Below are 57,671 nucleotides of genomic sequence, written 5' to 3' on the forward strand. Positions count from 1 at the left end.
GCGCCGTTCTTCCTCTAATTGATTTTCATCCGTTAAGGACCGACTTAATGGAAAAATACCTTCCTCCATCCCCACTAAAAAGACAATCGGGAATTCTAAGCCCTTCGCCGCATGTAACGTCATCAAAGTTAACTGATCATCTTGGTCATCTTCAGCATCTTCGCTACTGACTAATGCTAATTCTGCCAAAAAATCAATCAAGGGTTCAGCCTGCTCGTCTTCTGGTTCATAACAACGATCAAAATCTTGGGTAACTGTTAATAATTCTTGAATATTTTCTAAACGTGTTTGTGACTCCAAATTATCTTGATGCTCCAAGTTAGCCACGTAGCCACTTTGTTCCAACACCGCTTGCATCAAATCTGTCATTTTTTGTCCCGCATAATCCTGACTTAACGCCTGAATCATTTGTGCAAATTGTTGCAGATTCGTCCGCACCTTTTTGGTTAAGCCAATAACACTATCCGCATTTAATGCTGCTTCTAACAAGTTAACATTTTTTTCGTCGGCCGCTTGGCGTAATTTGTCTAATGAACCAGCTCCAATTCCGCGCTTCGGCTCATTAATAATTCTTTGAAAACTCATTGAATCCTGGGGATTAGCCACCAATTGCAAATAAGCTAAAACATCCCGAATTTCTTTACGATCATAAAACTTATGCCCTCCAATAATTTTATATGCCAAATTAGCTTTTAATAACTTATCTTCAAACACCCGTGATTGCGCATTCGTCCGATACAAAATTGCAAAATCCTTCAGCCGATAATTGTCTTCTTGATGCAATTTACTAATTTGATCCACAACGTATAAGGCCTCATCTTGTTCAGAACCAGCCCGATAATACGTAATTTGTTCACCTTGCGCGTTGTCTGTCCACAGTGCTTTGGGCTTACGATAATCATTATTTTTAATAACATCATTTGCCGCTTGCAGAATTGTTTTCGTCGAACGATAATTTTGTTCCAGTAAAATGGTTTGCGCTTGTGGATAATCTTTTTCAAAATTCATAATATTATCCATATTGGCGCCTCGCCAACCATAAATACTCTGGTCGCCATCACCAACGACACAAAGATTTTGATTTTTAGCAGCAAGCAGATTGACCAAACGGTATTGTGCATCATTCGTATCCTGATATTCATCGACATGAATATATTGAAATTTATCTTGGTAACGTTCTAAAATGAGAGGATTCTGCTCAAACAAAACCGTTGTCTGCATAATCAAATCATCAAAATCCATACTCTGATTATTAGCTAACTCAGCCTGATAACGCTGGTAAACTTGCGCGGCTACTTCTTCAAACGGACCGCTGGCTGTATGAGCATAACCTTTAGGCGTTAATAATTCATTTTTGGCACTACTTATGATACTGAGTAATGCCCGAGGATCATATTTTTTCGGATCTAAATTTAATTGTTTTAATATCTGTTTGACTAACGTCAGTTGCTCTGAAGAACCTGTGATTGTAAACGCTCGACTAAAACCTAACGCTTGCGCTTCTCGACGTAAAATGCGAACACACATCGCATGAAAAGTCGATACCCAAACACCCTGTGCTTGCTCACCTAACAATTTTTGGACGCGCGCTTGCATTTCTTTCGCCGCTTTATTCGTGAAAGTAATCGCCAAAATGTGCCACGGCAACACACACTGTTCTTCAATCAGATACGCAATCCGATGTGTCAAAACCCGCGTTTTACCACTGCCTGCGCCGGCTAAAACAAGTAAGGGGCCTTGTGTCGTGACCGTTGCTTGCTTTTGTTTATCATTTAATCCTTGCAAAATTGCCGCTTCCGACATTAAAATCTTCCTTTTCTTGTCAAAATTCTCTTTTTAATTATAGCAAAATCCTACACACAATTCAGGACTTGCTCCAAAAGAAAAACTGGAATTTAGTTGACCCTCATCCCAGTTTTCTCGTTATTGTAGACCTACACGCTCGAAAATTTCATCTAAATGCTTTAAATGCCAATGATAATCAAACGCATCATCCAAATCACTGACACTTAAATAACGAGTAATTCGCTCATCGTCTTCTAACAGTGCTCGAAAATCAACTTGTTCTGCCCATACTTTTGCAGTCTTTGGTTGCACCAAATCATAGGCTTCTTCGCGGCTCAAGCCCGCATCAATCAATTTCAACATGACTCGTTGTGAATAAATCAAACCGTGCGTGACGTTCAAATCCTCAGCCATTTTGTCTTCAAAAACAGTTAAATCTTCTAAAATTTTCGTAAATCGATGTAACATATAATCCAACAATTCCGTAGCATCGGGCAGAATAATTCGCTCAACTGAACTATGCGAAATATCCCGCTCATGCCATAATTCAATATCCTCCAAAGCAGGCAGCACATAGCCTTTCATCACACGTGCCAAGCCAGTAATATTCTCAGAACCAATCGGATTTCGCTTATGCGGCATCGCCGACGAACCCTTTTGACCTTGGGCAAAATGTTCCTCCACTTCGCGGACTTCCGTCCGTTGCAAATGCCTAATTTCTAGTGCAAAGCGTTCCAAACTAGCTGCGATTAACGCTAAAGTCATAATATACTCAGCATGTAAATCACGTGGCAACACTTGTGTTGAAATCTCCTGCGGATGTATCCCTAATTCTGCACAAACCATTGCTTCCACTGCTGGGGGCACATTCGCAAAAGTTCCCACCGCGCCACTAATCTTGCCTGCCTGGACGCCGTTGGCAGCATGATCAAAGCGCTCCAAATCCCGCTTTAATTCCGAATACCAGCTAGCCAGCACCAAACCAAAAGTTGTTGGTTCCGCATGAACACCGTGCGTGCGGCCCATCATCACGGTTGTTTTATATTGTTTCGCTTTTTGGGCCACGACTGCTAATAATTGTTTTAAATCTTGCTGCAATAAACCATTCGCTTGCTTGAGCAGATAACCATTCGCTGTATCTACGACATCTGTGGACGTGACACCAAAATGAATCCACTTTTTTTCCGGTCCCAAACTTTTGGAAATAGTTCGCGTAAAAGCTACCACATCATGCTTAGTGATCTCCTCCATCGCTAAAATATCTGCCACTTGAAAAGTTGCATTTTGCTCAATTTTTTGCAAATCAGACGCGGGGATTTTGCCTAGTTTACTCCAAGCACGATCTACCGCAATCTCAACTTCTAGCCAAGCTTGATACTTATTTTGCTCACTCCAAATATACGCCATTTCCGGACGTTGATAACGTTTAACTACCATAGTTTTCCTTAAACTTTCCAAATCTTAGTAGAATTTACATAATTAATTAATTGATCTGTTTTCTTCGCAAAAACCCATAAATCACCTAAATGGGCTGGCTTCTTATCTAAAAAAGCATTTTGCATCGTAAGTTTCCATTGTGGATGTTGCTCTAATAATCCCACCGCCGGTAACAATTGATCATCAGTAACCATCAAATCACAACCATTCATCCAAGGTTCCAATACCGGTATGGGCCAATTGCACAAACTACGCAACAACAACTCTTCTTGCGAACTTTGAGTCACTTGTGCAAATAGCTGCGCTGCCCAAACCGTGCCAACATATAATCGCTCAACATACAACATTCCTGACGGTGTCGTACATAATTTTAATGCAAATAATCCTTGATAAGTTAAGGATTGGCCTATTGTTTGGGCAATATCTTGAACTTCTTTCACCAATACTTCATCCATCTCTTGCACAACTAACGCTGCTTTAGCAGTATTCTGCCGGGTTACTTGAATTAACGGATAAGTTTGAATTTGTTGCAAACAATCTTTTGTCACTAACATAAACAACTCTTGCTTAATCTCAATCAAAGATTCCAGAATAAAAGAACCCTGCGGCAATTGATATTGCTCAATTTGCTCCTGATTTTCAAAAGTAACTTGCATTTTAGGATAAAGCGCACGCTGAATCGGCTTCAGAACACACGGAAACCCAATTTCATCAACAGCTCTATACAAATCTTCCTTGCCAACCACCGTGGCATACGGCGTGATATTCAATCGATGCTCATTAAAAAAGCATCGTTCCAAATAACGATCCTGCATCAAATCCAAAATTTCCGTACCTTGAACTAGTTTTTGCGGTTGCTTCAATTGCTGCAAGTCAGGCAATTCCAATTCGGCATTATCATAAAAAACTAAATCCACTTGCGTAAATAACTCATCTAACACTAATGGATCACGATAATCCCCCACCACAATCTTGCCCGCAAAATTGTGCCACAATTGCGGTTGAGTAGTTAAAATCACTAGCTGTAAGCCCATTTGTAACACTTGACTGGCAACAACTACGTCACTACCGTCCACACTAATTAATCCGAGCGTACTCTTGGGTCCTAAAAATTCCATAATTGCCCGTACCTCATTTTTCTGTAAAGATGACTTTTCCATTCTGAAAACCACTAATTCGAGCTAAAGAAAGAATGGGAATTTGTTGCTGATCAATTAGCTGGCGACCCTTTTGGAAAGTCTTTTCAATCACAATCCCAACGCCTTCCAAATGGGCCCCCGCTTGCTGAATAATTTCCGTTAAACCAGACACTGCTTGCCCATTTGCCAAAAAATCATCAATAATCAAAACATGATCTTGACTGTTCAAAAATGTTTTCGCAATACTAATTTTATTAGCAACTTTTTTCGTAAATGAGTAAACATCTGCAACATATAAATCCTTATTCATCGTAATAGAACGATGTTTCCGAGCAAAAATGACGGGAACTTGAAATTCTAAACCAGTCAAGATCGCCGGTGCAATACCTGAAGACTCTACAGTCAGAATTTTCGTAATAGGATAATCTTGAAAATATTTGTAAAATTCATGACCAATTTTTTGCATCAACATCGGATCAACTTGATGATTTAAAAAAGTATCAACTTTTAATACGTCTTGATTTAAGACCCGACCATCTTGTTTGATTCGTTCTTCTAATTCACGCATACCGATTCTCCCTTCATTTTCCTTACGTTTAAGATTAACATTACCGACGCTTTAGGGAAACACCTATACTTTATTTGGGATCATATTGATCCAAATTATACGTTTCAATAATCTCAATTAATTTTTGAGCGTAATCTGGATCCGTCGCATAACCATCTTGCTGAAGAGCTTTGGCTGCATCCACATAATTATCCGCAGCAAGTACATGTTGATATTGTTGTGGATTCCAAGTAGTACCTTTGACCATTAGTGCATCATGTTCCGCAATGGATTGTGCAAAATTTTGATAGACTCGAAAATTTGCACTCACAGTCGTCCACTCGCCATGATGGTATTCTTTGGTTTTCATCTCTTTAGAACGTTGTGGAGTGTCATCTTTCACGCCAAATAAATTATAGTAGTTACTCGCCAATTTACTTTTGCCCCAATCACTTTCCAAAATTGCCTGCGCAATTGTAATACTTGGTAAAACATGGTACTGACTACCATACTGAACTGCTGCAGGTTTAATTTGTCGAATAAAATGTTCCTTAGGATCAATTTTATTTTGAACTTGAATTTGAGGTTGAGACTGTACGATTGCTTGCCGAATATGATTGATCATCACGATGGCTAGGACAAAACCTAAACTTAAAGCCAGTAAGCCAAATAGCCAATTGGTCTCCGATCGATTATTATATCGTCTTGATGAACGCCGTTTTTTTCTTGTTTTACCCACTTATCCATCCTTTGAATTCTTTAAACGTTCTTATCATAGCATGAATTTTTTAATTTTGAGCACAAAAAAACCAGCCCATAGGCTGGTCAATGACTTAAACTATAAGATTTAGTCTTTATTTACGTTAACTGCTTGTGGTCCACGATCACTTTCTTCGATATCGAAAGTTACGCCTTGACCTTCTTCAAGAGTTTTATAACCTTCACCATTGATAGCTGAGAAATGTACAAATACATCACTGCCATCTTCACGAGTAATAAAACCATAACCTTTTTCAGCGTTAAACCATTTTACTGTTCCATGTTCCATGTGAACATCCTCCTCAAAACACTTTTTGCATTTCTTTGTGGCCGATATGGAAGTTAGTTACACATGAACCATCGAACCATAACCATTCAAAAACACAAATTAATATTAACATGTTCACAAAATATTAGCAAACTAATTTTTGAAAACAATTCTAAAACAAGCCACAATTACATGCTTTTTTAGAAATGCGGGTAAGAAGACTCGAACTTCCACGGAGATTAATTCTCCACAAGATCCTTAGTCTTGCGCGTCTGCCAATTCCGCCATACCCGCAAACAAGCACTTATTTATCATAATATGAACAAGGCTAATTTGCAAGGGTAATTAATTCATCCGTTGCAAACATTTAGTCATTTCATCCGTCGCCTGATCTTGAGCTAACTCAGAGGCTTTAAATGCCTCTTGATCAACAGTTCGATCATCTTTCATACTATCAATCATCTGTTGACAAGCTTGCACATAGGCTTGATAAGAATGAACCAAATTCAAATGAACACCCATAATTTTAGCTGGAGCTTTCAAAGCCGCCAATTTTTGTGTTAATTTGGCATACTCATCTGTTCCATGCTGAAAATCGCCCTGAATTTGTAAATAATGCGAAGACGCCATCTCAACTAATTGGTCGTTGTCCAAAGCTGTTTTGATTTCCTGAAACTTGGGATTCAAATCTTCTTGAATTTCTTGTGTCTTCTGCAAAACATCATTCAATGTATTCGCATAATGTAATGCGCGTTGTTGCATTTTATTCATGTTTAATACCTCATTTTAAAATTGATCAAAAACTGTATATGGTAACTGACGTTTATGTTCCGTTTTCAGATACCAAGCTTCAATTTTTTCCGCCGCTGTCTCTGAAACGTCCTTGCCTTCCAAATAGTCATCAATATCTTGATAAGTGACTCCCAAAGCTACTTCATCAGCTAAACTTGGCCGTTGCTCTTCCAAGTCAGCCGTAGGTGTTTTTTGATATAAAGCTTCAGGAGCCCCTAAATATTGTAACAAAACACGCCCTTGGCGCTTATCCAACCTAAATAGCGGCGTAATATCTGTAGCACCATCACCATATTTGGTATAAAAACCTGTAATATTTTCGGCTGCATGATCCGTTCCCACCACAGCACCCTTTGTTGCACCAGCGATAGCATATTGCACAACCATCCGCTGCCGTGCTTTAAGATTGCCCTTATTAAAATCACTAATCGCCAAATCGTTAGCTTCAATACTTGCCACTGCTGCATCAACTGCTGGTTGAATATTTACACGCATCGTCTGATCGGGCTGAATAAATTCTAATGCCTTCAAAGCGTCTTGTTCATCTGCCTGTTGGCTATAGGGCAAACGGACAGCAATAAATTGATAATTACGCTGTGGATTTTGTTGACGTAATTGAGCCACCGCTAATTGACACAATCGTCCGGTCAAAGTGGAATCTTGTCCACCCGAAATTCCTAATACAAGTGTTTCTAAATTGTTTTTTTGTAAAAAAGTTTGCAAAAAAGTTATTGAACGTTGTACTTCTTGTGCTGGATCAATCTTTGGCTGAACACGTTCATAAGCAATAATCTTTTTTTGTAAAGGCCGCATCCTTCTACCTCATTTCTACTGATCTTTTTACTTTAACACATCTTCATAAATCTTCATGACCGTTTGCGCCAAACGCGTACTGGAAAAATTAGTCGCACAATATTGATAAAATTTTTGACCACGAGTCCGTAATCCATCATTTTGCCACGACTCATGCGCAGCTACTAAAGCTTGCTTCAATTGTTCTAAATCGTTAATTGCTACTACCCAACCAGTATCTTCATGCACCACCTGTGCATCAGATCCCGTATCGCTAACAATCATCGGTAACCCATTATTAGCTGACTCAAGTAAGACCATCGGAAAACCCTCTGAAGTTGAAGGCAATACAAATAAATCAGAATTCTGGTAATACGGCGTTGTATCATCCTTAAAGCCGATAAAATCAATTCGATCTTGAATTTGTAACTCCTGCACTAATTGCTTTAATTGGTCTTCCGTTGGACCGTTACCGACTAATTGCAAACGATAATCAAAATCGACTTGTGCTAAAGCTCGCAATAATAATTGCTGATTTTTCACTGGAACTAACCGCGCAATATTTACCAAAGTAAAAATCTTTTGACGCTGAGTTTGGGGAGGAGTCTCACGAAAATAAATAGCATTAAAAATTGGATTAATTTTGGTTGATTCTATTCCTGCTTGTTCCAAAATTGGTTGAAAACGTGCCGTTACTAAAGTTAATAAATCAGCTTTTTTAAAAGCATTGATATTCAACTTTGTCATTACCTTGCCCTTTAAGTTATCCGCAAAATCAACATAAGGATCACTGTGCACCGTTGCCACCCATTTGGCTTTCACATGTTTATGGATTAATCCCATAATAAAATTAGCTCGTGGACCATGTGTATTAACCACATCAATTTGATTATCATTGATAAATTTTTTCAAACGACCTGCTACGCGCAAATCTAATTGACCATCTTGATTCATAATCGTCGTTGGAATATCCCATTTAGCCGCCCAATCAGAGACCGGACCACGCTCAAAAACTAATAATTGGGAATCCACACCTTGATCTGTCAATGCACGTAACAGATTAATTATTAAAGTTCGACCACCACCAGTTTCATTGCCGGCATTCACCTGTAAAGTTTTCATTAATTAAATCCTCACAATAAATTGTTAAAAATTTTCAGTTATCGTAAACTAAATATATCAAAAAAGGAGTCTATTAAATTGCTAAACAAAATAACTATCCTAGAATTACCATTTATTAGCACCACTAATCAAGCCTTTACTCAATTATTAGAACAGCGCCTCACCCGAAAACAAAATACTTTTATCGTCACAGCTAATCCAGAAATCGCTGTCTATGCCTATGATCATCCCGACTATCGGAATTTAATTAAGACTGCTGATTATATTACCCCCGATGGCATCGGAATCATCAAAGCTGGTCAAATGCTCAATACTCCACTTGTTGAACGAATTACTGGATTTGATACACTTACTAGTTTACTAGAAATTGCAAATAAATATAGTCTAAAAGTGTATTTATTAGGGGCTAAACCTGAAATTATTCAAAAAACTGTCACCAATATCCAACAAAAATATCCCAAACTAAAACTTGTCGGCTATCATGATGGTTATTTTCAAACTGAGCAACCGATCATGGAGCAAATTACTCAGACCCAACCTGATATTGTTGCGGTCGCCTTGGGTTTTCCCAAACAAGAAGAATTCATTGCCAAATATCGAACTGTCAGTCCCAGCACTTGGATCGGCGTAGGCGGCAGCTTTGATGTGCTATCTGGAAGTGTCAAACGCGCACCAACTTTTATTCAGAACTTACACTTAGAATGGTTATATCGCTTATTAAGCCACCCCACACGTCTGAAACGCTTTGGTGCCTTACCGCGCTTTCTAAAATTAATCAAACAAAAGCATTAACTCTACTATAAATTACAAAAAATTCGTCCTAATCTTTGCGATTGAGACGAATTTTTTATTATACAAAACTGATCGTTTCAGTATTAAGCTGCCGTTGACCTCGTGGTTTATCTTGTAACAAAAAGATTAGGTAAGCACCAACTAGACCAAAATAAAGACTCACACCTGGTGCATTTAACACATGCCCTGACAAAATTGACATAAAAATACCTAAGCCAAATGAAACAAAATATAATAAATTGTCCTGGATTTTTGTCTGCAAAAAATGCCGACAAAATTGATACAACAAATACAGGATCAAGCCAATTAAAGGAACAATCGTAATTACAAAGCCTAACAAACCAAATTGGAAGAAAAAGTCCACCCAATCCATCTCTACAGTTCGAGGTACCTTGAGATAGTTACCTCCATAACCCATTCCAAACAATTTTTGACTTAATGGCGCTTTCGCATACTGTTCACTATTCAAACGGAAATAATTAGTCCGACCACTTAATAATTTTGCCACCAATGGATTACTCAACTCTTTATTTTGTAGCAGAAACTTTTCATAATGATCCATATGTTTCTGCCTTTTCTTTTCTTTTAAAATTTTCTTTTTATTCTTCTGATTTTCTCGAATAATCCGATTTTGAATAGCACTATTATTATGAACCGGTGATTGTGGATAAACTGCAAAAACGCCCCCTAACAATAGCACCAATAAACAAGTACTCAAAGCATTAGCTTTCCGATTTTTAGGCTTAGTGTGCAAAAAAAGCATTACTACCTCATAGACCAAAGCTGCCATCAAAGCAATCAACATTCCATAAAAACAGCTTTTGGTTCCCACCATAATCACAGAATTAATCCCTAATATGACACCCAGCCAAGCCCAATAGTTGCCCTTTTGCCTTGAACGTTGAATTGCGTACAACAATACTAAGGGAAACGTAATCGCCAGAATTGCTCCCAATTCATTGCCAGCATTAAACCAACCACTTTGACCTAATTTTCCCTGTGGATATGTTAAAAATGCCGTTTTAGTAACTGCTGCAATGAGCATCACCACATTAATCATCATCTGAGCCCAGTAAATTACCGCAGGAATTGCTCGTTTGATCTGCTCACTCGTCAAATTAACAAAAGCATAATACATTCCCAGCAATATCAATAAATAATGCACACTTTTAAACGAACCAGCAATTTCGGTAAACAAAGAAAAATTAGGTTTAGTCAATTTACTAATCAATAAATTGACTAACACAAGTAAAAACAATAACCCCAAATACCACGGAACTAGATGGTCAAACCAATTAGCCCGTTGACGCGCAGCTAAATAAATAAAAAATACAATTAAAACCAAGACGATTGCCCTAATTACAACCCCAATTGTCAAACCAAAATGGGGCATCAATTTGACTTGCCATCCTGTCACAACGTCTAATAAAGGCTGAACCAAGATATAAAGCATTAAATACCAGCTAAAACGCTGGAGCTTCTTTGTTTTCAAAATAATTGTCCGTCATCTTTCTAAATAAAATTCAAATCGCTCGCCAACGTACTGAGTTCGCACATATTCAAACGGTTGTCCATCAGCTAACATTGTCACTTGTCGTAATCGTAGCACAGCAGCTCCTCGCTTCACCCGTAAGAGCTCTGCTACTTTTTCCGACGCTGACATTGCTGACACAACTTGTTGCGCATGTCCCAATTTAAGGCCCCTTTGTTCCAAAGCATGGTATAGCGATTGCGTAATTTGTTCACGACTTAAATTCTTGACCAAAAACCAAGGAACGGTCGTGATTTCAAAACAAATCGGAATTTTATCGGCTAAACGAATTCGCTCCATCCGTAAAATTTCCATGTTATCATCTAATTTTAAATTTTCTTTCTCACTCAAAGTCGGTAACGCCAAGTGATAGGAAACAACATGACTTGCAGGTTTTTTACCTTGTGCCAGCATAATGTCTGTAAAACTAGTAGTTCCGGACATTCTTTCCTGCACCTTTTGACTAGCAACATACGTTCCCGAACCAACCTTACGATATAAAATTCCCTCTTCAACTAGCGTTTGAATCGCTTGACGCATGGTCATGCGGCTAACCTGGAATTCATCAGCTAAAAGACGCTCTGCCGGAATTCGCTGGCCAACTTGCCACTTACCTTGCGCAATTTCTTGTTTGATTTGATTATGAATTTGCACATAAATGGGCAGACCTGACACAAATTTTCACCTCACAAAATTCAAAATAAAAAAAACTGAAACCGAAGTTTCAGTTTTTCATTGGGTTAGCTGGATTCGAACCAGCGCATAATGGAGTCAAAGTCCATTGCCTTACCACTTGGCTATAACCCAATAAATGGAAGGGAGTGGATTCGAACCACCGAACCCGAAGGAGCGGATTTACAGTCCGCCGCGTTTAGCCAGACTTCGCTACCCTTCCAAAATCCTCAAATAGAACAATTAATATAATAACTAATTTAATCTTATTTGGCAAGAGTAAATTTATATTTCTATCTAAGTAACTGAAACACTACCCAGACATTATACCAATAACTGCTCGAAAAAAGAAAAAAAGTTTACCTAAAGTAAACTTTTTTAGTTAATGCCTGCCATCAACTTCTTGATTTTAGGCGTAAATAAAATTAATAAGATTGCAAACAAGATTGCCACTAATCCTGTCACACCAAAATAAGCCATTTCATGATGTGGATAAAATCTGACTAACTGTGAATTAATCGCCTGTCCCGCAGAATCTGCCAAAAACCACATACTCATCATTTCTGATGAAAAAGCCTTTGGCGCCAATTTGGTCGTCACAGACAAACCAATAGGTGAAATCAACATTTCGCCAATTTCAACAATTCCCCAACTCAATACCAACCATAATGGATTTACTTTGCCTTGTGTTCCAAGTAATGGCAAAACTAAGACTAAATAAGAAATTCCTGTAAAAATTAATCCCATCCAAAATTTAGTTGGTGATGAAGGCTGCTTTTTACCTAACTTAGTCCATAATGCAGCAAAAATAGGTGTATAAACAATGATGAAGAATGGATTCAACATTTGGAACCAACTAGGATTCAAATGGAAACCACCAAGATTTAATTGTGTATTATTGGCCACAAATAATCCCAAAATCGAAGAACCTTGCTCCTCAATAGCCCAAAAAATAACAGCTGCAATAAATAAACCTATATAAGCCCGAACTCTAGATTTCTCAATCTTGGTTACTTTCTGACTGCCCAAAATAACAACGAAGTAAATTACTGGCAAAACAACGCCAAACAAACTAATCAACATAATCACATTTTGTAGATTAGCCGTCTTGGTCACCAACATCACAACAGCAATGATGACTACAGCTATTAAGGAAAGTAAGACACGATTTTTTAACCGCTTTTTTTCAGGAGCAGTAATCGGATCCGTTGGTCGTAAAGTTACCTCAGGCAAATATTTTTCACCTTGAATATAATAAATAATTAAGCCAAAGAACATTCCGATCGCAGCCAATGAAAAGCCAACATGAAAATTATACATTTTCCAAGCTTGACTAACAATTGCAGGCGCAATCAAGGAGCCCAGATTAATTCCCATTACGAAGATACTGAAACCTGCATCCCGTCGATTATCCTCAGGACTGTATAAATCGCCAACCATATCTGAAACATTAGGCTTCAATAAACCTGTTCCTAAAGTAATAAATAAAATAGACAAATAAAGTGTCGCTGTCCCTAGAGGTAGTGATAGAAAAATATGACCAAGCATAATCAACACACCGCCCCAAAAGACGGTCCGACGACTGCCTAAAAGGCGATCACTTATATAACCGCCCAACACACTAGTCATATAAACCAAAGCCCCATAGATCGACATAATAGAAGCTGCAGTTTCCTGTTTAAAGCCTAAGCCACCTTTACTGACAGCATAATACATGTAGTAAAGTAAGATAGCACGCATGCCATAATAGCTGAACCTCTCCCAGAATTCAGTCATAAAAAGCGTTTTTAGCCCAATAGGTTGACCAAAAAACGTTTTTGTTTCCGCTTTATTCATAATAATCTCCCTTAATTATATAACGATTTAACATTTTAATATTTATCTCAACAGATGTCAAAATTCGGCTTACAATTGCCAACCACAGTTGTCCCAATTAAATGTACTTTTTTTAATCTTAGAAACATATGGATTTCCTTCCACATAAAAACGCAGTGGCATTTTTGTCCAAGAACCATGTTGACTCACATGTATCCGAGCAGAATTTAAAATATTTAATGGATCTTTCATCCGACAAGAACTTAAATTTAAGTTTTGATCTCCTAATATCGTCAAATTTAATTTCTTAGATTGAATACCAAAGGCCTGCATCCATTTTGCTGGACCATTTGTTAAATTAATGCCTGTACTTTTTCGATTATTTTGCATTAATCCGAGTCCCTGAGTCGGTTCCAAAGCTCTAATTAAAACACTCTGAGGGTTATCCTGAGACTGAGTCACAATATCTAAAAGATAGTGACCTTGTTGTTGATGAATATAAATCGTCCCGCCTAAATGATAAAGCGCCTCATTAGCTTGAGTCCGGCGTCTCTTATAAGTATGCGAGGTTGAATCAAGCGGTCCCAAATAAGCTTCAGTTTCCACAATGATTCCCGCCATTATCCCTAGATCAGTATGATAACGAAGTTCATATCCAAGTAAATTTTGAGCAATCTGTACTGTAGAATTAGTATAAAAATTCATTGAATCTCCTATACAAAATTAAAAATCATCAATATGGTAGTGATATAATCAATTAAAATAATTATATTTCAATATTGATTGCGAGGGGAAAATTTATGAAAATAAAAACAACTACTAATATTCAAAGCAAAATTTATAATGATAGTTTAAATCTTAGAACAGAAGTTTTCGTTGACGAGCAACAAGTACCAACAGAAAGAGAAATTGATCAGGACGAGGCTAATTGCCGATATTATGTTGGTTATCGAGATAGTTTACCAGTCGTAACAGCACGTGTACTACCAGAAACTCCTGTTCAATGGCACATACAACGAGTCGCAGTAAAAAAAAGATATCGTCATCAAGGTCTAGCCAGCCAAATAATGAAAGAAATTGAAGAACACGCTAAACTAGAAGAAATTAAGAACTTAGTATTAAATGCTCAAGATCAAGCGCAAAATTTTTATAAAACTTTGGGATATAAGGTTCGAGGAGAGCAATTCTTAGATGCAGGAATTGAACATCATCAAATGATTAAAAAACTTAAAAATTAAAAAACGCACAATACTTATAAAAAGTATTGTGCGTTTTTATAAAATGCCAGCTGCAGGATTCGAACCTGTGACCCTCGGTTTACGATACCGATGCTCTACCAACTGAGCTAAGCTGGCGAACAAAACTTTGAAACAAAAAAAGTCGGCTAGCATCCGACTATAACTCCGGTTGTCAGACTCGAACTGACGACACCCTGATTAACAGTCAGATGCTCTACCAACTGAGCTAAACCGGAATAAACCAGCGTGGCAACGACCTATCCTCGCAGGTAGTTTCCCACCAACTACTTTCGGCGCTGAGAAGCTTAACTTCTGTGTTCGGCATGTTTACAGGTGTTTCCTCCCCGCTATCGCCACCACACTTGCGTTCTTCTTACCTTTTCGCTTGAAAGAACCTTAGTCCTCTCAAAACTGAATATTAAGTTACTTACACCTTTGGTTAAGCCCTCGACCGATTAGTATTGCTCAGCTCCATATATCACTACACTTCCACTCGCAACCTATCTACCTCATCTTCTTTGAGGGGTCTTACTTCATTCCTGAATGGGAAATCTCATCTTGAGGTGGGTTTCACACTTAGATGCTTTCAGCGTTTATCCCTTCCATACATAGCTACCCAGCTGTGCCTTTGGCAAGACAACTGGTACACCAGCGGTATGTCCATCCCGGTCCTCTCGTACTAAGGACAGATCCTCTCAAATTTCCTACGCCCGCGACGGATAGGGACCGAACTGTCTCACGACGTTCTGAACCCAGCTCGCGTACCGCTTTAATGGGCGAACAGCCCAACCCTTGGGACCGACTACAGCCCCAGGATGCGATGAGCCGACATCGAGGTGCCAAACCTCCCCGTCGATGTGAACTCTTGGGGGAGATAAGCCTGTTATCCCCAGGGTAGCTTTTGTCCGTTGAGCGATGGCCCTTCCATACGGTGCCACCGGATCATTAAGCCCGACTTTCGTCCCTGCTCGACTTGTCTGTCTCGCAGTCAAGCTCCCTTCTACCTTTACACTCTACGAATGATTTCCAACCATTCTGAGGGAACCTTTGGGCGCCTCCGTTACTGTTTAGGAGGCGACCGCCCCAGTCAAACTGCCCACCTGACACTGTCTCCCGCCGTGCTTCAACGGCGCGGGTTAGAGTCCTCATATAACAAGGGTAGTATCCCACCATTGCCTCCTTCGATACTAGCGTACCGAGCTCTTCGGCTCCTACCTATCCTGTACATGTTACACAAAAACTCAATATCAAGCTACAGTAAAGCTCCATGGGGTCTTTCCGTCCTGTCGCGGGTAACCTGCATCTTCACGGGTATTATAATTTCACCGAGTCTATCGTTGAGACAGTGCCCAAATCATTACGCCTTTCGTGCGGGTCGGAACTTACCCGACAAGGAATTTCGCTACCTTAGGACCGTTATAGTTACGGCCGCCGTTTACTGGGGCTTCAATTCTGGGCTTCGACCGAAGTCTAACTCATCCTCTTAACCTTCCAGCACCGGGCAGGCGTCAGCCCCTATACGTCATCTTACGATTTTGCAGAGACCTGTGTTTTTGATAAACAGTTGTTTGGGCCTTTTCACTGCGGCTGGCTCTTATACCAGCACCCCTTCTCCCGAAGTTACGGGGCTATTTTGCCGAGTTCCTTAACGATAGTTCTCTCGCTCACCTTAGGATTCTCTCCTTGACTACCTGTGTCGGTTTGCGGTACGGGTATTCTGTATCTAACTAGAAGCTTTTCTCGGCAGTGTGACTATCGTGCTTCGCTACTTTAATTTCGCTCCCCATCACATCTCATTCTTAGTTACAAGCATTTGACTCACAACCAAACTTAATGTTTAGACATGCTTTTCCAGCTGCATGCTCACGATTCATCTCCTGCGTCCCTCCATTGCTCAAACAATACAGAACAGTACAGGAATCTCAACCTGTTTTCCATCGATTACGCCTCTCGGCCTCATCTTAGGTCCCGACTAACCCTGGGCGGACGAGCCTTCCCCAGGAAACCTTAGTCTTCCGGTGGATCAGATTCTCACTGATCTCGCGCTACTCATACCGGCATTCTCACTTCTAAGCTCTCCACCAGTCCTCTCGATCTGGCTTCTTCGTGCTTACAACGCTCTCCTATCGCATTCATTTTTACATGAACACCCACAGTTTTGGTACCATACTTAGCCCCGGTACATTTTCGGCGCAGAACCACTCGACTAGTGAGCTATTACGCACTCTTTAAATGAGTTGCTGCTTCTAAGCCAACATCCTAGTTGTCTAAGCAGTTCCACTTCCTTTTCCACTTAGTATGGATTTTGGGACCTTAACTGGTGATCTGGGCTGTTCCCCTTTCGACGATGGATCTTATCACTCACCGTCTGACTCCCAGGTATAGATCTTTGGCATTCGGAGTTTGTCTGAATTCAGTAACCCATGACGGGCCCCTAGTTCAAACAGTGCTCTACCTCCAAGATCCTCTCCCTGAGGCTAGCCCTAAAGCTATTTCGGAGAGAACCAGCTATCTCCAAGTTCGTTTGGAATTTCACCGCTACCCACACCTCATCCCCGCAATTTTCAACTTACGTGGGTTCGGTCCTCCAGTGCGTTTTACCGCACCTTCAACCTGGACATGGGTAGGTCACTTGGTTTCGGGTCTACATCTACGTACTTACTCGCCCTATTCAGACTCGCTTTCGCTTCGGCTCCGTCTTCTCAACTTAACCTCGCACGCAAACGTAACTCGCCGGTTCATTCTACAAAAGGCACGCCATCACTCTTTAACGAGCTCTGACTACTTGTAGGCACACGGTTTCAGGATCTATTTCACTCCCCTTCCGGGGTGCTTTTCACCTTTCCCTCACGGTACTTGTTCTCTATCGGTCACTAGGGAGTATTTAGCCTTGGGAGATGGTCCTCCCGGATTCCGACGGGGTTTCACGTGCCCCGCCGTACTCAGGATCCTGCTAGAGCGCTTCTGATTTCGTCTACGAGGCTTTCACTCTCTCTAGCTCAGTTTCCCAACTGATTCGACTATCTTCCACTATCTCACTTCGCAGTCCTACAACCCCAAAAAGCATGCTCTTTGGTTTGGGCTCTTTCCACTTCGCTCGCCGCTACTACGGAAATCGATTTTTCTTTCTCTTCCTGTGGCTACTTAGATGTTTCAGTTCACCACGTCTTCCCCACTTCATCTTTCGACCAAGTGTGACTAAGCTTTATCTTAGCCGGGTTCCCCCATTCGGATATCTCCGGATCTTCGTTTACTTACAACTCCCCGGAGCATTTCGCTGTTCGTTGCGTCCTTCTTCGGCTCCTAGTACCTAGGCATCCACCGTGCGCCCTTATTATCTTAACCTATTTCTTAATTCTTCTTCGTTTCTCGGTGTCTTTTCTCTTAATATTCAGTTTTCAAAGTACTAATGTTTGAGAGTAGACCTCTCAAAACTAAACAAAGTTTCTACAAAGTGCTTTCCGTTATTTTCCTTAGAAAGGAGGTGATCCAGCCGCAGGTTCTCCTACGGCTACCTTGTTACGACTTCACCCTAATCATTTGTCCCACCTTAGACGGTTAGCTCCTATAAAGGTTACCCCACCGGCTTTGGGTGTTACAAACTCTCATGGTGTGACGGGCGGTGTGTACAAGGCCCGAGAACGTATTCACCGTGGCATGCTGATTCACGATTACTAGCGATTCCAACTTCATGCAGGCGAGTTGCAGCCTGCAATCCGAACTGAGAATGGTTTTTAGAGTTCTGCTTGCCCTCACGAGTTTGCTTCTCGTTGTACCATCCATTGTAGCACGTGTGTAGCCCAGGTCATAAGGGGCATGATGATTTGACGTCGTCCCCACCTTCCTCCGGTTTGTCACCGGCAGTCTCACTAGAGTGCCCAACTTAATGCTGGCAACTAGTAACAAGGGTTGCGCTCGTTGCGGGACTTAACCCAACATCTCACGACACGAGCTGACGACAACCATGCACCACCTGTCTTCCTGTCCCCGAAGGGAACCTTGTATCTCTACAACTTGCAGGAGATGTCAAGACCTGGTAAGGTTCTTCGCGTTGCTTCGAATTAAACCACATGCTCCACCGCTTGTGCGGGCCCCCGTCAATTCCTTTGAGTTTCAACCTTGCGGTCGTACTCCCCAGGCGGAGTGCTTATTGCGTTAGCTACAGCACTGAGAGGCGGAAACCTCCCAACACTTAGCACTCATCGTTTACGGCATGGACTACCAGGGTATCTAATCCTGTTCGCTACCCATGCTTTCGAGCCTCAGCGTCAGTTACAGACCAGAGAGCCGCCTTCGCCACTGGTGTTCTTCCATATATCTACGCATTTCACCGCTACACATGGAGTTCCACTCTCCTCTTCTGCACTCAAGTTCTCCAGTTTCCGATGCAATTCCTCAGTTAAGCTGAGGGCTTTCACATTCAGACTTAAAAAACCGCCTGCGCTCCCTTTACGCCCAATAAATCCGGACAACGCTTGCCACCTACGTATTACCGCGGCTGCTGGCACGTAGTTAGCCGTGACTTTCTGGTTGAATACCGTCACTATCTGAGCAGTTACTCTCAAATACGTTCTTCTTCAACAACAGGATTTTACGATCCGAAAACCTTCTTCATCCACGCGGCGTTGCTCCATCAGACTTTCGTCCATTGTGGAAGATTCCCTACTGCTGCCTCCCGTAGGAGTTTGGGCCGTGTCTCAGTCCCAATGTGGCCGTTTACCCTCTCAGGTCGGCTACGTATCATTGCCTTGGTAAGCCGTTACCTTACCAACTAGCTAATACGCCGCAGGTCCATCCTTCAGTGACAGCCGAAACCGTCTTTTAACTCCCAATCATGTGATTAGAAGGCTTATGCGGTATTAGCAACTGTTTCCAATTGTTATCCCCCACTGAAGGGCAGGTTACCTACGTGTTACTCACCCATCCGCCGCTCGCTTCCTTATCTTCCTACCCGAAGGTATTCTGTTAGTTCCGCTCGCTCGACTTGCATGTATTAGGCACGCCGCCAGCGTTCGTCCTGAGCCAGGATCAAACTCTCATTTTTAGTTTGTGACTCAGACTCTGAACTCTAACGTTCTTTGTCTTCTTTATTTATTGCTTTTATTGACGGGTTCTTGCGAACCCAGCACTTTGGTTAAAAAGAAACTTTGTTCAGTTTTCAAAGATCTACTTTTTTGCTCACAGCACTTGATTATGCCGCTTGTTTAGTTTATCATCTTATCATGAGCTTGTCAACTGCTTTTTTAAATCATTTAGCAGTGACGAACATGACTCATTGACAACAGAAAATATATTATCAACTTTTTTCTTCTTTTGCAACCCCTTTTTGCATCTTTTTTGATTTTTATTTTGAAAATGCCTACCGACTGGGATCGATAGGCATTTTTTTATTATAAATAATAGTTACTACTTAATTTCAGTGAGACCATTCATATAAGGAACCAAAACTTTTGGAACCGTAATTGAACCATCTGCATTTTGATAATTTTCCAGAATAGCTGCGACTGCACGACCAACAGCCAAACCTGAGCCATTCAAAGTATGCACAAATTGTAGCTTACCGTTTTCATCACGATAACGAATTGAAGAACGCCGCGCCTGAAAATCAGTACAATTGGAGCAACTAGAAATCTCACGATAAGTGTTTTGTTGTGGCATCCACACTTCTAAATCATAAGTTTTAGCTGAGCTAAAGCTGGCATCACCACTTGATAAGGTAACAACATGATACGGCAATTCTAGCTTTTGTAAAATATTTTCAGCATTCGCTGTCAATTTTTCCAACTCATCCCAAGAATTTTCTGGCTTACAAAATTTCACCATTTCAACTTTATTAAACTGATGCATACGAATCAGACCACGTGTATCACGCCCCGCTGAACCAGCTTCTGAACGAAAACACGGCGTTAAAGCAGTCAGATACGTCGGCAACTGATCATCGCTTAAAATCTCACCACGATAATAATTAGTCAAAGGCACTTCAGCTGTCGGAATCAAGGTTAACGGACGTTCTTCATCAATAATGGTATAGACATCTTCCTTAAATTTAGGAAATTGACTGGTCCCAAACATCGAATCATCGTTCACCAAAAATGGCGGAATAACTTCAGTGTAACCATCCTTTTGGTGCTCATCTAACATAAAATTGTACAAAGCACGCTCTAATTTGGCACCAGCATTCAAATAGTAAACAAACCGACTACCGGAAACCTTAGCACCTCTTTCAAAATCCAAAATCCCTAATTTTTCACCCAAATCCCAGTGTGCCTGCACTTCAAAGTCAAATTCAGGAATCTTACCCCACTTGCGTAGCTCGACATTGGCAGATTCATCGGCACCAACCGGCACAGAATCATCCGGAAAATTAGGCAAGCGGACCAAAATATAATCCGTTTGGGCACTCACATCGGCCAACTGATCATCTAGAGCTTTAATCTGTTGACCAACTGCTTGCATATCAGCAATCGCCGTGCTAGCATCCTCTTTTTGACGCTTAGCAGCAGCAATTTGCTTGGAAACATCATTGCGCTGAGCCTTCAAATCTTCAGTTTGCGTCATAATTTGACGTCTTTTTGCGTCCAATTCCAATAAATGATCAATTTCTGCTGGTTGTACATTACGTTCAGCCAACTTTTGCTTGGCCCAATCAGGATTATTGCGAATTTGCTTTAAATCTAACATAATATTTCCTCCTCAAAATAAAAAAGTTGACCATCCCTCTAAAGGGACGAATCAACTTTTCGCGGTACCACCCAATTTTAGTGTCTTAACACTACAACTCTTGTCAGCACATAACGGAGCCGGCCGTATAATGATTGATTATCCGTATTTTGATACTGGAAGACGAACTCGCCAACTCTCAGCACTACTTGGCTCTCTGTAGAATTCAAAAGGTATCAAACGTTATCTAAGATGATAGTAATATATTAATTTTTAAAAAGCAAGCACCTACTCAGAAATCTTTTTGTGCGTCCAAATATCGCGAATCAACGTCAACAAGCTACCATATTGCGCGTTACTCTTGTCATACTCCCACTTAAAGATGTATGCATCAAAATGGACAGGTTTCTCACCAGCCTTACTACTGCTAGTAACAATCAAATCAGCATCTTGAGGTTTCTCAACTAATTCTACATAAGGCAAACTCGACAATGTATAAATCAAATCCAAATAATACAGTTGATTGGTTTCAATACTAGGATAAATCTTGACAGCAAAATGTTTAGAAAAGATCACCACTAAACGTAATACAACCTTATAGATAATATCTGTCAACAAAATTTCTTGACCCTGAAAATCTGTAAATTCATCTTTTTCAAACAAATGTTGCAAAACATTCCGAATTTGCTTCTTCAATTCTGGCAAATCAATACTGGATAAGCCAATATTCTCACCAGTGGCGATAGCTAACATTTGGTAATAACTCTCACCATAAGCCAAGCCACCCACCATCACATTGGCCAAAGAAATTTTGTAGAGCTTCATTGTATCGTAGTTGACATCAAAGCGTTGCTGAATATTGTATGGCATTGCCTGAAAGAATTCGTTCACAAAATCATACAAAACCGTATTATAATCACGCAAATATTGATAACGCTGATCAGCCTGCTTAATCGGCTCGGGCACCACGGACAAAGCACAATTAATTAAATTATAAGTGTTGCACGATTCATTCATCAAAATTTCTGGCGAAAGAGTTTTAAAATACGAAAAAATATGCGCCAATTTAGTATTGGAAAACTCATTCATTTCATCATAATTCACAAAATTATCATAAATATTCAAATTAGGATACTGTAGACAACTGAGCTTCGTATCTTCTTGGATCGGATGATCCCGGTAAAGGCGCAGACAATTAATTGCTGTATAAATATTATAAAATTTAATTGTCATACTTGTAGAAACATCCGTTTGAAAAGTTTGTAAAAATTTGTGAACCAACAGATTGGTACCAACTTCATCAATGCTTTCAAATGGCCAGACATAACCTCTGGTGGCTTCCCAACACATCGTCGACAGTGCTAAACGGACATCTGTTTCCTTGCCAACAAAGCGCATTCTTTCATAAGTGATGCGTACATTGAACTTTTTCAGAAACATTCGCATGGGTCTAAGATGTCGCAACGCTGTAGCTTTACTATTGCCACGCTCTTTATAAAAACGCTCAAATGAATCACAAGTATCTTCAATAATTGCTAATAAAAAGTTATACGCATCTGACTGGGACACCAAGAAAAAATGATAGGCATCGTTATCAATTGAGAAAATTTCCTCTGTCGTTGGATCATCTTTCTTTAATAGTTTTTTGATATCTTGCACAATTCCGTCATAAGTATTGTAAATACTTCCATAACTTTTTTTCATTTGAACAGCTGTTTGACGAAAATTAATATCCCCTATTTTCATATCCAAACTACGATGAGCTTCCAAATCATCACGGTAAGAAGCCTCTGACATCTTGAGTTGACGCACTTGTTCAAATAAATGCAGCTTTTCCATATCTGAAACTGATAAAAACAAATCTTGATTTTCAGTCAAAACTTTTCCCCCTAAATAATAAACACTACCAAATTCAGTATAAAAAATGTAGCAAATTATAGTAAATAATTTGATAATAATAAGCTAATTAAAATTAATACTTATAATGTAATCCAAACATATAAATAATTCAACATAATTCCACTAACTTGTGATTCATTTTACAAAAAAATGGACACCCAAAAATGTCCATTTTCATTTGCATAAATTTATACGTTTGTTGGATCGCCAGCATTCAAATTCCAAGTCAAAGTAGCGGTAAAATTACCGGAAATTTGGCCACTCATACTTGGTGTAACAAGTTGCGAATGCTGCAAGAACAAGCCCCAAGTACCAATACCAGAAGTCCCCGTCGCCTTCAAAACGTCAGCTGAAGAACCGGCATCACCGGGCTTAATTGACGTTTGATCGGACGCTAATTGCTGAACGCTATTTGAATCATTAACGTTCAAATGCGAACTACCATCAGAAGCAACACTTTGCGAGACAACCTTAGCACTATTAAAAACTAACGATGAAATAGCTTGTGTCTGATCGCCATCCGTAAAATTAGAAACGCTCGCACTAAGAGTCCAGCCATCACTGTCACCGCCACGCGTGTCCGTCACAAAAATAGTGTTGTCTGGCGTAGGATCAACATTATCAGCTAATTTATAATTCCAAATCTGTTCAGCATAAAGAAAATGCTTACCATAATTTGGAAAATTAGCTCCTGGAGCCTGAACTGATAAATCTCCTGCTTTAAATTGCACCCCAGCATGAGAATTATTATCATCGGGACCAGTTACAACATGAGCTCCACCAAATCCAGGAAGTGGATCGGCCATGACAGATGTTGTACTCATTAATAAAGAAAACAAGAGTACCAGTAAACTACTAATCCTTGTTACCTTCAAGTTATCCCCCCCATAACTTTATTTTGATGCTTGTTTTTGACCACGCTTATAGAACCAATAGAACAAGCCACCAATTAATAGCACCAAAATAACAATGATTAAGATAATAAATGGCCAGTAATTGCGCTTCGTGTAAGGATTGTTACGATTGTACTTATTAGCATCCTTCGGCGAAATCGTAAAGTTCTTCTTAAAATACCAACTACGTGCAGATGTCTTGACCCAAACACGTGCTTGATAATTGCCGGCCTTCATCGGCATATTACCCCAACTGACGGGATAACCGAAAGTCGAATTAGGTGCAAAATTCATCTGCTTCTGTGAACGATGCACAACTAACTTATTACTATTTGCAGTATAAATCTTCGCATTCACGCGCATATCATCATTCGTAATATACTTAGGCTTAAAGTTTTGCAAATCAAGATAGACTGCTGGTTGCGTTCCAACTAAACCCGTCCGTACCCGATTCAAACGCAAATCAGGCTGAGCTTGATCAACATTGCCAACCTTAAACAACGAACTAACCGAATAAGAATAAACATTATTCAAACTAACAGTTGATTTGCTCTTCTTATGCTTTGTATGGTTATCAATTGTTGGTGAATAAAGGTAAAAACTACCTAACATAACACCGTTAAAATTAGGTGCTTTAACGTTTAAAGTTTCAGTAATCGTCTGGGAAGCATGTGGTGCCAGCTTGACAGTCTGCTTCGTGGGTCCCATCTTGGTCCAATCATACTTCAAACTATCATCACGCTTGGTCGAGAGATTGGAGTAATTAATCTGACCTTGACTAGTTGTCCCAGCCACTGTCGGTTTCACAACAATCTTAATCGAATACTTCTTATTATTAGTCAGTTTTAGCTGTAATGGATACGAAGTACCATCTTGAACATTCTTCAAGAAATAAGAACCCTGCCCCGTATTACCTTGATTATCAATCGGCTCCACGGAAAAACCAGCCGCACCGGTAATTTCGGCGTGGACTGGTTTTACCAAACAAATTCCGCAAACCATTGTTAACAATAAAACTAAACGTTGTAACCATTTATTCACAAACTTATCCTCTAATACCATTATTTCTAGTGACTGAAAACAAAATTAATTAACTTGGAATATTATCTCCAACTTGAGACTGTGTTACATCCGTAGTTAAGTTCCAAGTAACATCAGCATTATATACATGACCAGAGACAATACCACTCAAATTACTTAGAGTACCAATATTTAACTGAACATTATCGTCTTTAGCAAATTGAATACCTGTTGTACCATAGCGATGTACTGTAGCAATTACGCCACCACCATTGGCTGTCAAAGTTGATGTCGAACCTGGCAAAGATAATCTATCTGATGAATTAGTAATCTCGCTCTCATCTGAAACAGAAACCGGAGCTGTTCCATCAAGATCCAAATTGTTAAAGTCTAACGCCTTAACGCCAGTTGGATTATACAAAACAGGAATATTAGCTACTCTAGTATTAGTCGTATCAGTTGTGTCCTGAAATGAACCAATAGATGCTGACAGTTTCCAACCATCAGCAGGTACAGCAGCACTGGAAGTATCATCTGGCGTAGAACGATTATCTACAACAATCGCAACACGATTAGCTGCAGGGTCACCGCTCTCGGAAAGTGAAATTTTACCAGTATTAATAGTATTTTCTTTACCAAAACCAAAATTAGGAACTTGGCGTAGCACTAAAGAACCTGCCTTAAAACCAACTTCAGCCTTAGAATTACCGCTACCAGGATGACCATCACTAACAGTACCAGCACTACCACTTGCAAGACTAGCATCAGCATTATCAGCACTAACAGTTTGTGCAAACAAAGGAGCAGCAACTGCTAATAAAGAAGCAGCGCAAACACCCATACTTAATTTATTTAATTTCATAATTCTCCCACCTCAATAATATAATAAAAACTATACCAGTTAGATTATACAATAACATTTACAAGAAAGCACAAAAAAATTTAAATTTTTCATAAAGATTTACTGACAAAAATTGATTTCAACGACATTCAGACAATCAAAATATAGAAAAAATCACTAATCTAAAAATGATTAGTGATTTTAGCATGCTATGCATTCTTTGTGTAGTAGATGTCAATCGTCATAGAACTTGGCGAGTCACTTGTAACTGTTTGCGTTGGGACAGTCGTCTTGCTGGCTGTATAGCCTTTCATAGTAGGAACCAAGTATTCATCAAAGCTGCCTGTATTCCAAGTCCCATAAACTGTTTCATTGGTTACTTGGTCAACATATAGATTACGTTTTAACAAAACGGTTTGATCGATAATCTTAATTGCACCACTTGGATAGTGAAGATTGATGGTACGTAAGAAAGATTTCGATTCCGAAGCAGTTTGAATTTTATGATCGACATAAACAGAGATTGTCCGCTTACCAGAATCATCTACTGTAATGGTTTGCTGTGGACTATCCATAATTTCATAGCCTTGCGGTTGATGATAATTAATATACCGTATCACCAGTGTAGCCCTTGACTTCTTGCGTGTCCACATTTTGTCCAGATTCATCCACATATTGAATCGTAATCGTTTGTTCAATTGGAGTGTAATAGACATTGATACTTTGATCAACACTATCACCGCTTACCGTGGTTGCATCAATTTTCGTTTGCGTTGGTTGATATCCTGGCAACGTTGGTACAACATAATCTTTCAACTAAGCAGTAGACCAATCGCCATAAGTTTCCGTGCCATCATCATTATATTTTACCGTCCGTTGAATGACAGCGGTTTGGGTAGTTGCTTGAACAATACCATCTGGCTGATATACATTAATTGTTCTTGTGACAGCCTTCTTTTCCACAGTCTGATCAGCAGTTACTTGACCAAAGTCCCATTCATAAGTAGTAGTCACTTGATCGCGACCTTTGAGTTTGCTTAATTGATCCGCTGTATATTTGCGATGTGATTGATAACCATTAGTGGCAACCCAATCGTTAGAAACAACTTTTTGATTGTTACCGGGCATGGTCTTTCCGGTACGGTCATCAGAATTCAAAACTAATTGTAGATTAGGATAGGCAACGATGTGCGATAAATGAGGATCATTATTTAAATACAGCTGACTACCTAAGGAAGTGTCAAAACTACTTAAATCTAAACTATTTAAAGATGAACAACCATCAAACATATATCTCATATTCGTTACTTTTGAAGTATTAAAACTACTTAAGTTTAAATTACTCAGACTGGAGCAATAGTGAAACATAGAAATCATAATATTTACGTTAGACGTGTCAAAATCACTTAAATCTAAGCTTTTTAATTTAACACAAAATGAAAACATATCCCACATATTATTTACATTGGAGGTATTAAGATTATTCAAGCCATCTATTTTTTTAAATTACGTAATTCACTAAATAAATCACTCGAATCTTGATTGGCAATAACATCTTTATCAAAACTTATCTTTATAATTCGCTTACAGCCACCATTTGAGTAATTAGGTATATCTTTAAACTCTTCAGCTTTGCTAATCCCACCAGTACCTAACGTTCCAGCATGGAATGTTAAAACATAATCGTCACCATCTTTGGTATAATCCCATTTGCTAGAGCCCCAAGTTCCTTGAGCTAAGGCATTGTTCGTAGGTTCTTGATCAGTCGCAAGAGTATCAACATCACCGGTTGATGGTTGCGTTGTTGCATCTTGTGGATCTTGGACTGGGGTAACCGTACTTTGATCATTATTTGCGCTAGAGTCCGAGGTTGTTGCTACACCATCTTGAAAATTGGTAGCTGCTGTCGAAACGCTTTCTTGAGCTCCATCGTTAATAGGTGCCGTTGGTTCAGTATTAGACACCGTCGCTGATGATTCAGGCGTCGAAGCCGAACTGGTAACGTTATCATTATTTTGCAGACTTCACCAAACCACATACCAAGCCGAACACAGTTCCGACTGTTTTAAATGTTGCTTTCTTGTTATTCACTTACATCTCTCCATTCTTCAACTAATATGATATATAATTAATCTAAAACCAACGTAATTATAAAACACTAATTTTATTTTGGAAAGTGAAATTTTTATTTAGCTTTGAAGAGTACAAAAAAGCTACCAAACAGTGTTTGATAGCTCATTATTCTCAACTTCGGCGCCCTTTATTTAAGGCAAAACGGAAAACTAACCACAAAATCAAACCAAATAATAATACAACTAAAATAATAATCACCACAATCAATGGTCGATAATCATGTTTCAAATCCGGATTTTGCCGGTTCAACCGTTGTGCTTGTGCACGTGTCACACTGAAAGTCTTTTGGAGATGAAATACTTTATCACCTAAATCCACCAGCACCCGATAGCGATACTGTCCCGCTTTAATCGGATCGTTGCCCAGATCAAACGCCAACGGCGCAATCGAATTAGCTGCCAGCGCACCTTGAGACAAATTAAAATGCTGATGAACATTGCGATTGGTGAAACTCAAGCCTTGAAGGCTCATCTGATACTTCACCGCGTTATTACCATAATAAAGCGCGCTCTGATTATGGACATTGCCCACGATTTGCGGGCGACCACCCAATGACTGCAAACGAACTTTGCCCAAACGAACATGCGGCTTCAACTTCGTATATTTGCCAACATTCACCAGCACACCAAAAGACATCTGAAAATTATTAATTTGATGATGATACTGCTTCTGACTCAACGTTTCCACAATCGCTGAACCCGAAATCGAACCCCTATACGAGCTGGGCGCGGTCAAAGTCACAGGCACAAGCTGCTCTTGTTGGGGAGCCAAGGTCAAAATTTGCGTCTGAAAACCCAAATCTGCCAAACTGTAACGCCACGAATCATCCATACGCAAATGTTGACTTGTCGAAATGTCAATATTACCAGCAGAATTCGTTTGCGCTACCCCACCGTAAACCTTCAATTGCACAGCTTGTGGCGTGGTATTCTGCAAATGTAACACAAACTGGACAGATTGCTTGGGCTTGAGATCAACATTAATGATTGAACTATTGACTGGTGTTTTATTAATTTTGGGAACTTGCAGTTGAACTTGAACAGGCGATCCGGGATCCGCGTGCACGTCTATGCCATTGAAAAAGAAGCACCAACCAATCACCATGACCAGTGCTCCTATAAATTGCGAAAAATATTTGTGTGAATTCATGAATTTAACCTTTAAGCTGTTACCGACAATGTCCAAGTTAACGGCGCCGTGTAAGTATCATTAATGTTAATTTTAGTAGAAGGAAAATTTTGTAAAGTTGCATAACTTGGATCATTAAAATCTATAGCGTAAGCATGTGCTTCATATTTATTTCCAGTAACAGACATAACTGTTGATGGCGTAGTATCATCACCGGATTTTAAGATGACATTACTTGTAAATCCATTAAGAACAGTTGATCCACCGGAACCAATAAACGTATTATTTACCCATGTACCCAGTCTGGTTCTTTTGTTTGTCAACCCTGTAGCTTTTAAAACAATTTGAGGAGAATACTTAGTCGATAATGGAATATCTTGATTATTTTTATTCTTATATGAAAACTTTCCCAATTTAACATCTACGTTCCATGGATGGTAATTTGTTTGAGTACCAGGATTAGCGTTCTGATCATTCACAACCAAATAACGATTAGTACCCTTTTTATCTAAATTCTTACTAGTTTCACCAATTTTTAGTGCACCAAAGTCAAAATTAGGTACTTCCACCAAGGTAATCGGTCGCGAAACCAAATCCCCATCAAAATCGAAACCGGCGCCCCCATATGATTTTAACGAACCTGGCTGAACATTAATCGTAGGAGTAGTACTATTACCACTTTGATTGTAACTATTATTCACCCCGCTAACTCCCGCCAAAGCACCATCACTACTGTCAGCTAACACCGTCTGCACTGTAGCACTCAAAGCGAGCGCGGTCAATGAAATACCCGTTAAAATTGTTTTACGAATTTGCATGAAAACTCCCCCAATAAAACTACTTTTGACGTCGAGAATAATTGATTCCAAAATAATAAACTAACCAGGTGATTAAACCCATCAAGACGATTACTAATAACATAATAATCAAAATCATATTACGATAATTGCGTTGTGCCTTAGGCAACAAACGATTCAACTTTTGAATTTGCTGTTTGCTGACATGCAATTGCCGATGAAAAACATAATGTTGTTTATGCCGATAAAAGGTATATGTCAACTGATATGTACCAGCAACCAGTTTACTTTTTTTCCATGGAAGCGCAAATTTAGTTTGCGAATTTGAAGCAATATTCACATTATCCAAGTGAAAGTTGGTTTTAGCTCGTGAAAAATTGGTTTTCGTGAGCTTCACTTTAAGCTTGCCTTGCAAAAAAGGATATGAAGCCGTATTTTTCAAGGGTGTCATAATTTGGACTTGTTGACCATTCGCCGCTAAAGTCGGATTTCCTAATTTTAACTTTGGCAACAAGATGGCATCATCTTGGCGCAAAATCAAATCATAGGCAATCGCCGCAGTGGAAACTGTCGTTGAACTGGCATGTTTTTGTGATTCAATTTTAGCTTTTTGGGCTTGCACATCAGTTTTGGAACGAAACAACAAACCACCCATGACCACCCCAATCATCTGTTGATTGGGAATTTTCAGCGTAACACTGGCTTCCACACTACCTTTAGGTGGAACCGCAACTTCATTTTTCGTCACCATTTTTTTAAGGTTAAATGCTGATTTCGGTCCTACTTTAGCAGTTGGATCATCAATCGCCAACTGTAAATTGGGCGTTGTCTTACTAATTGTGGGTGTTACCGTGACAATATTTTCTTTGTTCGTAAAATTCAACACTTTAAACTTCAACTGATAGCTTTGATTGGGTTCAACATGTAAATACCAGCCACCTTGTGCAGAACCAATCTGATTGTCCAACTGCTCCGGCACGATACTAAATGTTCCACCGTTAGCTTGTACCCCCTGACTAGATTGTTTAAAACCAAACGTTGCAAAAGCAATCACAACCAACCAACGATAGATAACCGACGAACGCATACTACACTTGATCCTCAGCTAAAGATTGTGTACCACCATCAATACTTACAGTCCAATACAAAGGAAAGATAAAAGTGGCTGTTTTAGACGAAGAGCTCAACACATCATTTTGTAAACTATTTAACACGCCTGAAGATAAATTCAAATGTGCACTATCAACGTCATTGAAAATCAGCTTTATTTTTCCTTGAGAACCTTGCTCCGAGTTCAATACTTCTGTCGAAGCATTTGAACTCGGAGCACTAGTCAAAGCAACATGATTATCTCGAGTCACAGCGGGATCCTTCCCATTAACAGATGACCACGTATCCTGGGATGGTGACTGAGTCTTTATAATCCAAAAATTGGTAAACGATTTATTTGTACCTTCAGTATTGAATAAGTTAATATAGCTCAAATTACCGTTTGAATCGAAAGATACTTTACTGATCTGGTCGGCACCAGTTGAATCCTTCAATGTCGTTCCGTAATTAGCAACACTAACGCTAAAAGGTACTGCCCCATCAGGTGAATTGACAATTAAAGAACGATCTCCAGTAACTTTAATCATTGACAGCAAAGTATCCGTATATCCGTGTCCTGTCCCAAAATCGAAGTTAGGCATTTGCTCAAGAAAAATATTAGCATTCTGGAAAGTTACGGTGACAGAAGTCGTCCCAGTCAATCCATCATCCGGGATATCTTGGGTGGTGGGATCACTACCGGTGCGCGTCACGTCTACTGCTTGTACAGGCGAAGGTGATACACGATGAACTGCTCCCAAGCTTAACGCTATTGAACATATTATTAAGAAATTAAGTCTGACTCTCTTCTCCAAAATTCACACCTCAAATCTGATTATATCAACAATCGTCTCTAACGTCCACGGTTGTTTCGAGCCTTCAAGTAAATCCAAAGTAGGTAAACAAGTCCCAAAATAATAACCAGGAAGAAACCGACAAAAATCCAAGGTAGAACACGATTATAACGTTTGGGCGTTGTTTTCTTATGCAAAATTGCTGTCTGTGCTTTACTAATCGTAAAGTGACGAACAAAAGACTTTTTATAACCATTTTTGGCAGTGAGTGTTAGATTAAGCTTGTAAGAACCAGGCTTAACCTTTTTGAATGGAATCATCACTTGCCATTTCGAATTAGGCGCAACTTGCAGACTAGACATCGTCTTCTTAATATGCTGCTTCTTATTGCGGATGAAATGAGCGTTCATCTTCATGCCACTAACATTGATTGGTGCGGGATTATAGAGGGTAAAGCCAATGCCCTGTTGGGTGCTTCGACTCTTCCCTGTCACTTCTTTACTCATCTTCAAATCAGGTTGGACGTGATCCATGTTCGAACGTAAAACAATCCCCGTAACATACTGAATTTGATTTTGAATCGCAAAATTACTTTTGGTCGATGAACCGACGGCAGAAGTTGCCACAATCCCGCCTAAGATAATTCCCTTAAAGGGTTCAGCAGGTGCCTTATACGGGAAGCTGACGATTTTAGTTTCTTGCGGTTGAACCTTGACGGTAGCCGTCCGTTTACCAATAATCAAATCCGTCAGCGACGGTTGTAACGGCTGATAGAGCTTAACTTTGGAGCGATCATAACTAATAATACCGTTACTAGATGTGTAAGCATTATTCAAATTAATCTTGATAGTCATGGGCTTCTTGCCAATATTCATGACAATCATACTTAACTTTTGCTTTTGATTCGGCTTTACCTGCAAATCAAAAAAAGTTTCCTTATCAGTCACCTGATTTTTAGGCAGAATCGCCTTGACCGTGAATGAGCGATCTTGTTGCGTCGGAGCATTATCTTTAGCTTGAACGCTTTTGCAGCATATTCCCCAAAATGCTAATACTAATACTCCTAATTTAACAATAAAACTTAGTTTTTGCTTCATAACTATTCCCCTCAAAAACATTTGTTTAACTTAATTGGTACCAAAACGCAACATACTTTACTTTATGATCGCGGTGGATTTGATTGTTCCTGCTGTTGCTGTTTTTGCTTGCGGGATTGACTCCACAAGCCACCGAATACAAAACCAATTAACAATAACAGTCCTAACACGATCATCAAATACATTACTGTTTTATCAGGATTTAATCCCCGTGAAGCCCGATTAACAGCATTGGCTTGCTTTTGTGTAATCCGATAGCTGCCTGAAAATTTCCAATGCGTTTTGCCACTACGTGCCGTTCCTGTTGCTTGATATATGCCCGGCTTAACTGGTAATGACTGTTGATCGAACGCAATCGGAATATTCGAATTAGGCGCAATCTGCTTATAAACTTGATCTGCCGTTACTGGTTTAAAGCCCATCCCAAATAGCTCTAACAAGCCACGACGCTTCAACGACATATGCACGGTAACATTCTTCATCAACCCCGGTTGATTATTCGACAAATTAACATTAATAAACGGTTTATGATTGACCGCTTCAGGCGTCACCCCATTTAAAACCAGTACCCCGCCAACTGGCTTATTATCCTCCGTAATCCAGACTGGCACTTTGAGTCCGGGCGCATTCGGAGTATTCAAATCATAGATATAAAAACCGCCTAACATCAAGCCCTTGAAGGAACGCGCAGGCATGTGGACGTCAAACGCTACTTCTTTAGTCTTATTCGCACCTAACTTGACAACTTTAGAAGCTGTCATATCTTTGAACGCATAACGAAGATCATTATCCCCAGAGTTAACGACTTTCTGGTAAGTAATGCCACCTTGCGAAGTAGTGGAAGCATTCGTCGGGCGGACGCGCACACGCGTACTCATATCACTGAAGTTAGTTAAAGACAAACGCATTTGGTACACTTTGTTCGGTTGAGCCACAATCTGAAAACGATCCGTGACATCCGAATCATTGATGATAGGCGTAACTGAAATATTGCCGATATCCGCCTTGACATGCGTGGCTGTCCAAGCACTAGAGATCAACATCATAATACTAAGAATTAACAATCTGATTTTTTTCATAAATTCACCATAATCAAAACGATATACTATATGATTATACAAAAAAATGTGCACACTGTTAAGTGCACACATATTTTTAGTCAATTAAATTCTTAATTTTGCTTCTTATTATTCCGACGACCGAAGTAAATACCTAAGCCAAGCACTAATAACAAGACTAAGACCGCAATCAAGATCCAGAGCCAGAGATAGTTAGGCTTAATGCCAGACAACTTGTTGTACTTACCAGCATCTGCGGAAGTAATCGTAAAGTCTTTATCAACTACCCATGACTGTGTCTTATCACTAGAAGTCAACTTCACATGTAAATGATAGTTACCAGCTTGTAGCGGTGTACTACCCCAATCAATCAAGTAATCAAAATTGGAATTAGGAGCTGGAGACATTCCTGTTAAGGTAGCAGTCTTCTTAAATTTGTGGTCGTTAGGCCGTTTAGTAACAGTAGCTTTTGCATTAATATTACCATTAAAGCCCTTGACATAGTTTTGAAGATTTGCCTTGACGCCACGTTGACCCTTACCAGAAGCATTAGCAAAAGCTGTAACCTGTCGTGCTCTAAACTTCGGTTGCATAGTCGAATTCTTATCTTGACGTACCTTCAAAGGCACACCTTGGAAAAACTTATTCGTCAACAAAGTACCGTTTTTAGCAACCGTCTTATAAGCTTTCTCACCCTTAGCCGGCTGAACTCCAATACCACCCATTAAATAACCCGAAAACCTCTTTTTAGGAATTTTGATTTGAAAGTTAACGTCAACTTCCTTACCAGCAGGTACGGAAACAGTTTGGACTCTAGGAGATACCAAATTGGCTAGTTTAATCTTTAAAGAAGGGTCACTAACTTTTTTCTTACTATAACTATAAGTACCCCCATTATTAGTATAAGCTGTATTCACAGTAACCGTATATCGATGATCCTTAGTATCTTTATTAACCACGCTAATAGATATATTTTGCGTACTACCTGGAGTCCCAAAGATATCAATTTGTCCATTTTTAACAACTTGATTACTACTATAATTGGGCCTAATTCCATAATTACCAACCGTAGCATGAAGTGGAACTGCCGTTATAAAGCTTATTCCAAATGCTGTTAGTAAAGCCATTAACATTTGCTTCAAATGATTCATATTAACTGCACCTCAATAATTAAATTATACGTAAAACCACACTTAACAATCTTAATCTTTTCATATTAAAAGTCAACAAGATATTTTATGTACAAAAAAAGTGTCGCGAAAAACGACACTCCTAAAAATTATAAAATTATTGAGCTGCAGCAGATAAATTCCAAGTAATTGGAGCTGTATATGCACCTGTATTAATACTCTTTGGTAAATTCATCCGAATTCCAGCGCTATGATCAAATTTGAATTGATCAGATCCACGTTTATTGTTTTCAGGAACAACAATAAGAGGAGATGAAGTTGCAGCACCAGCGGATGCAATCACATTAGCATTTGATTGATAACCCATGTCAGACTGAACAGCTTTAGTAAAATCAAGTGCAAAGGCACCATTAGTAGCGGCATCAGCAGCAGTAGAACTACCAACAACATTACCATCTTTGCCTTCGAAGTTACCTAATTGAACTGAAACTGTGTAACCAAAACTAGTTTCACCAGCACCAGAAGCTTGTGAAGCATCTGCAGGTAAATCAGCATTCACATCATTACGTGAATCTGAAACCTGTAAAACACCGTCGGAGTTACCATTATCACCCCAGTTTTGGTTGTTAGTTTCGCTCTTCAGATCACCATTATCTTGTAAATAAGCAAAATCAGCACCCTTAACAGCTGGATTGAATGATAAATCAGGAACCTTATCTAAACTTAAAAATCCTGAAACAACTTTAACACTAGCAGTAGATGTAGCACTAGTTGAACCAGTTTTATCATCAATCTGATCAGATGTGTTAGATGGTAAATCGTTACCAGCAGCACTTACGCTAGCAACAGGTGCAACAGCAGCTAAAGCAACAACAGCAGTTGCTACAGAAGCAAATAATTTATTCATTTTCATTGTTAAATCCCCCCAAAATATTTGAACTACATTTAATAAAATACAACTAATACAATACCACTTTTGTCAAAAGTTGCAAGAGCCTGTACCAAATAATAGTTTCACAACAAAACTACTGTAAAGTACTCTTACTCTTTTTACAGTAACATAAACTTAATCCCAACAATAACGATGAGCCTAAAGCAATGGCTCCATAATTAGTGGCATTACCCGTTTGTGGATAATTTGGTGAACCAACTACTTGTACTGCACCCGGATTATTACCACCCGTTTGTGGGTAGTCTAATTTATCAAGTTTGGCACCCTGTTCACTAGCAACATTGGTCCCCTTGACAATGACGGAAGCAGTTGACGACTTAGTATTGGAATTAGTATCTTCTCCCCCTCGGCTGTAACCTTGAGTGACTGGCAGTGCTTGGGCAACTTCATTACCTTGATAATCATAGTCAGTACCTGCCCACATTGCTGTGGAATAAGCACCAATTACAACTACAATCGTTGCCACAACTGCTACCAATAAACCAGTTACCTTACGCCAAGTGAGTCGCTTTGAACTTTTAGTTGTTTTATTCAACAATCACGACCCCTTTCGCAAGTTTGTAATCTCAATACACAAAGACAATATATCACTTTACAATATTAAGTTCAATCAATTACTTGCTTTTTCAGCCTGAATAGTATCCAAGATATGTTGCCACTTTTGCCAAGAAGTTGCGGGAGAAAACGGGTCCACAGTATTATAAGCACCATCACTCAAGCGTTGTGCTAATTGATCATCTTGTAAGATTTGGCTAACTTTTTGGGCCGCTAAGTCTATGTCGTCTTGTGGAACCAGATAACCATTTTGATCGTCCTGCACAATTTCACTAGGACCATAACGACAATTATAACTAACCATCGGTACCCCATGACTATTAGCTTCCAATAAAGCTAGAGATAAACCTTCACTATAAGAAGTAACTAAAACCACGCGAGCACGGTCATAAATTGGAGCTAAATCAGAAACAATCCCTTTAAAACTGACATGATTTTGCAAATGCAAATCCTGTACCGTCTTATTAACTAACTCAGCTTCTTCTTTGACGGTAATGCCACCATAAACTTCTAAATGAGCTAACGGATCTTGTTTACGCACTTGCTTAAGTATTTTTAAAGCGTGCGTTACCTGTTTTTCAGGCGAAATTCGCGCCACCATCATAATTAAATGAGGATCACGCTGATCCATTTTTACTTGCGGTACACCAACTTGGCTATTACCACTAGGCATGGCTTGGACTTTTTCACCTAAATTCAAGCGTTGATTAATTTCTTGCTTCTCCCATTTGGTAGGACAAAAAATCAAATCAAATTGATCATTATGAGTCAAACCATAGTCATAATTATAATTAAATGGTGCTGTCATAATATCAGCTTGCCACGAGTTCACAAATTGATTATGAATGTAAAAGCCCTTTTTAGCGGCTGTTTTCATCCGTGGCAAGCCTTGCGTACATTCCATCCGATCAGAGATAAATAAATTGTGCTCACCGTAATCTTCATTCAAACAATCATAAAAGAAGCCGTGCAAATCCCGAATATCCGTGAAAGTATATTTCTGATTACGAAATTTAATTTTGTATAAAACCACGCGCCCATTTTTGAAAACTTGTGTACAAAAACTGTGACCTTGATCGTTAAAAATTTCTTGTTTGGTGACTTGTCCATGCTGATCGTAAAAATATTTAATTGATAAAAAGCCCCGTGCATCATAGCCTTCTGCATAATTAGTCTGACTGCTATTAACAGTTGAAAAAGTGATCGAAACAATTTGCCCCGTATCAACATCAGCTCGTAACAAGGCTTGGCGACCATCTTCCGTCACCAACTGATAACCATTTTCGTTACTTTCTTGACCTAAACGCTGCACGATATGGTAACGATGCTGTTTGCAATAAGCTTGCACCGGATTAGCCTGATAAAAATCGGTATGATTCTGACCAAAGTAATCAAAAATATTAATCACATCATCTAGTTGCACATCAAACTTACCCGGACCATCAGCCCAATTATTACGATACGAAATGGTGACAATTTTGGCAGGTTCTTGATGTTCATGAAAAAGCCGCATTCGCTTGATCTGCGAATGTTCAATTCCTGCTGAAATATTCGATAAATCTCCCGTTAAAAAAAATTCATGCCCAGATACCTCCTTATTTGTTTATTATAACAAATTCTTAAAGTTATTGATTTGGACTCAAAGATAGTATACTGAAAGTGAGGTGAACAAAATGAAAATAACACGCAATGGCGATGAGTTTTGTACTATCACTAATTTTCCAGAAGTGGGGCAAAAAATGCCCAATTTTACTGTGCGGAATTCTCAAAACAAAGCCGTGCAATTAACCGAGTTGTTAAATCAACCATTATTAATTAGTGTAGTACCCGATATTAACACAAGTGTCTGCAGTTTACAGACGAAGCAATTTAACCAAAAAATGGACGCGTATCAAGGAATTAATTTTGTCACGATTTCTACCAATACTGTGGAAGATCAGGCCCAGTGGTGTGCTGCTGAAGGTGTCAAGCATATGCAATTATTATCTGACGCACAGCAGGATTTTGGTCAAAAAACTAACTTACTCATGGCTGACAGTAAGCTGCTAGCACGCTCGGTATGGGTGATTGATCCAGATCGAACCGTCATTTATCACGAAATTGTGCCCGAAATGACGCATGAACCCAATTACGACCAAGCTTTAGACCAGTTAAACCAAAACTAAAATAGATCTTCTCATTTGAGAAGATCTATTTTACATATCATACTAATTGGCGGTTATTCCAGTAATTCCAAATCGTCATCAACACCATGCTACATCCCGCAACAACAAACAAAACTTTAAACGAGGAATGATCAATCACCAAACCACCAAATAATGGTCCAAGTGCGCGACCAACCGACGAAAAACCATTCACCAAACCTTGGCTGTGGCCCTTATCTGCTGGTGGCGTCCATTGATCAATAATGACGGGCACCGTTGGTACATAAATCGCTTCGCCAATCGTCAACAAAATCATGCCTAGATAAATAAAAATAATATTAGTACTCATGATGGTGACAAAATAAGAAATTGATAAGAAGACTAAGCCAATGACAATTCGATGATACAGATTTTGAATAATCTGCGGGCGCCAAGTCAACAGCCACTGAACAGCAATGATAATAACACCATTGAGCGCCCATAATAAACTGTAAACCCGCAAAGCAAAGCCATTATCAATCAAATAAACTGAAAAATTGGATTCCCACTGTGAATACATCGTCCAAACAATCACTAAAGTTAAAAAATTGACCGCAAACAAATGTTTGATATGATGCGTTGGAAGATGATGCGTGGTCGCATGTTTGGAAACGGGTTGTGTCTGATATTCCAACCGCTGTTTGGGAAAGCAAAAAAACTGTGTAAGAAAAGAAAATAAATAAATGGCGGCTGCTAAAACAAAAATGGGCACCACGGATTTTTTAAAAATTTCACTAATCAGCATTGTGCCAACAACTAAGCCTACATTTAAAACTAAATAAATCAGATTAAAAATTTTGGTGGTAGACATTTTAGGAAATAGCGTTCCGTAAACATTGACAGCCGTATTGAGCCAACCAGTCGTCAAGCCAAAGGCCGTCAAGACAAATACATAACTGGGCCACCTCGTAAACACAATTCCCAATAAACAGACCACCAGACAAGCAGCCATACCAAATAAAGTCAAATAAAATTGGTTAAAGCGATCGTATAATTTGCCAGCTAACATTGCGCCTAACACATTGGCCGCTGAAAAAAACATCAAACCTGTGCCAGCAACAGTTAAAGATTTATGCAAAATCGTATTGATATAAATCGTTGCCAACGGCCACATCATGCTATAAGCAGTTTCGTTCAAAAAGGCAACTAATAATAATGGTACCAAACGAATTTGTTTCATATCAGCACCTCCTCATTAATTACCATCTTATAATAAGAAGACATCTAATGCTAACAGAAACAAAAATAACCCTTTAACTAATTCAAGGATTATTGAAAATTAATTTTTAGTAATGCGCCAAATTCATCGCAATCAACAAGAACAAGAAAACAAAGAATGCAAGATACATAATCGGATGTACTTGACGCCATTTTTTCTCACAAACCATAATTAAAACGTACGACATCACACCAAACGCAAAACCATAAGCAATATCGTAGAAGAATGGCATACCAATAATGGTGACAAACGCGGGAAAAGAGCTCTCAAACTTGCTCCAGTCAATTTGTCCCAAAGATGTGACCATATAAGAACCAACGATAATCATAATCGGCGCGGTCACTTGCGACGTCACAACCCCCAACAATGGCGAAAAGAACAGACTAGCTGCAAACAAAACTGCAACGGTCAAAGAAGTCAAACCAGTACGACCGCCAACCGCAATTCCGGTGGAAGATTCAACATAAGCTGCCGTAGGTGAACTACCAAAAATCGATGAACCCGTCATCGCAAAAGCGTCGCTGAGGAGTGTTTTGCTCAAACGTGGCGGTACTTTTTCACCCCGCTTAATAAAACCAGCCTGCTCGGCCAACCCCACAACTGTCCCCGTCGTATCAAAAAAAGCCACGAGGAAAAAGATTAAAATAACGGTAATCATTTGTGGTGTGAAGACATTAGGCAAATGAAAAATAGCTTGCCCAAATGTTGGTTTGAGGCTTGGAACTGTGGCCACAATATGGTGAGGCATTTTGATTAAACCAGTACAAATCCCCACAACGGACGTGGCAGCCATACCTAACAAAAAGTTTGCCGGCACTTTTAACGTCACCAAAATCAAAGTAAAAACCAAACCAAAGATCGTCAACCAAACGGTCGGGTTATGAAAATCTGTAATCGTCAATAATGTCGACGAATCAGCTTTCAGCAAACCACCGTTTTGTAGACCGACAAACGCGACAAACAAACCAATTCCCGCTGCAATAGCCGATTTAAGATCACTGGGAATATTGTTAATAATTTTTTCACGAATTTTAAACACGGTCACCAACATAAATAAAATGGACGCCACAAAAATTCCAGCTAATGCTGTTTGCCACGGAATTTTCATGCCCAAAACTACTGTATAAGCAAAAAAAGCGTTACTACCTAAAGATGGCGCAATCGCCACCGGATAATTGGCAATAAATGCGGTCGCCAAACAACCAACAATCGCTGCTAAGGCTGTTGCGACAAAAACTGCTCCCTTACTCATCCCCGCATCGCTCAAGACATTCGGATTGACAAATAAAATATAAGACATTGCCATAAAAGTCGTGGTACCAGCAATAATTTCTTGTCGCACATTAGTCTTATTAGCACGCAGATCAAATGTTTTTTCCAATAAGTTAGTCGATGATTTACTCAACGCTTATCCTCCAAAAGTTCATATATCATACTCAACACAAACTATATTATACTGATTACAGATTTAAATGTCACTATTTTGTGGATATTAAGTTTGATATCAATTTATAATGTTCGTGTTTTATATCAATTGATATATTTGACACCGGTGTTATCATTTAATGTATTGGTAGTCGTAAGGGAATTCATAAATGTTCATATTTTTTTCACAATTTGAGGTATTTTTATTCACAATTGCCATGTATTATAATCTTTGTAAGTTGATGAGATAGCTAATATCTTTTCTTCTCCCCTCAATATTTAAATTTTGAATCCCCCTCAATAATTTAAATTTTGAATCCCCCTCAATAATTTAAATTTAATAGCCTTGCATTGATTTTCAATGCAAGGCTATTTTTTATTGAATAAAGTTTAAAACTGTTAATGGGGTAACACATAACAAATTATCAAGCGTATTTTTCAAAACATAACTTTTTGTAAACTGTGCATAATTTTGACGCTCCAGTTTACTCAACGGGTACTTTTGGATTTTCTCTTGCGTTTTTTGCGTCATCAACAAGGTCAATTGTGGCGCCTGTCGACCAAATGACAATGGATTCAGGCTTTGAATAAACTTTTTTTGTTGAGCATCAGAGATATATAACTGATAACCCAACACTGTCAAATGATAATCCGCCACAAACGCATTCAAAAACATTTGCTTTTGATAATCGTCAAATTCAAACTCACGAGCTGCTTGTTGTTGCCCCGCCGTAACCATTTCCTCAAAATCATTAAAAATAGGGCTCTGACGGTAAAGCGCATCCGGCTGCCACCGCGGATCCAAGGCAATAATTTTTGTAGGCTCCAAGCCTTGGGTCACCGCCTTAGCTGCGACAAAAATACTTAATCCCGCTGCCACAATTTGATAATTTTGTAATTTTTTAGCAGCAACAAATTCCTGCAAATCTTGTGCAAAACTAATAACGCTCAGCGGTCCAACACTCTCTGACAAACCATGATAACGCCAATCTAGTGCATAACTATTGGTGTAACCATTAAAAGCCAGCACTTGCACACAACTATTAACACTTTGTGTAAAATCTGGTAAAAAAATCGTTGTTTGCGCTAACTTCAGATCCTCAGCTAAATAATTAATTCGTCCATTACTGAGTGGTAAAGCTTTTACTTCTATCATGCATGATCTCCAATTTTATTTTATGTGGAACAGTTGACGCAATTTAGTCGCATTCAAATCAAGTGTTTGATCCATTAAACGCGTTTTCAAAACGTAATAGCCATATACAATTGCTCCCAGCAGGACTTCAACTCCCATGTATCCCGCAGCTTTCACGCGTCCAACATGATGATCCAATCCATAAAAGAGGCCATCAACGACCAAAACGACGATCATCATTAACAGGGCTGCCACAATGATTTTAACCAAATCATGTTTGAGCAGCGCTTTTAAATTAAATGGATATAATGCGTGAATTTTGCGCAACATCAAAAAGCAAATTAATGCCATCGCCACCATTGTTGCAACGATCGGACCGTACTCATGAAAAGCGTAGACTAACGGCCACTGAATCACAATTTTGAAAATAAAACCAATGACTAGATATTTAATTGCCAAATTATTCCGATATAAAGCCTGCAAAATAGCTGCTAGAACCATGAAAAAGCCCAGTAACAAGGCCATCAAACAGGACAATTGCATAATTCGAATACCTAACAAATCGTAGCCATAAAACGCACTCCATAATGATCGCGAAACAGCTAACATGCCCAATGTAGCTGGAACCATAAAAAAGGCAAATAAGCGAATAATATTGACAATTTGGGTTTTAATTTTGGCAGTATCTTTAGTCGTATACAAAGACGATACAATCGGAATTGCTGAAGAAACCACGCCAGTCGCTAAGGAAACGACGACCATGATTAATTTGTTAGCTTGAAAACCAAACAACGAATAATAATAATCTAATTGCTGATGCGAAATGTGCATAAAACTCTGCATCATCGGATTGAACGTTGCCTGATCAAACAATTTAAAAATCGTAATAGCTGAATCAATGACGATAAACGGAATGGCTTGCCACACAATTTCTTTCGTAAAATCTTTTGCCGTAAAATTAATATTGTGCTGACCCGTTTGTGCTAAAGACGTCAAAGTATGGCGTTGACGCCAAAAAACGTACAAGAGATACAAAATGGAAATACTGGCACCAATAAATGAAGCGAAGGTTGATTTGGTTACAGCATCAACATAATTACCATGTTGAATTTGCATAATGATATAAGTAATCAACAACATATAAGCAACACGTGCTAATTGCTCCAACATCATGGAAACGGCAGAAACACCCATCTGACCATGTCCCTGGAAATATCCGCGCATAATACTCAACGTTGGCAATAACAAAACCGCAATTGCTAAAGCTTTCAAGGCTGGGATACTGCGCGGATCACCGTTGGTGAACAATAAAGCGACATAATGTGCCCCAAAATACATGACTGCCGCAAAAACTAAGCCAATAATGGCAGTAACTTTTAACGCTTGCTTGAATAATTGATTACTGGCTTCGTATTCACCCATTGCATTGTAATGCGCAATTTGTTTAGAAATCGCGCTCGGCAAGCCTGCTGTGGAAACTAACAGAAAAAAATCGTAAATATTATAAACTTTGCCATATAAAGCATTGGCCGCCGCAACGGTCGCTGCAGAGCCCATCCAAATATTCCACGGAATAATATATAACGCTGATAAGGCTCGTGAAACAATGCCACTGGCCGTAATCCACGCAGAACCTGACAATAAGGAATCTTTTTTCATCGTTGTCGTTTGTTGTTTTGATCGTGCCATTTTTGTCTTCCCCATATCTACACTAAGCTAACATTATACAAAAAAAAAACTAACCTGACAAAATTTGTTAGGCTAGGTTTTTATCACTTAGGCTAATTTTTACTGTAAAACTGCAATCAATTCTTGTGCAGCCACTTGGGTTCCTTGCAAATTAGGATGTAAGCCATCTGTATATGATAAATCCCAATCTTTGGTTTCGACAATTGTCGTATTATCATACTCAGAAGCTTCTTCACGAATAATATCGGCATGAACTTGAGCAAATGGAATCATGACCCAAAGCCGACTAGTTGGATATTGCAGTTTAATTTTTTGTAACAAAAGTTCAAAGCCAACCCGAAATTCATTATCATTCACTTTGCGATCCGTCGTTCCCAAATTAATAATCACATCCGAACTGTTAATCGGCTGATATGGTTGATTAAACGCCATTTGTTCAACAAAAGTTTGAGCATTGGGGACACCGCCAGCTCCAGCTTGAACCACCCCCGCCGCTGCATAACAAATTCGAATATCTTCTTTATTAAAATGTTGTGCTACTAAGGCTGCATAATTACTTTCCGCACGATAATCTTTGCCTGGTGTGGGACCGGCTACCCAACAACCTGCCGTAATAGAATCGCCAATAAAGGTGATAGGCGAACCAACAGGTTTGACGGGCGTCAATTGTCCGGAAGTCTGAACTTGATCAAAATATAATCCTTCGTGACGCTTCCAAACATTGTCTGTTTTAGCGTTGCCACTATAAACCAGTCGAATTTGATGCTTACCGGTATCAGGTAATTCAATAAGTAAAGGAGCAGACGTCAACATTTGTCGCTGAAACGGTTGATCATCAATTTGATAAGCAAGCCAAGTATCATCTTGTGGTGCTTTGGTCGAAAAGAACCATTTAATTACTTGAGCGCCTTGACTTTGTGTAAAAATTTGTGCACCTAAATTCGTTGTATACATGCCGTGTTGTGTCTGCATCCAACGACCACTAAAATACAAGCCCGCATCTAAAAAATTAGCTGTCGTTTCTTGTAATTTCATAAATAATGCTCCCTTCATATTGCCATTTGCTTCCACACCATATTATAATAGCACTCATACGTTTTCAAAGGAGCTTGAGCATGATTAAAAATATCATTTTTGATGTTGATGGGACTCTATTAGACACTAAGGAGGCCAGTTTAATGGCCTTGCAACAAACTTTAGCTGAAGATTATCATATACCAACCAAAATAACAGATTTAGAATTCGCGTTTTCAGGCACTGCTAAAGACACCTTGAATTATTTCAACATTCCTGAATCTCAGCATGCCGACGCTGCAGCCAGTGTTTTAAAAAATGCATTCAATTTTATTGACGAAGTGAAACCATTTGCTGGTATTTTGGAAACTGTTCAACAATTAATAGCCAAAAAAATTGCATTGGCCATTGTTACCTCAGAAGATCAATGGGAATTTGAAACTATTTTCAAAAAAACGACACTAAATCCTTATTTCTCTCGATATGTTACTGCCGACCAAGTCCAACAACCAAAACCCGCCGCAGAGCCCGCTTTGAAAGCTTTACAGTTGTTGCAGGCTCAACCAGCACAAACTTTACTCATTGGCGATTCCCGAAATGATATTGATTGTGCTCACCAAGCTCAAATTGCCTTTGGACTAGCCAAATGGGGCGCTAACCCCGACGTTGATTTTAGTGATGCAGAATACATTTTTACCAAACCACAAGAAATTTTAAAATTGTTATAAAATAAAAAAAGAACTCTTAAGACTACAGTAAATGTCTTGAGAGTTCTTTTTGTTTGGTCAGCAAACAAAAATAGCTTCTGCAACTATTTAATTTACATCTTTTGCAATCGTGCAATTCGGTCCGATAACGGTGGATGCGTATCAAATAAATGTTGCATTGAATGCTTCTTTTTCACCGGATTATCAATATACAAGGCTGCACTAGCATCATCAACATGTTGCAATGGTTGCTCACTTTGCTGCAATTTTTGCAACGCACTAATTAATCCCTGCGGATTACGTGTTAATTCAACTCCCGAAGCGTCCGCGAGATATTCACGGTTTCGCGAAATCGCCAGCTGAACCAACGATGCAATGATGGGACCAAAAATCGCAAAAATCAAGCCCACTAACCATAAGATAATTTGAATAACATTATTACTAGAATCATTGCGATCGTCATCACGTTCACCACCAAAGAACGCTCCCCAACGGTAAACATTACTTAAAATTGACGAAATCAAGATAATCGCTGAAGATAAGGCAATTGCAATCGTCGAAACTCGAATATCGTAATTGCGCACATGTGACAATTCATGGGCTAAAACACCTTCTAATTCCTCACGATCCATTAATTCATACAAACCAGTCGTTACTGCCACTGCAGCATGCTTGGGATCGCGCCCCGTGGCAAATGCATTAGGACTAGGATCATCAATAAAGTAGATATCTGGTCGCGGCACATGCGCCACCATTGACAAATCTTCAACAATATGCCATAAATCAGGTGCCTGCTCACTATTGGTCACTGGTTTAGCACCATTCATTTTCATAACCAAACTTGTGGACTGAAAATATGTTGTTAAAGCATAAAATAAAGTAATCATTAATGCAACAATAATTCCACTCAACGTATTACCAAACATCAAGCGCCCAATAATGCCGCCAATCACACCTAAAACTAGGAAAAAAACAATAAAAATCAAATACGTTTTATGCTTATTACGTGCAATTTGTTGATATAACATCTATCAGCCTCTTAAAATTTCACTTTAGGAACTTCACGCTCTACTTCTGGAATTTCCAAGTAAACCATGGCTGTAAAATGATGAAGATGCGCAATCAAATTCCGCGGAAAAGTTTGAATCCCCGTATTATAATATTGCACCGAACTATTATAAGCTTGCCGCGCATAAGCAACTTTATTTTCAGTATTGGTTAACTCTTCCATCAATTTACCAAATTCTTGATTAGCTTTTAAATCGGGATAACTCTCTGCTAAAGCCATAATCGGACCTAAAGCTGTGGTCAACTGACTGTCAGCGTTCACTTTATCCTGCAAATTATCCGCATTCATGACAGAATTACGAAGTTCCACAATTTGCGACAACGTTTGCTTTTCATGAGCTGCGTAGCCCTTAACTGTTTCTAACAAATTGGGAATCAAATCTGTGCGCCGCTTCAGTTGCACATCAATTTGACTCTGAAATTCTTGAGCCTGATTGCGCCGCTTAACAAGACCGTTATATAACAAAGCATAACAAGCAATCAATAGAACAATCACTACAATGACAATAATAGTTGTTGTGGACATTAAGTTCTCCTCTTCAAGTTGTAATTATTATCATTCTAACATAAATACAACTAACGTTCAGCCTGATCAATTGCTGAAGTCACATCATCACGAGCAAAATCATGTTGCATATAAGCAGAATCCGTGACAGGCAAATGCTGTTCTAACGTGGCAAATTGTTGCCAACTAACCTGCCCTTTGGCCAACGTAAAGTCTAAAATATGCCCACCCAAAGTATGATCAGCTGCTAAAAAGTGACTGTGAAAGCCTGCCACACTTGCGCCATCAAACACTTGCGGCGAATAATAACTAAGCAAAGTGCCTTCAACTTGTTCACCTGTAAAAATATTTTGCTTTTGCGATGCTTCTACCAAAGTCTGATAAGGTTCTAAAGCTTTATTTACCGCCCGAGTTTTCATAGCCTGAAAAGTGCCTGTAATTTTTAATGAAAAAAAGGTGTTTTGGGATTGAACTTGCTGGGCAACCTGTTGATAAACTTCCGCCGCTGTCAAATTCGTCAATTTACCTAAATCCGTAAACTCAGCTTGATGTATCGTGGCAAACGGGACTGTAAAATCAGCAGGTACAACTTGAATTTTTCCTTGACCATTAATCTGATACGGTTTTCCGTCCAAGATAATCAATTCTCCATCTAAACCTTCGCCGGTTCCAATCCCTGTATTACCATGCTCAAGCAGTTCTCCCATTGTCATGGTTCCCTTTAACAATCCGGGCACGAGTAACGCTAACGTTCCATGTTGATATAAAGTATCATTCATCATTGCAACCTCCTAATGAAATTGATCAGGCAAAAGTTCTTGTTTCAGTTGAGCATTTTGACTGTAATCGACAGGAATTTCTACAACCACGGGACCTTCTGTTGCAAAAGCTTGATCCAAGACTGACTGTAAATCATGATCTTGATCCACACGTAAACCCGCAGCCCCAAAACTATGCGCATATTCAACAAAATCCACCGGGCCAAATTTAACGCCCGCTTCTTGTCCATATTTGACCTGTTCTTGGAAACGAACCATATCATAATAGCCGTCGACCCAAATCAACTGAACGATATTCGAATGCAAGCGCACTGCAGTTTCTAATTCTTGTCCGGAAAATAAGAAACCACCATCACCTGCGACCGATACGATTTGCTGATCAGGATGCAACAAAGAGGCTGTAATGGCCCAAGGTAACGCTACTCCCAAGGTCTGCATCCCATTACTAAATAATAAATGCCGTGGTTCATAACTGCGAAAATGCCGCGCCATCCAAATGTAATGACTGCCGACATCAACTGTGACAATCGTTGAATCATCAACGTGCTTTTGTAATTCTTGGACAATCGTTAAGGGATGCTGCACCCCATTGACAACCTTTTCTGGTGGCACATCACGTTGATCAAATTGCTGTTTAATTGTCCGCAATTGATTTTTTGTTTTTTCAGACATTTGATAATCATCTTGAAGCAATTGTGCCAACGCATTCAATGTATCTGCCAAATCACCTTGCAAGATTAATTCTGGTTGATAGTCTTGTGTTAATTCAGGAGCCACCGTATCCAAATTAATGACGATTCCTTTTTGATCCTGATTCCAATTCCGCGCTTCATATTCAATCGGATCATAACCAATCGCCAAAACTAAATCAGCATTTTTTAATAAGACATCACCGATTTGGTTCCGGAATAACCCGACACGCCCAAAATATAAATCTTCTAAATCATGAGAAATCACACCCGCACCTTGGAAAGTTTCGACAACAGGTAGCGGTGTTTGCTTCAATAATTGTCTTAAAGCTTGCGTGGAGCGCTGTTGTGAAGCCCGCATGCCAGCTAAAATGACTGGCATTTTCGCTTGCTTAATTTTGCTGGCCACTTCGGCTAATTGACTTTGCGCTGGGACACCTTGTTCAACGGCAGGCGTCACACGCATATTAGGCCGAGTCACCGTGCCTCCAATCACATCTTGAGGAATTGAAATGAAGACGGCTCCATTTTTGGTATCAGTGGCTTCTTGATAAGCATTCGCAAAAGCTTCTGACAGATTATTTGGATTTTGAACTTCGACACTATTTTTGGTCACCGGTGCCAAAATCGACTGGTTAGGGATACTTTGATGAGTCAAGCGCGCTAAATCATCTCGCGGTACTTGCCCCCCTAAAGCAATCACTGGATCACCTTCAGAAGTTGCCGTCACTAAACCGGTAGCTAGATTGGCTACACCAGGACCAGAAGTCACCAAAACGACTCCGGGTTTACCTGTCAACCGTCCTACAGCAGCAGCCATAAAGGCAGCATTTTGTTCATGACGCGTAATAATTAATTGAGGTTTTTTAGGATTGGAGTTGTGCTCTAATTCTTCAAAAAGTTGATCAATTTTTGCTCCTGGGATTCCGAAAACATATTTGATTCCATAATCAATCATTGTTTCCACAATCGCAGTTGCGGCTGTTTTTTCTGTCAAAAAAATTTCCTCCATAAATAAATTCAATAAAACACATTATACATTTTTTCACTTACTTGTAAAAACTAAATGAAAATCCTTAATAATTTTATGCTTTATTATAAATCACAATTACAGTACAATATTACTGGTTTCAAAGTAATTCATTCAGTCTAAAGACAAGAGGTTTTTGTAATGGTCGTTCTCAAAAATATTTTGCTGGATAAAATGCTCTGGATTGCGGCGGGAGCGGCTGTTATTTCAACTTTTGTCAGCAAACCGCAATTATCAGATATTAATTTTCAGACCATTTTTTCATTAATGTCAATGATGATCTTAGTCCAAATCCTAGAAAACATTGGTTTACTGCAATTTGTTTCAACCAGATTAACTGCCAAAGCACATAATACTTGCCAATTAATGACTGCTTTAGTCCTATTGGCTTTTTTTGGCTCCATGTTCATCACTAACGATGTGGCCATCTTGATTTTGGCACCCCTCTTTTTCAAAATTGCTTCTGAAATTCCGTTGAGTCGTGCTTTAACGATGACCATGATTACCATTGCAGCCAATCTGGGCAGTTCATTTACGCCATTTGGTAATCCACACAATTTATTTTTACTTTCACATTTTAATTTAAACGCGTTGACTTTCTTTAAGATGTCCACGCCCCTAATGCTGATCGAACTCGTTTTATTAATCTTAACCACGAACTTGTTAGCGAAACCTAAGCCGATTAATATCAAAGTCACACCCTTTGAAATTAATTTAGGCAGTTTAATCGTTGCACTTTTTTTAACGATATTTATTTTTCTAGGTATTTTCAAAATCGTACCTATTTGGTGGACCACCGTAGCTGCTGCAATCTTGGCTTGCATTATTGACCCGCATATCTTGAAAAAAGTTGACTACACTACTTTGTTGGTCTTTGTTTGCTTCTTCATTGCCGTTGGAAATATCAGCCGTTTTCCCGCCGTTGCTAATTTGATTAGTCGGTTAGTTGCTAAGCCAATTTCCACATATCTGACCTCAATCGGCTTCTGTCAACTAATCAGTAACGTTCCGACTACGATTCTGGTCGCCAAATTTACCAAACACTTTTATGCGCTATTCCTTGGTTCAAATATTGGTGGTTTAGGCACCCTTGTTGCTTCTATGGCCAATCTTTTAGCTTATAAACAATATGTCTTTTTCACACGAAAAAAAGAAGCTTTGCATTTTATCAAAATTTCCTTTCAAGTAAATCTTTTATTATTAGTCATTTTAGGCTGCATCGGATTAGTCCTAGTTAAATTAGTATAAAGACAATAAAAATAGACCAACGCATCTAATCAAGGACACGTTGGTCTATTTTTATTGTTTTGTTTGCTGATATTGTTGAACAATTTGGTCACGCATCTTACGCATGCGCCGTTTGCGTTGCCAGCCAAAAATTAACTGTGTTAAACGATTATTAGCCGCAATTGTTTTCGAATTAGCATCCATTGTTTCTTGATAAACTAACTGAACACCCGTCTGACTTAAAGAAACTAGTTGATAACTCACCCGATAACAATTCTTAGATGTTCGCAATTGATAAGCATAAATTTCAGGCACTCGATAATCTGTAATTTTAAATTGACCATGTGCCTGATTCCGAAACGTTTTTTCAAATTGGAAGTTAGGTAGTTGCCGTGGTCGAAGTTTGCGACCAGTTTGCTGCTCAATATCATATAAAATTGAATTAGTCAGCTGCTCAAATAAATATGGCGCTGGCACTTCAAAATCAAGCTTCATTTCCATTAACGTTTACCCCTTTGTTGTTTGCGATGCTGCCACCACAAATAGGTATTCGTAAACACGATGACGACGCCTGCAATCAAAAACATATAGTAGAAAAATTCAGAATATCGTTGCATCATCGGACTCAGCACAATAATTAACAAACCACCACTAATCGCCACTAAAGTTCGATTATCTTTGGATTTCATTAATTTTGATCCTTAGGTTTAACCTTATTAGCCGCTTTGACGAATGGCACATAGATCACAAAGCCAATCAAAGCATTGACAATCTGCAATACCGGTGCCCGCCAATCTAGAGTGGCGACTAAAGAATTAATAATTGGTGGCATGGACCAGACAATCTGTGCTTTAATCGGAGCCACCCAACCTTGCGACAATGCAAAGTAAGCGATGGAAACCATAACCACTGGCGCCAAAACAAATGGAATAAAGTAAATCGGATCTAAAACCACAGGCAAACCAAACATCACTGGTTCATTAACGTTAAAGAAGCCCGGAGCAATCGCCATTTTAGCAACTGCGCGCTGATCATCACGTTTACTAAAAATCAAAATTGCAATTAACAATAACAAGGTGGAACCTGCGCCACCAATCCAAGCATACAGATCAAATGAATTTCGTGTCCAAAAATAAGGCAAGGCTTTATGTTGGGCAAAAGCATTGATATTGGCGACTTGTGCCGTAAACCAAATCGAATCCAAAACCGGTCCCAACACGTTCGTGCCATGCAAGCCAAAGAACCAGAAAATTTGTACCAAAAGTGTCATCAACAAGACGGCACCATAGCCCTGTGACAAATTCAATAACGGCTCTTGGATCGACTTAGAAATAATTTCAATAATTGTTAACGAACCTAATTTTGTTACTAAATAACTCAAAATGCCAGATACATATAAAGCCGCCGTTGCGGGAATAATACCTGTAAAGGCAGCTGCAATTGCTGGCGGCACAGAGTCTGGCAATTTAATCGTAATATTTTTTTTCATGAGCCAAATATAGATTGCGGCCGCTAAACCACCCATAATCATTACGGTGAAAAAGCCTGTGGAACCAAAGTAAGCATTGAAGTTGAAGAAACCGGGACCACTGATTGTGTTGTTTTTGACACTACCGCCGGCCTGCACAATCGTTTTGACATCGACTGAACTCAACGCCTTCTTCAAGGGCAAAGTGAACGTCTGTGGCAAGCACATGAGAAAGGTTCCCAAGGTAACAATGCCCCCAGTAATCGGTTCAACTTTATACTGAACTGCCAATTCATAACCAAAGGTAAACGCAAAAATCAAACCTAAAATTGCTAAGGAACCTGTCCAAACCTGAGTATTAATCCCAATGATGGGTTCCATTGCTTTGACAAAACTGGTTAAATGCATCTGCGTCGGAATATCGCGTACAAAAACATTCAAAATTGTTGCAACCGCGCCTGCCATTGTGGCCGGCATAATTGCAACAAAGGCATCACGCAAAGCTACCAACCAGCGCACAGAACCAATTTTTGCGGCGACTGGAACTAAATACTTGTTTAACCATTTCACAAGTGCATCCATGATACTTCCCCCTAAATTTAATCAAACATACTTATTTTATATTATAGCGAATCCGTTTCTTTTATCCATAATTATTTAAAATTAACCGATTGGGAATTTCAAAATGACGCCACTGATGGGTCAAGGAATCATAAAACGCCAGGTAATAAGCCTGCAAAGCTTGGTGGGAAAAACCAACATTTTGCGGTCCTCCATACAATTGATCGCCCAACAAAGGATGACCTAAAGAAGCAAAATGCACGCGAATTTGATGCGTTCGTCCTGTATGCAGTTGCACTTTGACCAAAGTTTGATTGACCGATCGCTCTAAAACCCAATATTCCGTTTGCGCCGACTGCCCATCCGGTCGTACATGACGCGCAATTTGGCCGGCAACTGGACCAATTGGTGCGTTAATGACATCATGATCTTGCTTCAGCGTTCCCGCAACCCGTGCATAATAAAATTTGACTAATTGATGTTTCATGACTTGCTGATTAGCCAGGCTATTAGCTAACAAATTTTTGGCAACCAAAACTAAACCTTGTGTATCAAAATCTAAACGTGTAATCAAATGCGGCACTAAACCTTGAGCATGCTGTTGTTTCAAATGCCCCTTAATTCGATTCACCAAAGTATCCTGACGATTACTGGGACCTGGAACCGAACTAAGCTGAATAGGCTTATCGACGACCAACCAATTGTCATCTTCATAAATAACCGTCAATGGTTGGTAACTAGTCAAAACCTTGGGGTCATCAGCTTCTGGCGGCAACTGCAACTGCACTTGAGCATTATGTGGCAAAATGGCGTTGCCCGCAGCTCTTGTTTGCCCAACCAAGAAATTTTGCGGTAAAATTTTTAATTTTTGATACAAACGATGACTAATCCCCTGCTTTTGTAAAAACTTCTTGATCGTCATGGCTTGCTCATGATTTATAAATGTAATTGTCAACCACTTGCCTACTTTCTACAAAAATTATCGTCTAATAGCTAGGAATTACGCGCTTTTTATCATAAAATTAACCCAGACATTAGTAAAGGAGATTATTATGTCAAAAAATATTTATCTTGCTGGAGGATTCTTTAATCCTAAACAAATTGATCTACTCGACCGAATTGAGGCTGTATTAAAGCAGAATCCTACCGTGAGTTATTTGCACAGCCCTCGCGATCATCAATACAAAGATGTCAGCATTGACAACGATCCAGATGGAATTTTTGGCGGTTATGAATGGGCAAATGAAACTTACAAAAATGATATTACCGCAATGAACTTAGCCGACTTAGCCGTTGTTTCTTGGGATAATGTCAATCCAGACACCGGGACAGCTTGGGAAATGGGCTATATGTTAGCCAGCAATAAACCCGTTATTTTGGTTTGCGAAGATGATGTCCAAAAAGAAGGGCTCAACTTGATGTTAGTCGAAGGCATCAAAGCTTATTTAACCAATGTTGACGATCTCAAAACTTACGATTTAGATCTCTTACCAACAATTTTATATCAGGGTGAAATCATTTAATTGTCATTTTTTCTTAAATTGATTTATGATGGGCAAAGATATTAATTAAGAGGGAGACTATTATGAATCGAATTCCTGATCTAAAACTCAATAATCACGAAACCATTCCTCAGTTGGGAATGGGCGTTTTTCAAATGAAAGACAAGCAAGCTTTCATGGATGCCGTCAATTGGGCCTTAGAGATTGGTTATCGTCATTTTGATACTGCCGCTATTTATGGCAATGAAAAATGGCTCGGTGAAGCTTTGGAAAAATCTGGGATTGATCGTTCTGAATTTTTTATTACTTCAAAACTTTGGCCGGGTAATTTTGATGATCCAATTCAAGCATATCACGATTCTTGTGCACGCTTGCAGTTAGACTATTTGGATTTATATCTGATTCACTGGCCTTCTCCTGGTTACGACAAAGCTTGGCAAGCTTTGGAAAAATTATATGCTCATCAAGAAGTCAAAACGATTGGTGTTTCCAACTTTTTAGAAACCCACTTAGAACGCATTTTTCAGACTGGTCAAGTTGTGCCGGCTGTGGATCAAATTGAACTGCATCCTTACTTTCAGCGACCAGAGTTGGTGGATTATCTTAATGATCATCAAATCAAAGTTGAAGCTTGGGGGCCATTGGGACAAGGCAAAACTGGTGTTTTTGATGAACCGCTTTTGAAGCAATTAGCTACCAAATATAATAAGAGTGTCGCCCAAATTATCTTACGTTGGCACTTGCAAGAAGGACACATTATCTTCCCGAAATCAATTCATCAACAACGTCTGCAAGACAATTTTAATTTGTTCGACTTTCATCTCCGCAATGAAGAAATAGAACAGATTGAAAATTTGGATCAAGATCAACCCAACGGTTCAACTTCCACAAATCAGAACTTCTTAAACGGTTTGCTAGAAACGAAACCGCAAAATTAAAGTTACAATTGTTGATTCAAATAGCCTCAAATGAGGCTATTTTTATTTTTTAAAAAAATTTGCCACAAATAATAATTATGACAAATTGACACCTTTGGCATCATTAATTAAACTGATGATATCAGTACAGAGGAGGAAAAATTTAATGTGCGGCATTATTGCTTTTAGTGACCCGTCTATCGCTGACAAAAATGAAACGATTCAAGCGATGATGAAAATGATTGAACATCGTGGTCCCAACGTCAAGGGCAGTGGCTTTTACACCAACGATCAAGTCGCCCTTGGTTTTCGCAGGCTGAGTATTATTGACCTTCAAAGTGGTAAGCAGCCCATTTATAACGAAGATAATTCTATTCTAATTACTTTTAATGGCGAGATTTATAACTATCAAAGTTTACGCGAAGAATTAATTAACCTTGGTCATACTTTTACGACCGAAACTGATACCGAAGTTCTGCTCCACGGTTACGAAGAATGGGGCATGGATGGCACTTTGCAACGGATTCGTGGCATGTTTGCTTACCTCATTTGGGATGAGAACAAACAAACACTTTATGGTGCACGCGACTTCTTTGGCATTAAGCCTCTATATTACTACCAAAATGGCGAAACTTTTATTGTTGGTTCTGAAATCAAGTCCTTTTTGAAGCATCCCAATTTCAAAAAAGAATTGAATCAAAAAGCTTTAAAACCATTTTTGATGAATCAATATAATGACTTAGACGAAACTTTCTTCAAAAATGTTTATCGTTTCCCCGCTGGTCATTGGTTTGAACTTCACGGACAAGATTTTCAAATGCATAAATACTGGGATGCTGAGTATAACGTCAATTACCAACGTTCCGCGCAAGATACAATTAACGAAATTGACCGTACCGTGGTTGATTCCGTTAAAATGCACAATATTGCAGATGTACCCGTGGGCAGTTTCCTCTCAGAAGGCGTGGATTCCAGTTATGTGACTTCCGTCTTGCATCCACAGGAAGTTTTCAGTGTGAATTTTGATAACGGTCCTTATGATGAAGCCAGTGTGGCCAAAGAATTAGCTGATGAAGAAGGCTTACACTTTAATCAGGTAACGGTTGACGGTGATGAGGCCTTCCGAGATTTTGCCGAAATGCAATACCACCTGGACGAGCCTGATAGCAATCCATCAGTGATTCCGTTATGGTATTTGTGTCGCTTGGCTCGAAAAAAAGTCACCGTGGCTCTATCTGGTGAAGGTGCCGATGAATTATTTGCTGGCTATGTCAATTATGGAATGCATAGTCACAATACCATAATCAAAATTTTTGGTATTGGTTTGCATAAATTGCCACAAGGTTTACGCTATCATTTAGCCAAAGGCATCAAAAAAGCACCCGATTTTCCCGGTAAAGTTCATTTGTACTGTCAGACAGCGCAACCATCGGATTATTATGTCGGCGAATCATTAATTTTTGATTTAAAACAGCCGACTATCTTCACGTCCAAGCAAGCTAACAGCATCTTACAAAAAAATTATCAAAACGACTTAACGGTCAATGGCATCTATCAAGCAGATTTTGCAAAAGTCAAAGATGCCGAAGAAGTTAAGCAGATGCAATACATTGACTTGCATCACTTCATGTTGAACGATATTTTGCAAAAAGCCGACAAGATTTCGATGGCACATTCTTTAGAATTGCGAGTGCCATTTTTAGATCGTCAAGTTGCTGAACTAGCTAACAGCATTCCTTCTAAAATGTTGATTAATCATCACGATACCAAGTATATTTTTCGTAAAGCAGCCAACCATCATTTGCCCGAGGATTGGGC

General features: G+C 39.3%; 53 protein-coding genes, 5 tRNA genes and 3 rRNA genes (2 of these 61 cut by a window edge). 8 read left to right on the plus strand and 53 right to left on the minus strand.

Going from position 1 to position 57,671, the window contains the following annotated elements; translation table 11 throughout:
* The 10 genes from pcrA to MOO45_RS06455 all read right to left on the minus strand — a co-directional run.
* Positions 1-1,803, minus strand: partial view of a DNA helicase PcrA gene (gene pcrA, locus MOO45_RS06410; protein ID WP_249514097.1) — the 5' portion only. Its footprint begins 435 nt before the window's first position; only the first 1,803 of its 2,238 coding nucleotides appear in the window; its start codon is at positions 1,801-1,803; its stop codon lies off the left edge, out of view.
* Positions 1,804-1,923: 120 nt separating this feature from the next.
* On the minus strand, positions 1,924-3,222 hold the full coding sequence (gene purB / locus MOO45_RS06415; RefSeq protein ID WP_249514098.1) for an adenylosuccinate lyase: 1,299 nt from the start codon (positions 3,220-3,222) through the stop codon (positions 1,924-1,926).
* A gap of 8 nt (positions 3,223-3,230) precedes the next feature.
* Positions 3,231-4,340: an ATP-grasp domain-containing protein gene (locus tag MOO45_RS06420; RefSeq protein ID WP_249514099.1), complete on the minus strand. Its 1,110-nt coding sequence runs from the start codon at positions 4,338-4,340 to the stop codon at positions 3,231-3,233.
* Positions 4,341-4,353: 13 nt separating this feature from the next.
* The gene (locus MOO45_RS06425; protein WP_249514100.1) at positions 4,354-4,929 is read right to left on the minus strand and encodes a xanthine phosphoribosyltransferase; all 576 of its coding nucleotides are present in this window, start codon (positions 4,927-4,929) and stop codon (positions 4,354-4,356) included.
* A gap of 70 nt (positions 4,930-4,999) precedes the next feature.
* Positions 5,000-5,647 carry a glycoside hydrolase family 73 protein gene (locus MOO45_RS06430; RefSeq protein WP_249514101.1) on the minus strand — a complete coding sequence of 216 codons (648 nt, stop codon included), beginning with the start codon at positions 5,645-5,647 and terminating at the stop codon, positions 5,000-5,002.
* A 108-nt stretch (positions 5,648-5,755) separates the two neighbouring features.
* On the minus strand, positions 5,756-5,956 hold the full coding sequence (locus tag MOO45_RS06435; RefSeq protein WP_249514102.1) for a cold-shock protein: 201 nt from the start codon (positions 5,954-5,956) through the stop codon (positions 5,756-5,758).
* Positions 5,957-6,142: 186 nt separating this feature from the next.
* Positions 6,143-6,229 (minus strand) — tRNA-Leu (locus MOO45_RS06440).
* Between the two features lie 51 nt (positions 6,230-6,280).
* Complete coding sequence (locus MOO45_RS06445; protein ID WP_249514103.1) at positions 6,281-6,706, minus strand: hypothetical protein; 426 nt, start codon at positions 6,704-6,706, stop codon at positions 6,281-6,283.
* A gap of 15 nt (positions 6,707-6,721) precedes the next feature.
* Entirely contained in the window at positions 6,722-7,540 is an 819-nt protein-coding gene (gene nadE / locus MOO45_RS06450; protein ID WP_249514104.1) for an ammonia-dependent NAD(+) synthetase, read from the minus strand.
* 27 nt (positions 7,541-7,567) lie between these two features.
* Positions 7,568-8,641 (minus strand): glycosyltransferase family 4 protein, encoded by a 1,074-nt coding sequence (locus MOO45_RS06455; protein ID WP_249514105.1) that lies wholly within the window; start codon positions 8,639-8,641, stop codon positions 7,568-7,570.
* A 78-nt stretch (positions 8,642-8,719) separates the two neighbouring features.
* Here MOO45_RS06455 and MOO45_RS06460 point away from each other — a divergent pair, with 78 nt between their 5' ends.
* Positions 8,720-9,433 (plus strand): WecB/TagA/CpsF family glycosyltransferase, encoded by a 714-nt coding sequence (locus MOO45_RS06460; RefSeq protein WP_249514106.1) that lies wholly within the window; start codon positions 8,720-8,722, stop codon positions 9,431-9,433.
* 58 nt (positions 9,434-9,491) lie between these two features.
* On the opposite strand, the gene MOO45_RS06465 is transcribed toward MOO45_RS06460, so the two are convergent.
* From MOO45_RS06465 to MOO45_RS06490, 6 genes are all read right to left on the minus strand, one after another.
* Positions 9,492-10,886 carry an O-antigen ligase family protein gene (locus MOO45_RS06465; RefSeq protein ID WP_249514107.1) on the minus strand — a complete coding sequence of 465 codons (1,395 nt, stop codon included), beginning with the start codon at positions 10,884-10,886 and terminating at the stop codon, positions 9,492-9,494.
* 51 nt (positions 10,887-10,937) lie between these two features.
* Positions 10,938-11,639 carry a GntR family transcriptional regulator gene (locus MOO45_RS06470; RefSeq protein WP_249514108.1) on the minus strand — a complete coding sequence of 234 codons (702 nt, stop codon included), beginning with the start codon at positions 11,637-11,639 and terminating at the stop codon, positions 10,938-10,940.
* A gap of 60 nt (positions 11,640-11,699) precedes the next feature.
* A tRNA-Gln gene (locus MOO45_RS06475) sits at positions 11,700-11,771 on the minus strand.
* A 5-nt stretch (positions 11,772-11,776) separates the two neighbouring features.
* A tRNA-Tyr gene (locus MOO45_RS06480) sits at positions 11,777-11,859 on the minus strand.
* 155 nt (positions 11,860-12,014) lie between these two features.
* Positions 12,015-13,472 carry a peptide MFS transporter gene (locus tag MOO45_RS06485; protein WP_249514109.1) on the minus strand — a complete coding sequence of 486 codons (1,458 nt, stop codon included), beginning with the start codon at positions 13,470-13,472 and terminating at the stop codon, positions 12,015-12,017.
* 69 nt (positions 13,473-13,541) lie between these two features.
* Positions 13,542-14,156: a DNA-3-methyladenine glycosylase gene (locus tag MOO45_RS06490; protein ID WP_249514110.1), complete on the minus strand. Its 615-nt coding sequence runs from the start codon at positions 14,154-14,156 to the stop codon at positions 13,542-13,544.
* Positions 14,157-14,251: 95 nt separating this feature from the next.
* Here MOO45_RS06490 and MOO45_RS06495 point away from each other — a divergent pair, with 95 nt between their 5' ends.
* Positions 14,252-14,689: a GNAT family N-acetyltransferase gene (locus MOO45_RS06495; protein WP_249514111.1), complete on the plus strand. Its 438-nt coding sequence runs from the start codon at positions 14,252-14,254 to the stop codon at positions 14,687-14,689.
* Positions 14,690-14,733: 44 nt separating this feature from the next.
* Here the strand turns inward: MOO45_RS06495 and MOO45_RS06500 are convergent.
* The 24 genes from MOO45_RS06500 to MOO45_RS06615 all read right to left on the minus strand — a co-directional run bounded on the left by MOO45_RS06500 (position 14,734) and on the right by MOO45_RS06615 (position 38,248).
* Positions 14,734-14,806 (minus strand) — tRNA-Thr (locus MOO45_RS06500).
* Between the two features lie 46 nt (positions 14,807-14,852).
* Positions 14,853-14,925 (minus strand) — tRNA-Asn (locus MOO45_RS06505).
* A gap of 8 nt (positions 14,926-14,933) precedes the next feature.
* A 5S ribosomal RNA gene (rrf, locus tag MOO45_RS06510) occupies positions 14,934-15,050 on the minus strand.
* Positions 15,051-15,124: 74 nt separating this feature from the next.
* Positions 15,125-18,034, minus strand: a 23S ribosomal RNA gene (locus MOO45_RS06515).
* Positions 18,035-18,166: 132 nt separating this feature from the next.
* A 16S ribosomal RNA gene (locus tag MOO45_RS06520) occupies positions 18,167-19,733 on the minus strand.
* The 16S, 23S and 5S rRNA genes sit together here with 2 tRNA genes alongside, the layout of an rRNA operon.
* Before the next feature lie 362 nt (positions 19,734-20,095).
* A complete protein-coding gene (serS, locus tag MOO45_RS06525) occupies positions 20,096-21,370 on the minus strand; it encodes a serine--tRNA ligase (protein ID WP_249514112.1) in 1,275 nt (424 codons plus the stop codon).
* A gap of 267 nt (positions 21,371-21,637) precedes the next feature.
* Positions 21,638-23,227, minus strand: coding sequence for a helix-turn-helix domain-containing protein (locus tag MOO45_RS06530; protein ID WP_249514113.1), 1,590 nt, complete (start codon positions 23,225-23,227; stop codon positions 21,638-21,640).
* Between the two features lie 209 nt (positions 23,228-23,436).
* Positions 23,437-24,123 carry a WxL domain-containing protein gene (locus tag MOO45_RS06535; protein ID WP_249514114.1) on the minus strand — a complete coding sequence of 229 codons (687 nt, stop codon included), beginning with the start codon at positions 24,121-24,123 and terminating at the stop codon, positions 23,437-23,439.
* Between the two features lie 18 nt (positions 24,124-24,141).
* A complete protein-coding gene (locus tag MOO45_RS06540; RefSeq protein WP_249514115.1) occupies positions 24,142-25,182 on the minus strand; it encodes a DUF3324 domain-containing protein in 1,041 nt (346 codons plus the stop codon).
* A 49-nt stretch (positions 25,183-25,231) separates the two neighbouring features.
* Positions 25,232-26,023, minus strand: coding sequence for a hypothetical protein (locus tag MOO45_RS06545; RefSeq protein WP_249514116.1), 792 nt, complete (start codon positions 26,021-26,023; stop codon positions 25,232-25,234).
* A 188-nt stretch (positions 26,024-26,211) separates the two neighbouring features.
* Entirely contained in the window at positions 26,212-26,622 is a 411-nt protein-coding gene (locus MOO45_RS06550; protein WP_249514117.1) for a mucin-binding protein, read from the minus strand.
* Positions 26,606-26,818, minus strand: coding sequence for a mucin-binding protein (locus tag MOO45_RS06555; RefSeq protein WP_249514118.1), 213 nt, complete (start codon positions 26,816-26,818; stop codon positions 26,606-26,608). The genes MOO45_RS06550 and MOO45_RS06555 overlap by 17 nt, the downstream gene beginning before the upstream one ends.
* Complete coding sequence (locus MOO45_RS06560; RefSeq protein ID WP_317619050.1) at positions 26,819-27,457, minus strand: BspA family leucine-rich repeat surface protein; 639 nt, start codon at positions 27,455-27,457, stop codon at positions 26,819-26,821. It lies immediately after the preceding gene.
* Positions 27,458-27,495: 38 nt separating this feature from the next.
* Positions 27,496-27,966 (minus strand): RodZ family helix-turn-helix domain-containing protein, encoded by a 471-nt coding sequence (locus MOO45_RS06565; RefSeq protein ID WP_249514120.1) that lies wholly within the window; start codon positions 27,964-27,966, stop codon positions 27,496-27,498.
* A gap of 280 nt (positions 27,967-28,246) precedes the next feature.
* Positions 28,247-29,239 (minus strand): WxL protein host-binding domain-containing protein, encoded by a 993-nt coding sequence (locus tag MOO45_RS06570; RefSeq protein ID WP_249514121.1) that lies wholly within the window; start codon positions 29,237-29,239, stop codon positions 28,247-28,249.
* Positions 29,240-29,295: 56 nt separating this feature from the next.
* Positions 29,296-30,081, minus strand: coding sequence for a WxL domain-containing protein (locus MOO45_RS06575; protein WP_249514122.1), 786 nt, complete (start codon positions 30,079-30,081; stop codon positions 29,296-29,298).
* A 19-nt stretch (positions 30,082-30,100) separates the two neighbouring features.
* On the minus strand, positions 30,101-31,147 hold the full coding sequence (locus MOO45_RS06580; RefSeq protein WP_249514123.1) for a WxL protein host-binding domain-containing protein: 1,047 nt from the start codon (positions 31,145-31,147) through the stop codon (positions 30,101-30,103).
* Between the two features lies 1 nt (position 31,148).
* On the minus strand, positions 31,149-31,910 hold the full coding sequence (locus MOO45_RS06585) for a hypothetical protein (RefSeq protein ID WP_249514124.1): 762 nt from the start codon (positions 31,908-31,910) through the stop codon (positions 31,149-31,151).
* Between the two features lie 92 nt (positions 31,911-32,002).
* Positions 32,003-33,040, minus strand: coding sequence for a DUF916 domain-containing protein (locus MOO45_RS06590; protein WP_249514125.1), 1,038 nt, complete (start codon positions 33,038-33,040; stop codon positions 32,003-32,005).
* 62 nt (positions 33,041-33,102) lie between these two features.
* Entirely contained in the window at positions 33,103-34,119 is a 1,017-nt protein-coding gene (locus tag MOO45_RS06595; protein ID WP_249514126.1) for a WxL protein peptidoglycan domain-containing protein, read from the minus strand.
* 92 nt (positions 34,120-34,211) lie between these two features.
* Positions 34,212-35,249 carry a DUF916 and DUF3324 domain-containing protein gene (locus tag MOO45_RS06600; protein WP_249514127.1) on the minus strand — a complete coding sequence of 346 codons (1,038 nt, stop codon included), beginning with the start codon at positions 35,247-35,249 and terminating at the stop codon, positions 34,212-34,214.
* Between the two features lie 136 nt (positions 35,250-35,385).
* Positions 35,386-36,141 (minus strand): WxL domain-containing protein, encoded by a 756-nt coding sequence (locus MOO45_RS06605; RefSeq protein ID WP_249514128.1) that lies wholly within the window; start codon positions 36,139-36,141, stop codon positions 35,386-35,388.
* 112 nt (positions 36,142-36,253) lie between these two features.
* A complete protein-coding gene (locus tag MOO45_RS06610; protein WP_249514129.1) occupies positions 36,254-36,715 on the minus strand; it encodes an LPXTG cell wall anchor domain-containing protein in 462 nt (153 codons plus the stop codon).
* A gap of 75 nt (positions 36,716-36,790) precedes the next feature.
* Positions 36,791-38,248, minus strand: a complete 1,458-nt coding sequence (locus tag MOO45_RS06615) for a glycosyltransferase (protein ID WP_249514130.1) — start codon at positions 38,246-38,248, stop codon at positions 36,791-36,793.
* Positions 38,249-38,408: 160 nt separating this feature from the next.
* Here MOO45_RS06615 and tpx point away from each other — a divergent pair, with 160 nt between their 5' ends.
* Positions 38,409-38,900, plus strand: a complete 492-nt coding sequence (gene tpx, locus MOO45_RS06620) for a thiol peroxidase (RefSeq protein ID WP_249514131.1) — start codon at positions 38,409-38,411, stop codon at positions 38,898-38,900.
* 37 nt (positions 38,901-38,937) lie between these two features.
* On the opposite strand, the gene MOO45_RS06625 is transcribed toward tpx, so the two are convergent.
* The 5 genes from MOO45_RS06625 to MOO45_RS06645 all read right to left on the minus strand — a co-directional run bounded on the left by MOO45_RS06625 (position 38,938) and on the right by MOO45_RS06645 (position 45,421).
* A complete protein-coding gene (locus MOO45_RS06625) occupies positions 38,938-40,098 on the minus strand; it encodes an MFS transporter (RefSeq protein WP_249514132.1) in 1,161 nt (386 codons plus the stop codon).
* Positions 40,099-40,204: 106 nt separating this feature from the next.
* Entirely contained in the window at positions 40,205-41,542 is a 1,338-nt protein-coding gene (locus MOO45_RS06630) for an NCS2 family permease (protein WP_249514133.1), read from the minus strand.
* Between the two features lie 396 nt (positions 41,543-41,938).
* Positions 41,939-42,718 (minus strand): alpha/beta fold hydrolase, encoded by a 780-nt coding sequence (locus tag MOO45_RS06635; RefSeq protein WP_249514134.1) that lies wholly within the window; start codon positions 42,716-42,718, stop codon positions 41,939-41,941.
* Positions 42,719-42,733: 15 nt separating this feature from the next.
* Positions 42,734-44,386, minus strand: a complete 1,653-nt coding sequence (locus MOO45_RS06640) for a putative polysaccharide biosynthesis protein (protein ID WP_249514135.1) — start codon at positions 44,384-44,386, stop codon at positions 42,734-42,736.
* 99 nt (positions 44,387-44,485) lie between these two features.
* On the minus strand, positions 44,486-45,421 hold the full coding sequence (locus MOO45_RS06645) for a GDSL-type esterase/lipase family protein (RefSeq protein ID WP_249514136.1): 936 nt from the start codon (positions 45,419-45,421) through the stop codon (positions 44,486-44,488).
* 80 nt (positions 45,422-45,501) lie between these two features.
* Here MOO45_RS06645 and MOO45_RS06650 point away from each other — a divergent pair, with 80 nt between their 5' ends.
* Complete coding sequence (locus MOO45_RS06650) at positions 45,502-46,128, plus strand: HAD family hydrolase (RefSeq protein WP_249514137.1); 627 nt, start codon at positions 45,502-45,504, stop codon at positions 46,126-46,128.
* A 92-nt stretch (positions 46,129-46,220) separates the two neighbouring features.
* On the opposite strand, the gene htpX is transcribed toward MOO45_RS06650, so the two are convergent.
* The 4 genes from htpX to alsS are packed head-to-tail and all read right to left on the minus strand — an operon-like array spanning position 46,221 to position 50,160.
* The gene (gene htpX / locus MOO45_RS06655; protein ID WP_249514138.1) at positions 46,221-47,135 is read right to left on the minus strand and encodes a zinc metalloprotease HtpX; all 915 of its coding nucleotides are present in this window, start codon (positions 47,133-47,135) and stop codon (positions 46,221-46,223) included.
* 11 nt (positions 47,136-47,146) lie between these two features.
* Positions 47,147-47,701, minus strand: coding sequence for a LemA family protein (locus tag MOO45_RS06660; RefSeq protein ID WP_249514139.1), 555 nt, complete (start codon positions 47,699-47,701; stop codon positions 47,147-47,149).
* A 50-nt stretch (positions 47,702-47,751) separates the two neighbouring features.
* Positions 47,752-48,459: an acetolactate decarboxylase gene (budA, locus tag MOO45_RS06665; protein WP_396022429.1), complete on the minus strand. Its 708-nt coding sequence runs from the start codon at positions 48,457-48,459 to the stop codon at positions 47,752-47,754.
* A gap of 12 nt (positions 48,460-48,471) precedes the next feature.
* On the minus strand, positions 48,472-50,160 hold the full coding sequence (gene alsS, locus MOO45_RS06670) for an acetolactate synthase AlsS (RefSeq protein WP_396022405.1): 1,689 nt from the start codon (positions 50,158-50,160) through the stop codon (positions 48,472-48,474).
* A 159-nt stretch (positions 50,161-50,319) separates the two neighbouring features.
* On the opposite strand from alsS, the gene MOO45_RS06675 reads away from it, so the two are divergent.
* Positions 50,320-51,426, plus strand: a complete 1,107-nt coding sequence (locus tag MOO45_RS06675) for an SLC13 family permease (RefSeq protein ID WP_249514141.1) — start codon at positions 50,320-50,322, stop codon at positions 51,424-51,426.
* 51 nt (positions 51,427-51,477) lie between these two features.
* Here MOO45_RS06675 and MOO45_RS06680 read toward each other — a convergent pair whose 3' ends face one another.
* The 4 genes from MOO45_RS06680 to MOO45_RS06695 form a co-directional block, all read right to left on the minus strand.
* Positions 51,478-51,906, minus strand: coding sequence for a DUF3284 domain-containing protein (locus MOO45_RS06680; RefSeq protein WP_249514142.1), 429 nt, complete (start codon positions 51,904-51,906; stop codon positions 51,478-51,480).
* The gene (locus MOO45_RS06685) at positions 51,906-52,094 is read right to left on the minus strand and encodes a hypothetical protein (RefSeq protein ID WP_249514143.1); all 189 of its coding nucleotides are present in this window, start codon (positions 52,092-52,094) and stop codon (positions 51,906-51,908) included. The genes MOO45_RS06680 and MOO45_RS06685 overlap by 1 nt, the downstream gene beginning before the upstream one ends.
* Positions 52,094-53,455 (minus strand): PTS sugar transporter subunit IIC, encoded by a 1,362-nt coding sequence (locus tag MOO45_RS06690; RefSeq protein ID WP_249514144.1) that lies wholly within the window; start codon positions 53,453-53,455, stop codon positions 52,094-52,096. Before MOO45_RS06690 ends, MOO45_RS06685 begins: the two co-directional genes overlap by 1 nt.
* A gap of 61 nt (positions 53,456-53,516) precedes the next feature.
* Positions 53,517-54,389 (minus strand): RluA family pseudouridine synthase, encoded by an 873-nt coding sequence (locus MOO45_RS06695; protein ID WP_249514145.1) that lies wholly within the window; start codon positions 54,387-54,389, stop codon positions 53,517-53,519.
* A 97-nt stretch (positions 54,390-54,486) separates the two neighbouring features.
* Here MOO45_RS06695 and MOO45_RS06700 point away from each other — a divergent pair, with 97 nt between their 5' ends.
* The 3 genes from MOO45_RS06700 to asnB all read left to right on the plus strand — a co-directional run.
* Positions 54,487-54,957: a nucleoside 2-deoxyribosyltransferase gene (locus MOO45_RS06700; protein WP_249514146.1), complete on the plus strand. Its 471-nt coding sequence runs from the start codon at positions 54,487-54,489 to the stop codon at positions 54,955-54,957.
* A 62-nt stretch (positions 54,958-55,019) separates the two neighbouring features.
* Positions 55,020-55,874 (plus strand): aldo/keto reductase, encoded by an 855-nt coding sequence (locus MOO45_RS06705; protein WP_317619029.1) that lies wholly within the window; start codon positions 55,020-55,022, stop codon positions 55,872-55,874.
* A gap of 145 nt (positions 55,875-56,019) precedes the next feature.
* Positions 56,020-57,671, plus strand: the 5' portion of a protein-coding gene (gene asnB, locus MOO45_RS06710) for an asparagine synthase (glutamine-hydrolyzing) (RefSeq protein WP_249514147.1). Its footprint extends 292 nt past the window's final position; the window shows 1,652 of its 1,944 coding nt (coding positions 1-1,652); it begins with the start codon at positions 56,020-56,022; its stop codon lies off the right edge, out of view.

The sequence above is a fragment of the Bombilactobacillus folatiphilus genome, from assembly GCF_023380265.1.
Classification (GTDB): Bacteria; Bacillota; Bacilli; order Lactobacillales; family Lactobacillaceae; genus Bombilactobacillus; species Bombilactobacillus folatiphilus.

What these genes read in the sequence shown, in the direction of transcription:
- MOO45_RS06600 (WP_249514127.1), bottom strand. Translation starts at nt 35,249, where the DNA reads ATGAATCATTTGAAGCAAATGTTAATGGCTTTACTAACAGCATTTGGA.
- MOO45_RS06690 (WP_249514144.1), bottom strand. Translation starts at nt 53,455, where the DNA reads ATGGATGCACTTGTGAAATGGTTAAACAAGTATTTAGTTCCAGTCGCC.
- MOO45_RS06560 (WP_317619050.1), bottom strand. Translation starts at nt 27,457, where the DNA reads ATGTGGGATATGTTTTCATTTTGTGTTAAATTAAAAAGCTTAGATTTA.
- MOO45_RS06615 (WP_249514130.1), bottom strand. Translation starts at nt 38,248, where the DNA reads ATGCGGCTTTTTCATGAACATCAAGAACCTGCCAAAATTGTCACCATT.
- MOO45_RS06680 (WP_249514142.1), bottom strand. Translation starts at nt 51,906, where the DNA reads ATGGAAATGAAGCTTGATTTTGAAGTGCCAGCGCCATATTTATTTGAG.
- MOO45_RS06700 (WP_249514146.1), top strand. Translation starts at nt 54,487, where the DNA reads ATGTCAAAAAATATTTATCTTGCTGGAGGATTCTTTAATCCTAAACAA.
- MOO45_RS06705 (WP_317619029.1), top strand. Translation starts at nt 55,020, where the DNA reads ATGAATCGAATTCCTGATCTAAAACTCAATAATCACGAAACCATTCCT.
- MOO45_RS06420 (WP_249514099.1), bottom strand. Translation starts at nt 4,340, where the DNA reads ATGGAATTTTTAGGACCCAAGAGTACGCTCGGATTAATTAGTGTGGAC.
- MOO45_RS06635 (WP_249514134.1), bottom strand. Translation starts at nt 42,718, where the DNA reads ATGATAGAAGTAAAAGCTTTACCACTCAGTAATGGACGAATTAATTAT.
- alsS (WP_396022405.1), bottom strand. Translation starts at nt 50,160, where the DNA reads ATGGAGGAAATTTTTTTGACAGAAAAAACAGCCGCAACTGCGATTGTG.
- MOO45_RS06425 (WP_249514100.1), bottom strand. Translation starts at nt 4,929, where the DNA reads ATGCGTGAATTAGAAGAACGAATCAAACAAGATGGTCGGGTCTTAAAT.
- MOO45_RS06685 (WP_249514143.1), bottom strand. Translation starts at nt 52,094, where the DNA reads ATGAAATCCAAAGATAATCGAACTTTAGTGGCGATTAGTGGTGGTTTG.
- MOO45_RS06490 (WP_249514110.1), bottom strand. Translation starts at nt 14,156, where the DNA reads ATGAATTTTTATACTAATTCTACAGTACAGATTGCTCAAAATTTACTT.
- MOO45_RS06640 (WP_249514135.1), bottom strand. Translation starts at nt 44,386, where the DNA reads ATGGCACGATCAAAACAACAAACGACAACGATGAAAAAAGATTCCTTA.
- budA (WP_396022429.1), bottom strand. Translation starts at nt 48,459, where the DNA reads ATGAATGATACTTTATATCAACATGGAACGTTAGCGTTACTCGTGCCC.
- MOO45_RS06435 (WP_249514102.1), bottom strand. Translation starts at nt 5,956, where the DNA reads ATGGAACATGGAACAGTAAAATGGTTTAACGCTGAAAAAGGTTATGGT.
- MOO45_RS06650 (WP_249514137.1), top strand. Translation starts at nt 45,502, where the DNA reads ATGATTAAAAATATCATTTTTGATGTTGATGGGACTCTATTAGACACT.
- nadE (WP_249514104.1), bottom strand. Translation starts at nt 7,540, where the DNA reads ATGCGGCCTTTACAAAAAAAGATTATTGCTTATGAACGTGTTCAGCCA.
- MOO45_RS06595 (WP_249514126.1), bottom strand. Translation starts at nt 34,119, where the DNA reads ATGAAAAAAATCAGATTGTTAATTCTTAGTATTATGATGTTGATCTCT.
- MOO45_RS06495 (WP_249514111.1), top strand. Translation starts at nt 14,252, where the DNA reads ATGAAAATAAAAACAACTACTAATATTCAAAGCAAAATTTATAATGAT.
- MOO45_RS06645 (WP_249514136.1), bottom strand. Translation starts at nt 45,421, where the DNA reads ATGAAATTACAAGAAACGACAGCTAATTTTTTAGATGCGGGCTTGTAT.
- MOO45_RS06605 (WP_249514128.1), bottom strand. Translation starts at nt 36,141, where the DNA reads ATGAAAATGAATAAATTATTTGCTTCTGTAGCAACTGCTGTTGTTGCT.
- MOO45_RS06575 (WP_249514122.1), bottom strand. Translation starts at nt 30,081, where the DNA reads ATGCAAATTCGTAAAACAATTTTAACGGGTATTTCATTGACCGCGCTC.
- serS (WP_249514112.1), bottom strand. Translation starts at nt 21,370, where the DNA reads ATGTTAGATTTAAAGCAAATTCGCAATAATCCTGATTGGGCCAAGCAA.
- MOO45_RS06445 (WP_249514103.1), bottom strand. Translation starts at nt 6,706, where the DNA reads ATGAATAAAATGCAACAACGCGCATTACATTATGCGAATACATTGAAT.
- MOO45_RS06580 (WP_249514123.1), bottom strand. Translation starts at nt 31,147, where the DNA reads ATGCGTTCGTCGGTTATCTATCGTTGGTTGGTTGTGATTGCTTTTGCA.
- MOO45_RS06465 (WP_249514107.1), bottom strand. Translation starts at nt 10,886, where the DNA reads ATGCTTTATATCTTGGTTCAGCCTTTATTAGACGTTGTGACAGGATGG.
- MOO45_RS06455 (WP_249514105.1), bottom strand. Translation starts at nt 8,641, where the DNA reads ATGAAAACTTTACAGGTGAATGCCGGCAATGAAACTGGTGGTGGTCGA.
- MOO45_RS06570 (WP_249514121.1), bottom strand. Translation starts at nt 29,239, where the DNA reads ATGGTGATTGGTTGGTGCTTCTTTTTCAATGGCATAGACGTGCACGCG.
- tpx (WP_249514131.1), top strand. Translation starts at nt 38,409, where the DNA reads ATGAAAATAACACGCAATGGCGATGAGTTTTGTACTATCACTAATTTT.
- MOO45_RS06485 (WP_249514109.1), bottom strand. Translation starts at nt 13,472, where the DNA reads ATGAATAAAGCGGAAACAAAAACGTTTTTTGGTCAACCTATTGGGCTA.
- purB (WP_249514098.1), bottom strand. Translation starts at nt 3,222, where the DNA reads ATGGTAGTTAAACGTTATCAACGTCCGGAAATGGCGTATATTTGGAGT.
- MOO45_RS06660 (WP_249514139.1), bottom strand. Translation starts at nt 47,701, where the DNA reads ATGTCCACAACAACTATTATTGTCATTGTAGTGATTGTTCTATTGATT.
- htpX (WP_249514138.1), bottom strand. Translation starts at nt 47,135, where the DNA reads ATGTTATATCAACAAATTGCACGTAATAAGCATAAAACGTATTTGATT.
- MOO45_RS06545 (WP_249514116.1), bottom strand. Translation starts at nt 26,023, where the DNA reads ATGAAATTAAATAAATTAAGTATGGGTGTTTGCGCTGCTTCTTTATTA.
- MOO45_RS06590 (WP_249514125.1), bottom strand. Translation starts at nt 33,040, where the DNA reads ATGAAGCAAAAACTAAGTTTTATTGTTAAATTAGGAGTATTAGTATTA.
- MOO45_RS06625 (WP_249514132.1), bottom strand. Translation starts at nt 40,098, where the DNA reads ATGAAACAAATTCGTTTGGTACCATTATTATTAGTTGCCTTTTTGAAC.
- MOO45_RS06675 (WP_249514141.1), top strand. Translation starts at nt 50,320, where the DNA reads ATGGTCGTTCTCAAAAATATTTTGCTGGATAAAATGCTCTGGATTGCG.